Genomic DNA, 57,671 nt, shown 5'->3' on the forward strand with positions numbered 1-57,671 from the left:
GCTAGTCAAGAGGGAACTTGATATTGCAAGAATGATTTGTGAGGTGACCCCGGGCGTTCCGCGAGCTGATAGCCCGATCAGGGCGGGGTTAGATCATGCCAACTTTTTCCCTTGCGAAAGTGCTGGCAGGGCTAACCCGGGCGTCGCGGCGAGAGGGTGTGCGGTTGGAGATGGTTCGGGTGTAGATGGAGGATGACAAGATGAGCATCCCAACCCCGGCAGGGGTTGAACGACGGTGGCGAACTCACCCGCCGCATTCCGATCGTTCCAATCCCGGAGGGATGCCGGACCTGAGCCGGGGGCGGCCGCGGCGGCGGCAGCCCCCGGTCAGGCGATGATTTAATCCGGAGGCGCCCCAGGGCGCCGTATTGGTTTGACGCGGATGATTGGGATTTTCCCGTTGCGACCCTTCAGGCCGCCCATCCGATCAGGACGGCGCTTTAAACCCCAGGCCGTTGGCCTGGGCTAAGGGAGGTTGCGCCGTTGGCGCAAGCAAAATCCTGACTGTTTCGTGACAATTCCATGACAACCGGCGTTCCCCAAATGTTTATCCTGATCCTGTGGTAGAGTATCAGGGGAAACAAGCCATGCATTACAGAATCGTACTGTTCATCCTGGCGTTCATCGGATGCGGGACGATTTCGATTGGGGCCGATTGGGAGCAAGTCCCGCTGACCCCGGCCGAACGGGCCCAATTGAAATACTTCTTCCGGGACTTCCTGCACACGCTGTTCGTCGAGGGGAAGGCCTGCCGGGTCCTGGAATCCCCTTGGATCAGGGCCCCAGAAAACCAGGCAGAGAGGAATCTAGACCTCTTGCATCTGGCCAAATATAGAAAAAATATTAAGTTACGCTCTCGGATTCTCAATTGCCTGGGGTTCCGATTGTATTATCTACATCTTATGTGTCTCTACGGGACTTGGCCTGAGTATCCAGGCGACGCCGTGCTTGTCACTCTCGACCAGGTGATGAACTCACCAGGATTTCGGATGGGCTATACATACCGACTATTCCGGGAAAGGGAACTCGAGGAATCAGAGGATGAACAAGTGCTGATAAGGGCGTTGAGAGCACTGGAACCGATCCTGGACGAGGTGGAACGTCGGCTTCGAAGGTTTTTTCCACAGGAGGGTCTTATAAAAAACCTTTCGGAATGCATCGAGAAATCAGAGTATTCCTGCACCCTGATGGAAGGGAGGAAATACTATCGAATTCAGCTCTTCCCTGGTGACAAGTGTCACCTCATCTGTTGCAAGCGCAAGAACACTTTGAAAATCGTAGGGGTCATATGTGAATGACCTGCGGGGTTGACCTCGTCTTAAAAAAGGGACCAAGATCCTGATGAAATGGACTCTGCGATTCTCTGCGTCCTCCGCGGTTGGATCCAGCGCGTCCTTCGAAAACCTGCACGACACCGTTCACCTGGCCGGAAATGAAACCGGGGCGGTTCGCCCGCCCCGGTCTTTCCCCTGTTCGTGTATTTCGTGTGGTTCGTGGTTGATGATCTTACGCCGAGCGGAACCAGCGGATCACCTCGGCGAAGGACGGCCGCTTGCCGTACATCAGAACCCCCACCCGGAAGACCTTCGCCACGGCCCACATGGTGAGGAAGAGGAAGGCCACGCTGAGCACGATGGAGAGCCAGATCTCCCACCAGGGCGGCGTCTGCACCATGACCCGCATCAGCATCACCAGGGGCGTGAAGAGCGGGACCTGGGAGACGATGCGGGTCAGCATGGCGTCGGGGTTGTTGATGAAGAACATGGTGAGGACCATGGGGATGATGATGGGGATCATCACCACCGACTGCAGGTTCTGGGCGTCCTCCTCGGACGAGCACAGGGAGCCGATCCCCAGGAACAGGGCCGAGTAGATGAAGTACCCCAGGACGAAGAAGATGATGAAGTAGAGCAGGTAGATGGGGTTGAAGTTGGCCAGGGTCTGGGCGATGTTGGGGTCCAGGGTGGCGGCGGACACGGCGGAGTAAACCAGCATCCCCAGCATGCAGAGGGCGTAGACCCCCATCTGGGTCAGGCCCACCATCCCGATGCCCACTAGCTTGCCGGTCATGATCTGCCGGGGTGTGAAGGTGGAGAGCAGGATCTCCATGATGCGGGAGGTCTTCTCCTCCAGCACGCCGCGGAGGTTGGCGATGCCGTAGATGATGAGGGCCATGTAGAGGATGAAGACGAAAACGAAGGTCATCATGAAGGCCGAGAGGAACCCGCTTTTCTTGGACGCCCCCCCCTTCTCCACCTGGCTGGTCTCCAGCGGGAGCGAGCGCACCCACTGGCGGATCTGCTCGCCCGTGGCCGGGATCTGGTTTCGCTCCAGCCGGTCCTTGAGCACAATGGGGTCGATGGCGTTCTGGATATCCCTGAGCAGGTTGATGTTGCTGACGCTCTTGCCGAAGTACTCGATCTTCTCGGGCTCCTCGAGCTGCTTCGGGATCACCACGCAACCCTCGAACTCGCCGTCGCCGATGCGTTTCTTGATGCCGTCCAGGACCGTCTCGAGGGTCTTGCCCGGCGGGACGGGCACGAGGGTCGGCGGGGCGTAGCTCCCCCGCGGCTCGGTTGGGGTGCTTCCCTTGCCCTCCGCCGTCTTCCCGGCCCCGGGTCGGGCGGTCAGGTTGAGGGCGAACTCCTCGAAGGATTTCCCGCTCAGGTCGATGACGGCGATCCTGACGTCCTTCTGGAGGGAGACGCGCCCCAGGAAGGCGGGCAGCACCGTGAACCCGAGGATCATCACCGGGAAGAGGACGGTGGAAATCCAGAAGCTCTTCTTCTTGACCCGCTCCAGGAACTCCCGCCGAATGATTTCAAACGCCCTGATGTTCACGTTCGCCTCCGCTCACGAGATCGATGAAAATGTTGCGCAGGGTGGGCTCCACCACCTCGAACTTCCGGATGTCCAGGACGCCCACCAGGTCCTTCAGCAGGCGCTGGGGGCTTTCGCCGGCCTTGAGGCGGACTTCGGCGTAGTTCTCGTAGAGGTCGATCTTCTCCACGTAGTCGAGGTCCCGGACTTTCGCCAGTTCCCCCGTGCCCTCCACGATGATGGAACGTTTCCCGTAACCCCGCTTGATGTCGCCGAGCGGGCCGGAGACCACGGCCTTGCCGTGGTTGATGAGGCAGATGGCGTTGCACATCTTCTCCGCCTCCTCCATGTTGTGGGTGGAGAAGATCACGGTGGTGCCGTTGCGGTTCATCTCCAGAACGGCGTCCTTGAGGACCTGGGTGTTGATGGGGTCGAGGCCGGAGAAGGGCTCGTCCAGGACCAGGAGATCGGGCGCGTGAAGCACCGCGGCGATGAACTGCACCTTCTGCTGCATCCCCTTGGACAGCTCCTCCACCTTCTTCCGCTGCACCCCGGGCAGTTCCATCTTCTTGAGCCACTCGGCGGCGCGTTTCTTCGCATCGGCGGTGCCCAGGCCGTGGGAGCGGCCAAAGAAGACCAGCATGTCCAGGATCTTCATCTTGCGGTAGAGGCCCCGTTCTTCGGGGAGGTAGCCCATCCGGTCGCGGACGGCGGCGCCGATGCCGTTGCCCAGGACCCGGACTTCCCCCTCGTCGGGAAGCAGGATGGACATGATCATTCGGATGGTGGTGGTCTTGCCGGCGCCGTTGGGGCCCAGGAGCCCGTAGATCGTCCCCTTCTCCACCGAGAAGGAAACGCCGTCCACCGCGGCCACCTTGCCGAAACACTTGCGGATCGATTTGAGTTCCAGGACCATTCGCGTCCCCTTTCAAACGATTGTCGGGAGCATTGTACGGAGAAGCCTGGGGATTGTTTCAGGAAAAGGCTATAGGCTGTAGGCTGTAGGCTGTAGGTCCGGAAGGGTTCCCGTTGGCCTCGGAATCGGTATCGGTATCGGTATCGGTATCGCTGTCGCCATCGGTATCGGTATCGCCATCGGCATCGCTGTCGCCATCGGCATCGCTGTCGCAAGCGGCTCCGCCTCTTCTGCGGAGTGCGGCGCGAAGGCTGCCGGAGCGCCGCTTTGATCGCGCCGCGCAGGCTGCCGGAGCGGCGCGGCCCCAGCGCAACCCACGCAGCTGCAAAAGAATGAAACACAGGCGTGCAGGCACGGGGGGGGGAGGGTGCGAGCTTTAGCCGGCGTGAGGGCGCCGTGATGAAACCGAGGCGCGAAGGGACAAAGGGACAGGCCGGGCCGAAGGAGCAGACGGCGCTGACGGGGCCTGCGACACAAGCAGGCGCTTCAGCGGTCTTCCTTGGCGGTCTTTGCGCCTTGGCGAGATCAATGTCCGGTTTTACTCTCGCCAAGGCGCAAAGACCGCAAGGAAAAGTGGGGCGCTGTATTTCGTGGTTCCCTTTCCGGGGAGCTCATCGATCGGCCGGCCGCTCTCCCCGGCACTTGACCAGGGCCGCCGAGAGGCGGGGCAGGAGCGCTTCCAGCCGACGGGAGAGTTCCTCCTCGTCGCAGGAAGGGTCGAAACGCAGCCGGTGGTAGCCTTCGCCAAAGGCCTCCAGGAAACCGGCCGGGCAGGACTCCGCCAGACGAATCCGCCCGAGAAATTCCCGGAAGGTCTCTCCCCGTGCCCGGCGGTAGCCCGCCCGGGCGCACGCCCGGAAAAACCGTTCCCGGACCCGGAGGGCCAGGAGGTGGACCCGGGCTTTCCGGCCCCCGAAGGCACGGGCCACCCGGCGGAGAAGCCGGAAGAGCAGCACGCCGGCCGCCGCGGCCACGGGGGCCAGGACCAGGGGCAGGAACCACGCGGGCGCTTCGGCGTCGGCTCCCGGGGTGACCAGCCCCCACAGAGCGGTGAAGAACTTCTCGACGCCTTTGAAGACCGATTTCAGCCACTCGCCCGCACTGCGGAAGTTGCTCCGGACCCAGGCGAAAACCTGGGTCTGGTCCGCGAGGTCGTAGTTGACGATCTGGCTGATCCAGAGGAAGTGAACGTACTCGAGCAGGTTCTCGAAAAAGGCCAGGAACCCCGACCGGACCCGGAAGGGCACCGAAGGGGTCGGGTCGAGCTCCACCCACCCGACGCCATGGAACCAGGCTTCCACCCAGCTGTGGGCGTCCTTCTGGCGGACGATGAAGGTGTTGTTGATGGGGTTGACCTCCCCCGCCTGGAAGCCGTTGACCAACCGCGAGGGGATGCCCTCGTAGCGGAGCATCAGGGCCAGGGTGGAGGCGAAGTACTCGCAGTGGCCCATCCGCATGTCGAAGAGGAAGAATTCCACGGGACGCCGGCCCGGCGGGCAGGGGCTCATCTCCAGGGAGTAACGGTAGTTGTCCCGGAGGAAGCGGGTCAGCGCCTGGGCCTTGGCCCACGGGGACGGGGCGTCCCGGGTAACGCGGTCCGCGAGTTCGGCGATCCGGAAGGAGTAGTTCCGGATTTCCAGGGTGCTGGGGAGGTAGAACTGCTCGGTGTCGACGGGCGGGGTTGCCTCCAGTTCGGCCGGGGTGGGGCGCCGGATGTCCGAGATCGCCGTGTAGCGGAACTTGTCCGGGTTGACGCGCAGGGTCCGGATCACGTCGCTGTTGAACACGATGGGCCCGACCTCCCACGAGACGCTGTGCGGGCGGAAGGCCAGGAAAACCGTCTGCGTGCCCATGGGCTCGAGGTAGAACTCCTGGCGGAGGAGTTTCTCGCGGCGCCGGGTGTCCGCCACCCGGTGGAATTCCCCGGGGCGCACGTTCGACACCAGGACCGGCTTGCGCCAGGAACTCCAGTTCCAGCCGTCGAAGCGGTCGAGAGCGATCCCCCGCCACTTGAGGTCGGGGGGGAGCTGTTCCGGCGGGAGCTCCGTCCGGACGCGCATGACCACCGCCTCGCTCTGCCGGATGGAGGCCGCCTCCCCCAGGCGGGTGGTCTCGGTGAAGCCGGATTGGGCGTTGTCGCGGAGGAGGTCCCACTGAAGGACCCCGAAAGCCAGGCGGGGAAGCCCGAGGAAGAGCGGGACCGCCAGGGCGACGACGGCGACGAAAGTCGCCAGGCTCAGGAGCACCAGGCGGCGGGACCGAACGGGGATCTCCAGGTCGGAGAGGACGGGGACCTCCGAGAGAGGGGTCTCCCCTTCCCCGGCCTCCGGGCGAAACCGCGCCGAGGCCGCCCGGATCTCCAGCAGCATCAGGGTCTGGACGCCCGCGACGAAGAACCATGCCGCAAAAAGCAGGAACCAGAGATCGAACGTGTAAAGGCTGGACAGGAGCAGAAACCCCAGCGAGAGCGCCGCGACGTAGAGCAGGTCCCGGGCCCGGCGGGGCCGTGCCAGTTTCAGCGCCACGATGACCATGGTCACGTGGGCCAGGGCCATGATGAAATCCCGGGAGAGGACGGCGGTGTCCGCCAGGTAGAGGGAGAGGATCAGGAGCGACCCGAGAAGGGTCCGCCACACGGATTCCCGGCTTTTCGGCGGATGGGTGAACCGGGGCGAGGCCATCACGAAAACGAGGTAGGCGAGGAAGATCAACCCTTGGACGATCCCGAGCCTGCCCGTGAGGAGCAGGGGCAAAAACCCGGCGAGGACCATCTGGCAGGCGGCGAGGCGGAAGCTGGTGGCGTACCTCACAGCGCCCCCATGTCCACATGGATGTCGATGCACCCGGCCAGGGCGCCGAAGGCCCCGGGCGGCCGGAAGGAGACCAGGATGTAACGCTCCTGGATCTCGTGGCCCGCCGCGGAGAGAAAGACGGGGGAGTTGAACGGGTGGGCGGGCTCCGTTTCCGGCGGAGGCGCCATGCGGGCCAGGGCCAGGCGGCGGAGGAGGGCATCGTCGTCGCTCTCCGATTCGGGTTCCCCTTCCCCGGGGTGGCTGAAGGCGATCTCCAGGAGATTGCCTTCCCCCTTGGATTCCAGCGTGAGGTACGCGAGGATGGACAGGGCCTTCTCGAAACGCGCGGAATCCCGCCCTTCACCGGTTTCCTCCCCGCTTTCCCCCGGGGCGGCCTGGTCGAACAGGACCCGGATACGCTCCTTGCCGTCCTTGGTGAAATCCCGGGTGATCAGCCGGCCGATGCGGGCGGACACCTTCCAGTGCACCAGGCGGATATCCTCCCCGTCCACGTAGTCGCGCAGGGCGTAGATCTCCGAACCGGGCCCTTTCCGGTCCGTGGGCTGGTCCTCGAGACGTTCCTCGATGATCCGCTGCACCTCGTCCGGCTCCGCCGGGTTGGGGTAGACGATCAGTTCGCCGTTCCCCTCCAGGATGCGGGTCTTCCGGAAGAAGCCGAAGGGGAAGGCCGTGCCCAGCTCGATCTCCTGGATCCGGTAGAGGCCCCGCCGGTCGAACCGGACCGGGAACGTGAAGGCGGCCGTGAGCCGGGGGCCGATGGCGGGGGCATAGACCCGGCTGCGGACCAGGGGGACTTCCCGCGGCGCCCGCCGCTTCCGGGCGAGGCGTGGCTGCCGTTTTACCGGCGCGGCCGGGACGCCCGAGAAGGTCTCGTTGAAGAGGCGGCACTCCACGCCGATGGAGAAGGACGCCGCGAAGCGCTTCCCGTTGACTACGGTCAGGCGTCCGACCACGCTCTCCCCGGCAAAGATGACGTCGGGGAAATCGAGGGCGATCCTGACGTTGCGCAGCGAGACCCGGGAGACGATCCCCGACACCACGATGGTGGCGATAAGGAAGGAGAGAACGATGTAGAGGAGGTTGTTCCCCGTGTTCACCGCGGCGAGCCCGAGGAGGAGGACCATCAGGAGGAAGATCCACCCCCCGGCGGTCACGCGGAAGCGCCCGGGAAGCGAGGAGCCGTGAAAGGCGTTCCGGTAGAGGACGGGCAGGAAAAGGACCAGCTCCGCGATCAGGATCAGCATGCCCGCCATGGACAGCATCATCCCCGGCATGCGCAGGCCGGTCCGGAAGAGGTGGGTGGCGACCCTGAAGAAGAGGATCGTCAGGCCGAGCAGGACCAGGGACCAGAAGAAGGCGTGGTCCTTCTTCCGGGGGGCGGGCTCGGCGATCGGCACCTTTCGCGACATGGACGATCATCCTCCGGGAAGGAGACAGGAGGCAGGCCCCCGGCCGGTCCGTCGCTTCGCCTGCCCTTCAGGGCACATCGACACGCGCCCGCCCCACCCTGCCGTCCGCTCCCCCGACTTCTTTCCCCTGCGGCATCCCCACGACCCCTTTCCGCTCACCCCATCCTCCCTTTCGCCAACTCGGCGATCCGGTAGGCCGCGTCAGGCCGGCGGAAACGTTCCACGTTGCGCCGGAGGCCGTCCAACACCGCGTAGTCCACCTGCTGGAAAAACTGGAGCAGGCTGGACAGACCCTTGACGTTGCGCACCACGATCCCCATCCCCAGCGACTCGATCAGGCGGGCGTTCCCCTCCTCCTGCCCCGGGGTCACCCGGGAGATCACCACGGGGCAGCCGGCGGCCAGCGCTTCGTGGACCGTGGCCCCCCCGGCCTTGGTGATCACCATGTCCGACTCGAGCATGCGGTCGGGGATGTCGGGGCACCACCCGAGGACCTCGAAGTCGCACCGGAGACGCTCCACGCGGTGAAGAGCCCTGCGAATCAGGCGCGGTCGGTCACCCAGGGCCAGGATGACTTTCAGTCTTTCGTTGCAGCCGAGGATGTCCAGGATTCGGAAGAGGTTCTGGGTCCCCAGGTTCGGCAGGTAGAGGAGGGTCAGCGGCCGGTCCCCGGCGGCGTCCGCCTTCTCCCCTTTCGCTTTCAGCAGCCGGACGAAGCGGGGCGGTGTCGGGAAACCGGTGTCGGCGATCCGTTCGGCCGGGACGCCCATCTTCTCCAGGGTTCGTGCCGTCAGGGAATCCGCCGTCATCCAGAGGTCCGATTTCCCCCGAACCCAAGCCCGGTTCACGGTCACCGAGTCCGTCACCATGGTCAGGACCGGGAACTTCCTCCGGGGCCCGGGGGGGCAGAGGTGTTCGACGGCGTCGGCGAAGATGGGGTAGGTGGAGATGACGACGCGGGGGTCGTAAGTGTCGTGAAGGGTCCGGAAGAAGCGTGAAACGACCGGGTGGGACCGGAACCGCCGCTCGCCGAAGGCGTACCGGTCCGTGAGGCGGAAGAAGAGGTGCCAGACCCCCGGCAGCCGGTTGGCGGTGAACCGGTAGAGCCCGCGAAGGAAATGGTAGTAGCGGGGATTGGCGATCTCGAAGGGGTCGAGGACCCGGGTCTGCAGCTCCGGGTACAGTTCCTCCAGGGCGGACCGGACATTGTCCGCCGCACTGAAGTGTCCGTGCCCGAAACGGGCGGTCAGGATGACGGCGTCGGCCATGGCCCTCCCGCCTGCCCTTCCGGACTTCCCGGCTGGATCCCCTGCTCGCTGACCCCCTTGACGTAGAAATCGGGGTCGTTGAGGAAGCTGAGGAAGATCACGATGAACGCGATGGCGGCCTCCACCATGAGCGCCTTGTCGTGGTACAGGTCGTCGAGCTTCTGGTTTCGCTGCTTCTTCACGGGGTCGTCGAAACGGGAGATGAAGAGGCCGTCCAGGCGGCTGCCGGTGCCCGGGCTGGTCACCGAATCGATGCCGCCCTTCTGCACGTACTGCATGGCGTCGAAGACGAGCTTGCGCTGAACCGAGATGTCGGTGAGGTGGTAGCTGAAGATGTGGACGGCGATCCGCTGGGCTTCCTTCATCCCCGCCATGGCCAGGGCGTTGAAGAGGTTCTTCACGGCCGGGTCGTCCAGGGCGGACCGGCGCTTGCGGACGAGCGTCATCAGCACGATGTTCTTGAAGAGCTGAAACAGCCGCTGGGAGCCGTTGAGGGGCGGGGCGGACCGCGCGTGCGGCATGCCGGGGCGGGTCCCCCGGTAGGTGTTGATGAACATCATCTGGAAAATCCCTTCAAAAAAGTCGATGCCCTGAAGGGGGTCCTCGATGTCGATGCGAAGGTCCAGGGTGTTGTCGAGCCGGTCCGCCAGCTTGACCCGAACGGCCTCCGGGGTGTTCCGCGAGAGGTCGAGGAGGCGCCCGATGTAGGAGTAGTAGGTCTCGTCGGAACGCTTGGTCAGCCAGCGGAGACGTTCCATCAGGAACCAGCGGTCGGTTTCGGGGAGGGGTTCCATGCAGGCGTGGAAGAGTTCGTCCAGGCGCGACCAGTCCTCGGCGGCGAAGTCCTCGGGGTTGATGTCCTCGATGTTGTCGTGGAGCAGTTCCGCCACCAGGTCCAGCATGGAAGGCTGTTCGATGGCCCGGGCCAGGAGCGACGCGGCCCGCAGGGGGTGCAGGATGGCGGGGGGGCCCATCTTCCGCCGCTTCTGCCCGTAGACCTTCTCCAGGTAGTCGATGAAGTTCTTGAGGATCAGGCTGTCGCGCTCCGGGAGAGTCTTCTTGCCCAGGATGACGATCAGCACGTTGTCCAGGTCCAGCGGGCGGGCGCTCAGTTGGTAGTTGAGGACGGCGGAAAGCCGGAGAAATTCCGTCAATTCATACAGGGCCATGGTCTCCTCCCAAAGGATTGGTGCCGAATCTCGGGACGGGCCGGGTCCGGGCGAAACCCGGCCGGCGTCAGGGGCCCGGACGCGTCGCGGAAGCTTCGGAGTCCGTCCCCGCCCCGTCCCGCGGGACCCGGGCCAGTTCCTCCCGCAGGTCCTCGATGTCGGAGGACAGACGCTCCAGCCTGGAACTCAGGAAGAGGAGATATCCCAGGAGGAGGACGAAAACGGAGCTGTAAGCGGCAAAAAGCCAGTGATTCACGATAGTTTTGACCTCTCACGGAGTTCGGCCTGGAGGCCCTCGAGGGCGTGCTCCAGTTTCAGCGTCCCGCAGCGGAGGGACACCACGAGCGCCCCGAGGACGGTGCACGCGGCGCAGGCGGCCAGCACCGCGTGGAGCATTTCCGGGGCCATCCCGACGGGTTCGGGGTGCTGACCGCGCCACCAGCGGATGGAGAAGAACACGACGGGGACGTCCAGGAAGGCGATGATGGCGTAAACCGCCGAGAACCGCATCCGGCGAAGGGGGTCCCTCACCTGCCGGCGGAGGGCGAGGTAAGCCGCGTAGAGCATCCACAGCACCAGGGAGGATGTCAGGCGGGGGTCCCACACCCACCAGGCCCCCCACACGCCGCGGGCCCAGATGGACCCCGTCACCAGGACCAGGGTGGCGAAGAGGACCCCGGTCTCGGCCGTGGCCTGCGCCAACCGGTCCAGGGCGGTTCTCCCGTTCCAGAGGTACAGGGCGCTGGCTGCGAAAAGGACGACGAACGCCGCGATCCCGACCCACGCCAGCGCCACGTGGATGTAGAAGATGCGCTGGATCTCGCCCATCGCCCGCTCACGGGGCGCATGGACGAAAACGGCCCACATCGCCGCAACGGCGAGGAGGGCCGACGCGGCGAAGACGGCCAGGTGTCGGAACCGTCGAGGCGTCATCAGAGCAGTCCTTTCTCCCTCATCCAGTCGTCGTTGAAGATCGTGGACAGGTACCGGGCCGCGCCGTCGGGGAAGAGGGTGGCGATGCGGGCGGGGCGCCCGAGACCCCGGGCCACTTCCAGGCAGGCCCAGAGCGCGGCCCCGCTGGACCCCCCGGCCATGATCCCCTCCTCGCGGGCCAGGCGTCGGGCCATGAGAAAGGCGTCCCGGTCGGTGGCCTGGAGGATGTCGTCGATCCGGTCGAACTCCATGCAGCCGATGATGAACTCGTCCCCCAGGCCTTCCAGGAGATACGGCGCCGAGGGGGGAACCTTCCCCGTGCGGAAGTACCCGGTGTAGACGGACCCTTCGATGTCCACGGCCACCACCCGGATCCGCGGGTCCTGCTCCTTGAGGAAGCGGGAGACCCCGCCGCAGGTGCCCCCGGTGCCGACCCCGAGCACCACATAATCGATCCGGCCCTCCATCTGCTCCCAGATCTCCGGGCCGGTGGTGTGGTAGTGGGCCTCGTTGTTCTCCCGGTTGTTGTGCTGATCGGGAAAGAAGCAGGAGGGGGTTTCCCGGGCCAGGCGGGGCGTGATGTTGTTGTAGCTGTCGGGGTGCTCCGGCGGCAGGGAGGTGTCGGCCTTGACCACCTCCGCCCCCAGGGTCCGGAGGAGGTTGAACTTCTCCATGCTGATCCGGTCCCGGACCACGACCCGCAACCGGTAGCCCTTCTGTATGGCCACCATGGCCAGACCCAGGGCCGTGTTGCCCGAGGAATTTTCGAGGATGACGTCCCCGGGCTTGAGCCGTCCGTCCCGCTCCGCCTTCTCGATCATGTACTTGGCGATGCGGTCCTTGCTGCTGCCCATGGGGTTCATGAAATCCAGCTTGGCGAAGATGTCGCAGCCGCAGCCCTCGGTGATCCGGTTGATCCGGACCATGGGCGTGGTCCCGATGCAGTCCACCACGCTGTTCCGGCACCGGCGTCTTCGATCCCACATATTCGGCATGTTCGAACTCCCGAAAGAGTGTTCGGCAAAGGGATACCTTAGCCTATCCGGGGGAAAAAGGCAATCACAAGAGGGGGAAGACCGCGAGGCCGGCGGCGGAACAGGCCGTCAGGGAGAGGAAGAGGGCCATGAAGAGGCCGATCCCCACCTCCGGGACGAATTGGCGGATCTGCTCCAGCACCCCTCACCTCAGAGGAAGATGACGCCGGCGTATCCCACCACCGCGGCGTAATCACCGGAGACGTCACCCGAGTTGGCGTACCGGACGAGTTCTCCGCGCGTGGCCCCCAGCGCGCGGCAGGCCTGCATGACCACCACCGCGGGCGCGTATCCGCACATGGAGATGGCATGCTCCGTCACCACCCGGAAAAGGCCCTCGGGATCCAGGGCCTTCATGCGGTCGATGGCCTTCTCGTCCTTCTTCCGTGCGGCGGTCGCCGACTCGTAGTGGGTCATGTCGGAACTGGCCACCAGGAGGGTCTCCGGTTCGGCCTCGAGGACCCGGGCGATGCTGTCCCCCAGCTCCAGGAGGGACCCGAGCCGACCGCTCCCCACGCAGACCGGGACGAACCGGATCCCCGGGGCCAGGTGCTGAAGGAAGGGGAGCTGCACCTCGAGGGAGTGTTCCCGGGCGTGCGCGGCCCCGTCCTCTTCCAGGAGCGGGCATTCCTCCTTCAGGCGCCGGGCCAGGGACGACTCGATCGGGACCTCCCCGAGCGGCGTCGCCCAGGCCCCTTCGCTCTGGACGGCGAAAGGGGCCCCCCTTCCCGTGTGGTTCGGGCAGAGGACCAGGGCCCGCTCCGGGATGCTCACGGCGGCGTAAACGGCCCCCGCCACGGGGCCCGAGTAGACGTAGCCGGCGTGGGGGGCGACGAGGCCCTTCACGGCGCGCTTGTCGGTTGTTTGCGGCACCAGGCTTTCGAGTTCCCGGCGCAGGGATGCGGCGGATCCGGGGTAGAACCGTCCGGCCACGGCAGGCATCCGGGTGTTCATGGGAAACCCCCTGGAGAGGTTATTAGGCTGAAGGTGTTTCGGCTGAAGGTATCGGTCAGATTCCTGCTCACTCCACGCAGTAAAGAGGACGGTCGGCTCGGCTGGTGTGAGAGGCAGATCAGCCCGGAGAACAAAACCAAACCGAAACCGGGAGCAATGGAGAAACTGAAAAGCGAACCATCGTGCCGTTTTCTCCCCTTCAGCCTATCTACCTTCAGTCTTCAGCCTATTCTATGCCACATTCCGCTTGCACTCAACGCCTTTTTCTCTTATGCTCCGCGTGGTGCACGCGCCGGATTTTCATCGCAGTGGAGAACCCCGTGAAACAGCCCGAGAAGATCGGGAAATACGCCGTTCTTGAGATCCTCGGGCAGGGGAGTTCCGGGGAGGTCTACAAGGCCTTCGACCCCGTCATCGAGCGCTTCGTCGCCCTGAAGATCATCCGGACCGAGATCCTGGAACAGCCGGGGATGCTCCAGCGGTTCAAGAAGGAGGTCCAGGCACAGGGCAAGGTCATCCACCCCAATGTCGCCGCCATCTTCGACGTGTCTTACTTCAACGAACGCTACGTGATCATCATGGAGTACATTCACGGGAAACGGCTGCGCGAGGTCATGGAGATCGAGCGCTTCGTCCCCCTCCGGCGGTTCTACCGGTTCTCGAAGCAGATCTGCAAGGGCTTGGCGTGCGCTCACCGGCAAGGCATCGTCCACCGGGACATCAAGCCCGAAAACATCATGATCACCCCCGACGACCAGGTCAAGATCATGGATTTCTCCGTGGCCAAGCTGGCCTCCTCCCCCACCCTCCCCGGCAGCAACTTCCTCCTGGGGAGCGCCCACTACATGTCGCCCGAACAGGTGATGGGCATCCCCATCTCCCACCAGGCCGACCAGTTCGCCGTGGGAATCGTGTGCTTCGAGATGCTGGCGGGAAAGAAACCGTTCACCGGGGACACCATCGCCGACACCATCCTGAACATCACCAAGAAAGACCCTCCCGCCATCCACGACATCAACCCCATGGTGGACGAGGGACTCGACCGCATCATCCGGAAGGCCCTCGCCAAGGACGCCTCCGCCCGCTACCCTTCCATTTCCCACCTTCGCCGGGCCATCCGGGAACACCTGTCCGCCATGGAACCCAACCTCGTCGCCGACGACGTCGAAGAAGACTGATGCGCCCGCAGCCGGTCGTAAAAAGAGGATACGCAGGGGCGGATTGAATTCAGGGAGGAGGCCAGGATGCAACAGACCCAAACCCCGGACTACCCGGAACGCTCCAGTTTCACCGCGGCGCTGGTCACCGCGGGGGTCCTGGCGGTCCTGGGCTTCGCCCTGCCGGTTCTCGTGGGGGAACGGCTCATTTTCCTGAACCTCGAAGTGTTCAAAAGCGGCTCCCCGGTGCCGGGCATCCTGAAAGTGCTCCTGCTCTACCCCCTGCTGGCGGGGATCTTCACCATCGTGGTGGGGGCCGTCGCCCGGGGCGTGGCCCGCGCCGTCACCCTCCTGGGGCTCGGCCTGCTCACCGTCGCCCTGCAGATCGTCGGCGCGTCGGAGTTCTCGAATGCCTTGATGCCCGGGGTGGCCCGCCTCCCTGGGGACGCTCAGGCCACCCTCCTGGTCATGCTGCTGGGGTTTGCCGGGTGGTCGATGCTCTACGCGGGGTCCCTCGTGGCGAGCCTGGCCCCCTCCGGGCGCCTCCCCAAGGTCATCGCCGGCATCGGCGGCGGAATCTTCCTGCTTCACCTGCTGCTTCCGGTCCTTCCCTCCGAAGCGGGAAGCCTCCTGCTGGTCACCCCGGTCAAGGCGCTCTTCCGTGGCGGCGCCGACGGACTCCTGGCGGGCGTGATGGCGATCGTCCTGCTCTCGATGGCCCTCAACGTCACGGCCTCCGTCCTCGGTTGCGTCCTGGCCGGGACCGGCCCCCGCAGTCTGGGGCTGAGCCGGACCGCGGCGATCCTGGCCCGGATCGGGATTTTTCTCCTGCTGCTGTTCCCCGCGGTCATCGCCGCCGTGGCCCCCGGCATCAACACCACGGAGCGGATCGCCACCCTGACGCTCGTCGCCAAGATGCTGTGCTGGAACATCGGAATCTACGCCATCCTTCCGCTGGCCCTCGCGGACCTCCTGTCGACTGTCGCGCTGGCGCCCTCCCGGGCCCGGCCGACCTACCCGGGATACTCCCCGCCCCCTTACACCCGCCGGGGCTACCCGCCGGGGTACGGCGAGATCCCCGCGGGGTGGCCCGAAGTGCAGGCACCGCCGCCCGCCGGCGGGCCTCACCCGCCGATGCCGGGTGCGTGGGCAAATTATGCCCCCACCCCCGGGGGCGCTCACCCCGCCGCACCCCCCGTCCGACCGCCCCACCCGGCCCCGCCGCACGGGCCGGTGCCGGGGGGGTACCCCTACCCGCCCCAGGGGCAGGGCCCTTTCCCGGCGCAGGCGCCCCCCCCGCAGGACCCCCGGGTCGTCGAGCTGAACCGGCTCCTCAGCCGAGGGATGATCACCCTGGAGGAATACCACCGGCGGCTGAGAGCACTCCGGTGAGAAGGCCGGGGGTCACGGGGCCGGGAAGAAATTGACGTCGTTCTTCGTCTTCCAGGCCAGGTCCACGGTACCGGGGGACATCTGACCGATGATCCCCGTCCCGGAGGCGAACCAGACGGACATCGTGCCCATGACGGCGTGCCGCCAGAAGATGTCGGCCTTCCCGTCGCCGTTGAAGTCGCCGACGCCGACCACCTTCCAGTCGAGGTCGCCGATACCGCCCACAAAGAGTGAACTCCGGTAACCGCTTCCGTTCACCAGCCACACCGAGAGCATCCCGGACGCGTCGTTCCGCCAGACGATGTCGGCACAGCGGTCGCCATCGACGTCGCCGAGGCCGTTCACCTTCCAGGCCGCCGGATCGACGGCGCCGAGGGGCACCTGGCCGGTGACGCCGGTGACGCCTACCAACCAGACCACCATGGTCCCCGAGGTCCGGTGCCGCCAGAAGACGTCGGCCCTGCCGTCGGCGTTGAAATCGGCAGCGCCCAGGACGTCCCAGTTGGCGTCGGCGGCACCCCCCAGCGAGAGCACCGACTTGACGCCGAACGCGTTGATCAGCCAGGCGGAGAGGTCCCCCGTGGACGTGTTGCGCCAGAAGATGTCCGTGCAACCGTCGCCGTCGGCGTCCGCGATCCCCGTGATCTTCCAGGGGGAGCCGACGGTCCCGGGCGACAGGCTGCCCGACAGGCCTGAGGCCCCCACCCGCCAGATGGAGAGCGCCCCGGTGGACGAGTTGCGCCACAGGACGTCGGCGTAGCCGTTCCCGTCGAAGTCCCCTGCCCCGGCCACCTGCCAGGTGGTCCCGGAAACCCCGCACAGGAAGCCGCTGCCGATGACGCCGCTGCCGTTGACGTACCAGACCGACAAGTCGCCCGACGTGTCGTTGCGCCAGAGAATGTCGCTCTTGCCGTCCATGTTGCAATCGATGGCGGCCGGTGCGACGGCGCCCTGGAGGGTGAAGTCGCCGGAGGAGATGTCGAAGAAGATGTTCCCCACGGCCTGGACCTTGATCCGGGCCGTGGTGGTGTTCACCGGTGGGACCGTCACGGCCTCGGACCCGTCGTTGGCCGTGGCCGCGGCCAGCACCCGGGGGAAGGTCTGCCCGCCGTCGAAGGATAACAGGATGCTCACCTGGGAACAACTGATCGGGGCGGCCGTGGTGCTGGCCACGTTCCAGGTCACGGTCTGCGACCCGCCGGCCGTCCAGGTGGCGCCCGCGGCGGGGGCGGTCACGTGGAAGGGCCCGGCGGCCGACACCACGGTGACGGTGGTGCTGGCGAAAGCCACCCCCCCGCCGCCCATCCGGTTGTCCCGGGCGGTGAGGCGGAAGGTCATGGTCCGGTCCGTGACGGGGGAAGCTTCCCCGAAGGTGGAGGTGTCGCTCAGGATGTCCGAGAGCTGGGGGAACGTCCGGGAGGGAGACGGGGTCGGGTTGAACGAGCGGAAGATGGGACGGCTCCCGTCGTCGGTGTTGGGCGGGGACTTGGGGCCCAGGTCGAACTCCTCCCAGCAGTAGGTCAGGGGGTCGCCGTCCAGGTCGGTGGCCGAGCCCGTCAGGGTGAACGGCGTCCGGGCGGGGATGGTGTAGGCCGAACCGGCGTTCACCGTGGGGGCATGGTTGCCGGTTGCGGTGGTGACGGCGCAGCTGTTGCCGTTCCCGGTTGTGGAGTAGCTGACGATCTGGTCGAAGCTACGGCCGTGGAAGTAGGGGTCGCTGTGGGGCTGCAGGTCCTCGGCGCCGCAGATCCCGGCGTACGCCATGATGGTGGAACCGCTCCCCGGCTCGTAGGCGGAGGTGCTCGCCCGATTGCCGCTGCACGCGGAGGTGCTGCCGTTGAAGGTGTGGTCGCCCCCCCACTGGTGGCCCATCTCGTGGGCCACGTAATCGATGTCGTAAGGGTCGCCCACCGGCGCGGACGATCCCGTCTCCCCCCGGGCCTTGGACCCCGAGACGCAGGGGACCCGGAGTTGGGCCAGCCCGCCGCCGCCCGTGCTGAAGACGTGCCCGATGTCGTAGTTGGCGTCGCCGATCACCGCGTCCAGGGTGGTCTGGTTCTCGGAGAGGAGGGCGCTGGGGCTGGAGTTGGAGTAGGGGTCGGTGCTGGCGTTGGTGTAGATGACCTGGTCCTCGTTGGCCACCAGGACCATCCGGATGGCCGTCTCCCGCTCGTAGACGCCGTCCACGCGGTTCACGGAGGTGACGATGGCCGCCAGGGCCAGGGGGACGGTCCCGCCGTGGAAGGCCGAGTACTCGCCGGTGGCGCCCACCGCCAGGCGGTAGGTCCGCAGCTGCGGGCCGGTTGATGCACTCACGCCTTCCGGTGCGGTGAGGGGCGTGGCGTAGCGGAACTCGGACTCGTCCACGTGGCACCGCCAGGAGGCCGTGTCGGCCTTGACGAAGTCGCGCTTGTCGTAGCTGATGTAGTGCGTCGTGTCGCCTTCCCGGCAGGGGTCGATGAACACGGCGCCCCGGACACCCGAGAGGACCATGGCGTGGAAGCCCCGGGGCGTCCAGTCCAGCCGGGCCGTGGCGGTGGGGTCGTCGATCCCTTGGGCGGCGAAGGTGCGGATCCCGGGATAGCGTGCCGCCAGGGCCGGTTCCATGATGGGCGAATCCACCACGGCGAAGCGGCCGAAGGACCCGTCCGGCAGGGGGAGCGACAGGATCGCCGCTGCTTCCCGCGCTCCCGGGGCGAACTCCGGCGGGGCCGTGTCCAGGACGGCCATCAGGTGGTCCCGGTCCACGGCCAGCAGTCGGTAGCGGAGCGGAACGATCAGGCGCCGGCCGGCGGATGCCGGGAGGGCCTCCTCGCGGACGTCCGTCCACGGGCCCGCATCGGCGGTGAAATTCGACGTCGAGGCCGCCGCCGCTTCGCCTCCCGGACGGGGGAAGCCGTCGGCGGGCGCCCCGGAGGCAAACACCGCCGCGAAGAGAAGAGAGCAAACCATTGCGATCCCGGTCCTGTTCCTTTCCAGTCCCATTCTGTCCCTCACTTGCAGATTGTCTTGCCTGAAAGCCGAATGTGCCGTGCTGTGTCCGTCGGACCAAGTCCCGCACATTTCAGTCAATAGATGCCGTTCCCGGCCTGAAAGGCTCGAAAAACCCCTTCCCCGGCGACCGGGCCCCGTTCCCGGGGGCTTTGTCAGAATTTCCGCGTGCAGCGGAACTCCCAGCGATCGGGGACCGTTGCGCCCTTGGAATAAAAGGCTGCGCGAAAGCGGAACCTCCCCAGGCGATACTCGATGCCGCAGACGGCATAAGCCTGCCGATCGGCGAGGTCGTGGAGCCGACAAAGCACTCCCCCGCCCACGAAGACGTTGGCCAGGCGGTCCACCGGGTAGTAGGCCGCCACCTCCCCCGCCTGGAACGCCCGCCCCGACGAGGTCAGGAAGGTGTTGCCGTCCAGGATGAGGTCCGGGAGAAGCCCCCGGCCGGTGCAGATCCCGTACCGGGCGTTCAGGACGAGCGTGCAGTCCCCGATGTAGTGGGAATAGCCCACCAGGAACCCCCGCTCGCCGGCCATCCGGTTGCGGGAGACGCGTTCCGGCCTCCCGAAGTTCTCGTGGGCGCCGGGGACCCACAACTTCGGCTGCTCCCCGTCCGCCAGCCCGAAGAAAGCCTTGAAGCGGCTCCCGGGGCCCAGGGGAGAGCCTTCCGGCCCCCCGGGGCCACCGGTCGCTTTCCGGGGACTATCAGGGAATCCGTCGACCGACTCCAGTTCATAGGCGAACGCGTCTTTCCACCGGGCATCGTCCGCGCCGGGGTCCCCGCTCCAGCGGAAGCGTGGAGCGTCCGGTCCGGAACGGTCGTCGGCGAAGGACGGGTCCCACCACGCCCAGGAGATCCCGCGGTCCCGGAGGCCCCAGCAGTACTTCTGGCGGGGGTCGCCGTCCTTTCCGGGCGTGAAACGGCCGTCCCCGTCCAGGTCGGGGCACATGGCGTGCGAACCCCGTTCCACCAGGAGGGCGAAATGCCCTTCGGGGCCGTCGCCCCGGTGAAAGTTCCGGGTATTGTTGATTTCGTGGGCGCTGCAGAGGACGGTACGGAGGCGATACCCGGCGGGGCCCTCCGGGGCGGGGCTTGCGGCTTCCAGGACCAGGAAGGCGTGCTCCATGTCGTTGGGGTGCGCAAGGTCCGCCCAGGTGGGGATGAGCCCCCCCCGCCCGGAATACTCGTTCCGCAGGTAGTAGAACCAGTACTCCACCACGGCTCCCGGTTGCCCCGCGGGCGTCCAGTGCGGATACACATGGTAGTAAACCACGGCTTCAAGGGCCTTTTCGGCGAGAGGCCGGCCCTGGTAGCCCCGGGTCCTCGCGGCGAGGGACAGGCCGGGGGACGCGCCGCCCGGGTCCGCCGCGAGTTCCCCCCCGGCCGGGGCGCAGGGGAAGAAGCGCTCGTCCGGGTGGAAGACAAGCCGGGGGGCAAAGCGCTCGGCCAGGGCGCGCTGAAGGCCGGGATCGAACGCGCCGGTCGACATGGCCGCAAGCGACCGGGTCCCGGCTTCCAGGGGCGTCACCCGCGCCGCCCCGACGAGACAAACCAGGACCAGGGCCATCCCCGGGACGACGAATCGTCTTTGGGGAAAGAGGGATACCCGGCCCGCTCTTTTCTGGTGGTTCGGCTTCAAAGGAGTTCCCCCGAGCTTCGGCCGTCCGGTGTGCATCGGCACTCGGGGTATTCTGCCCTAATCAAACCGCCGTTTCAACCTCTTCTCGAGGCGTTCGAGCTTCTGTCGGATCTCCGCCATGAAGACCCCCTGGATCCGGATTGTTCGCCGGACGGGCCGGGAGGCGGGACGGGCAGTGTCCACCTGTTCGCAGGTGAAGTCCACCCGGCCCTTGAGAAGGTCTCCAGGACGGCAGATTTTCCGGTCGAGGGTCAGCCGTTGCTTCTTCGTGACCCAGACCAGGCCGGTGTTCCCTGGCGGGGAGGGATAGGTCGTCCAATACTGGCACCGGAACCGGCCGTCCTTCACTGTGATTTCCAGGTTGTCGAAGGTCGACGCGGTCTCGTCGTGGAGGAAGATCCGCAATTCCCCGCTTTCCGTCAACTCCGCCTCGCAGAAACGGATTTCGTGGGGGTACTGGAACCGGGTCCAGCAGCGGGCGGTCTGCTTCAGCCGGGGGATGTCGGCCGGCGCTTCCGGTCCGCCCAGGGTGTTCTCGAAGGTCCCGTCCGGGTTCTCCACGATCCACCAGGGGAGGAGGGAAATCTCGCTGGCGAAAAAGGGATCGGAAAGCCCGGGGTCGAAGGCGACCCGCGAACTCCTCTGGGCCGGCTGGGGTCCGGGCGGCTGCGCCGGGAGGTCCGCCGGGGGAAGGCACGCGGCGAGCAGGGCCAGCAAGGTCGCCGCTCTTCCCAGGGTGTTTGGCGAGATCGGCTGTTTTACATCAAGCACTTGGACTCACTGAAAAAATGGGATTTTACTCTTGGTTGGCCTCCGCCTCCCGATTCCAGGTTTCGAGAAGATGATTGAGTCGAGGCAGGAAGGCGCCCGGCTCAGGGCATCCTCTGCCGGAAGAGCGATCTCCATGGGGACGTTGTATCCGATCCCCTCCCCGGGGAATTTACGAAAAACCCTCAACGATGCGACGGAACGGACCGGCATTCGGGTCATGGATCATTTCTCCGTGTACTGGGATCGCCCCCGGACCTGGCTTCGGGTCATTCATGTTCTGGATGAACGTACGGTTCACCCGCCAAGTTGTTTCATTCTTTCCGGGACCTGCGGAACCGGCCGAGTGAAAGGACGACCGTCGCGAAGGCCTCGTCGGCATCGGCAACGAACCTCTCCATCCATGTTTAATTTCTTCCTCCCCCGCCGGGAGCCGCCCGCTGCGCGAGCCATAAGCACCGTTTTTACTGACACCGCTCACGAGGCCGGGTTATAATGTCTTCAGGTCCCGTCCGTGGAGGGAGCCCGAGGGAGGCGGATTTGAACGTCGATCAGCGCGTGGAGTACTGGGATTCCCTGGCCGAGTACGACCTGGTTACGGCGGAGACGATGCTGGCCGGGGGGCGTCTCCTCTATGTCGGCTTCATGTGCCACCAGACCGTTGAAAAAGCGCTCAAGGCGTTGCATTGGTTCGTTTCCGGCGCCGAACCGGAGCGCATCCACTCCTTGACGCGATTGGCCCGCTCGACGGGGATTGCCGGGGAACTCTCCGAGGGTCACCGGGATCTCCTGGACGTCCTGGATCCCCTCAACCTCGAGGCCCGCTACCCCACCGACAAGGAACGTATTCTCGCGTCGCTGACGAAGGAGAGGTGCGAGAATATCCTGGATGAGACGAGGAGGCTGTTCGCATGGCTCCGGCGGAAATACGGGCGATAGCCAGAAGTTACGGGCGAAGGGTCCGGTCAGTCCTCTCCCCGAAGATGGTCGTCCTCTTCGGCTCCCAGGTCGGAGGGGAGGCAGGCCCCTCCAGCGACATCGACATCGCCGTGGTGGTGGATCGGGTGGAGGGGGACTACCTGGACGTCCAGGCCGCCCTCTACCGGGCCCGGCGGGAGATCGACGACCGGATCGAGCCCGTCCTCCTCGAATCGGACCGCGACCCGAGCGGCTTCCTCGAGTCCGTCCTGGCCCGGGGCGAGGTGATCTTTCCGGAACCTGTTGAACCGGCCGGGTGAAAAGGCGGCCGACGCGAAGGACTTGTCGGCATCGGCAACGGGGAGGAGAAATGGTGCCAGGCACTCACTAACCTCCGCTTTTCCCAAGGTGTTTATTCGCATCTGGCACCTTTGGAGTGCGACAGCGAGTCTTCGAGCTGCCGCTTGGTCCCCTCCGCCTTCGTTTCACCGACGCCCCCTCCGGGGTCGGTTTCCGGTCTTTGCTTGCATTTCCGGCGGCTGCCGCCGCCGGCTATTCACGGCAGTCCCCTGCGGGGTCGCCGGCAAGATCAGCCAGCCAGTTATATTGCCCTGATATTTCTCGGGTTGCGATTTAATGCACTATGTCTCCTTGATTGGTAAAGGCTTAGCCGGTACCTGGCACTCTTTGCAGGTCGCCGGAGCGGCGCGGATCTCAACCGTTTGCGGGCCGGTTGGCAATCACGACCCGGCGGAGAAGCCACAACGGCGCTCCGGAAGCCTTCGCGCCTTGGTCTGAGCTTTGTTCAAAGCGGCGCTCCGTCGGAACTTCGCGCCGCACTCCGCAATCTGCAGGCGATGCTCCGTCGGAGCTGACCGCCGCACTCCCCGGGGGATTCACTTGGCCGTCGACGTTCAACGGGGTCAGTTCATCAGCCTCCAGTTGGTGTCGGCCACCGTGGTGAAGGGCCCGGTGGACGTCACGGCGTTGTTGTTCAGGTACCAGTACGACAGGTCGCCCGTGGCGGTGTTGTGCCAGAGGATGTCAGGTTTGCGGTCGCCGTTGAAGTCGGCCAGGGCGCCCACGGTCCAGGGGCTGCTCACGGGGGGGACGTAACCGCCGCCGGCGACGGTGGTCCCGTTCATGTACCAGATGGAGTTCGCCCCGGACGACGGGTTGCGCCAGAGGATGTCCACCTTCCCGTCGCCGTCGAAATCGGCCAGGCCGGCGACGGTCCAGGCGGCGGCGACGCCGGGCACGTAGCCGCTGCCCGTGACGGAGGCGCCGTTGAGATACCAGACCGAGTTGTCCCCGCTGGCGGTGTTGCGCCAGAGCAGGTCGGGGTTGCCGTCGTTGTCGAAGTCGCCGAGGCCGGCCACCGTCCATGGCGCGGGGACGGTGGGGATGGCGGCCGAACCGGCAGGGGTGGTGCCGTTCATCAGCCAGACGGAGTTGGTGCCCGAGGCGGGGTGCCGCCAGAAGACGTCGGTCTGCCCGTCCTTGTTGAAATCGGCGCTCCCGGCAATCTCCCAGGCGGGGTCGACGGTGGCGATGGGGGCGGAGCCCGAGTAGCCACTCCCGTTGAGGTACCACACCGACGCGGCGCCGCTGGAGAGGTTCCGCCAGAGGAGGTCCGTCTTCGCGTCGCTGTTGAAGTCGCAGGGGAGCGGGGTTTCCAGTTCCACGGTGACCACGCTCATGGCGGGCATGTCGAGGAAGAAGGTGTTGTCGGCCTCGAGGGTCGGCGTCCCGGCGGCCTGGGGGACCGGGGAGGCGGAGGTCAGATGGAAGACCCGTCCGCGGGTGTAGGTCATCGGGCCCGTGATCTGGACGTCCGCCGTCCTGGCCGTCGTGGTCTTGTTGATGCCCACGATGACCATCCGGGCGGGGTTGCCGCCCTGCAGGCTGGCGTAGACCGAGGTGTCGGCGATGTTCCCCGTGGACGCCTGGACGGAGGTGTCCCCGAAGGCGCCGAAGAGCCCGTCGAAGTTGCGGAACATGGCGAAGCCGCCGAAGGTGAAGCTGCCGGCGTTGTCGCCCGTGCGCCAGAGGGTGGCGGCGAAGACGTCCTCGCGGCCGAAGATCCCCAGGACGTCCGCCTCGGCGATGGCGCCCGAGATGTGCTCGCCGCCGCCGTAGTAGTACTCGGTGAAAGCCAGCTTCGTCCCGGGGTAGTGGGCGGCGATGCGCGTCTTCATGTCGGGGATCAGGCGGATGGCCTGGTTCCCGAGGTAGTCGACGGCGATCCAGCTGTTCTCGACGTAGGCGGGGTCCCACAGCGAGCGCGGCGCCTGGACCCGCAGGGCGGCCATGGCGGCGTCGGTGTCCTCGTTGGTGACCCGCGGGCCGCTGTGGATGTCGCCGTTGCGGACCTCGGGGTACCAGTGGAGGTCGAGGACGTCGACGAGGCGCCTCCCCTGGGAGGAGTGGGCCGAGGCCATGGAGTCGAGCCAGGTGTCGATGAAGTGCCGCCCGGCGCGGTCCGACGGGTCGGAAAGGGCCACGAAGCCGTAATAGCCGGAGAGGACCCCGCCGAAAACGGTGGCGGCAGGGATCACGTCCTTGATGGCGCCGGCGAACTCGATGTTCTTGCCGATGACCTCGGCGAAGGTGGCCTTGAGCCCCTGGGTCGGGTTGGCCGGGTCGGGGTGGATGCGCCGGTGCGTGGCATACCAGAGGTCGGGCTCGTTGTCCAGGCCGAAGAAGATCTTCTGGCCGAGAGCGCTGCCGTTCCAGGCGTGGTTGGTGACGATCCAGTTGACGAACTCGTCCTGGTAGGAGACGGCGTCGGCGGTGCTGGGCGTGAGGGTGAAGGCCGAGCCTTTCTTCGCGATGCCCTGACGGAAGCGGGTGGCGAGGTAGTCGGGCGTGTTGATGACGTCCCCGCCGCCGTTCTTGTCGGCCGCCACGTACCCCTCGATGGGGACCGTCACCAGGGCGGCGGCCCCGGCGTTGTGGAGGACCGAAATGCGCTGCCCCATGGCGTTGCCCGGGGTGTCCCCGCCGCCGAGGTAGGCGTCGTTCTGGCCTTCCCAGTCGTAGCCCCAGTCGTAGACACCGGCGTTGGAGGCGTTGTTTTCCCAGTTGTAGGCGGTGTAGCGGTCGCCGCCCATCCGGCCGAAGGTCAGGTTCCGCCCCGTGCCTTCCCAGCTGTCGATGGCGTGCAGGTTGGCGCCGTAGATGTAGGGCGAGATGGCGTGGACGCCGCTGCCGGTGTTCACGCTGAAGACCACGTCGGCCACGCGCTCCACGATGGTGAAGTTGGCGTCGCTGGTGTCGGTCAGGGCGCCGTCCCCCGTGCTGGTCACCTTGATGCGGCACTGGCTGGAATAGGAAGCCGGGATGGTCCAGCTGTAACTCCCCGTGTTGGGGGCGGCGGTCTCGAGGGTGGTCCAGGCGGAACCCCCGTTGGTGGACAGCTCGACCCGGACGGAGGGGATGGTGCCGGATCCGGCCCAGGTGACGGGGTGGACGGTCCCGGACGCCCAGCTCTCCCCGCCGTTGGGCGAGGACAGGGTCAGGTAGTCGGCTACCTGCCCCACCTGGATGACGTTGCTGCCCGTCAGGGTCCGCTTCAGGGTGATCCAGGCCTCGCCCGCCGTCGCGTTCCAGGACAGGTAGTAATCGGTGTCCGCCACCAGCGCCACGGAATTGAGCGTCACACCCGCGGGAGAGGTGGCCAGGCCGTCGATGCGCAGCGTGGGGTTCTGGAGGCTCCCGCTGCTCAGGTTGAGGTTGACGAGGGCGGCGTTGCCGGCGGCGGTGACCCAGAAGGCCCGGTAGTTGTGGTCGTAGCCGGCCGGGGAGAGGGCCTGGATGGCCGGGTTGGCCATCCCGACCGGCCCCGTGGCCTTCACGGCGCCGGTGCTGGCGCTGAAGGTGACGGTCCCGTCGTGGATGCGCCGGTTCTCGTCCCGGACCCGAAGCACCCCGCCCTCCGAGGCCGCATCGAAGACGATGGAGAGGGAGTACTGCCCCCACCCGCTTTTGAGCCCGTTCTCCGGGACCCCGTTGATGTCGGTGTTGGCCACGGTGTTGTTCATGTAGCCGTAGGGCATCCCCCAGGTGATCTTCTTGGCCCCGTCGTAGACGTTCATCTGGAAGTCCAGTGCCCAGTTGTTGCTCCCGTTGAGCTGGGTGCCCGAGGAACCGATGTTGTTGGCGCTGCACGACCACGTGGGGTCGCCGGCCAGTTGCTGGGCGTAGGTCTGGGTCTGGACGAACCCCACCTCGCAGCCGTTGTCCCACTCCCGGCAGTAGGGGATGTCGGTGGCGCCGAGGGGCTGGGAGGAACTTCGCTTGCCGGTCCAGGTCCAGTTCCCGTTCAGCAGGTTGGCCGACCCCGACGTGATGGTGGGCATGCGGAAGGAGCCGTTGGCGTCGAACTCCATGCCGTCCGCCGTGGTGAAGGTCGAGGCGCCGTCCCAGAACATGGTGCAGTAGGGCCCGCGCGAGTCGCCCTGGGCGGTACCGTTGCGGGCGTCCACGGTGTTGGCCCACTGGAAGTAGTCGTGGCCGTCCATGAAGACGTAGGTGATGGTTTCGGGGGTGCTGTCGATGGTCTGGGTCCAGGTGAACACCGCCATGTGGGCGCCCTGGTACGTCAGGGTCACCGTCCCCGCCGAGGCGTGGTGGGTGCTGCACCCGTGGTGGGTGGAGGACCCGAAGCCCGAATCTCCCGGGAAGGAGGGGTTCTGGCTGACGCCCCAGACGTCCACCAGGGTGGCGCCGTTGTAGTAGGTCAGGTGGTGGCAGACCCCCTGGAACCCCGTGGCCGAACTCTTGTTGATGGTCGCGGTGCGCTCCAGGCCGTCGTTGTCCAACCAGGTCACCTGGTACGCCTGCCGTCCGTACACCGTGGTGTCCCCCACCGTCAGGGCCGGAAGCACCCCGGCCAGGCACAGGAACAGCACCATCCCCGTCACGCCTCTCGTCAACTTCTCCATCGCCCACCTCCTTGCCCTGTTCTGTTGCGGTCAGGCTACCATGCCGAATCGCGTGATCGTACCATAAAAATCCATGGATCGACCGGGACAGATTACCGATTTTCCCCTTGCTTTTCCGCCTTCCTCATCTATAATCCCCACAACTCACAGAAGGGGAGAGCGTGATGATCCGCACTAAACCTATCATTCTAATGGCATTGTTTTTCGTCGCCCTCGTCGGGGCCGCCCGTGCCGACGGGTTCGCCATCAACGAGCAGGGCGCCCGCGCCATGGCCCAGGCCGGGGCGTTCGCCGCCCGGGCGTCGGACCCTTCGGCCCTCTTCTTCAACCCCGCGGGGATCACGCAGCTGGAGGGGATCCAGTTTTACACCGGCGGCACCGCCATCAAGCAGAAATCCACCTGGGACGGGCCCGGTGTTTCGGTGGACTCCAACGACAAGTGGGAACTCCCGCCCCACTTCTTCATGACCACCCCGCTCGGCGACCGCTTTCACCTGGGCGTCGGGCTCTACGCGCCCTACGGCCTGAGCAAGCGCTGGCCCGACTCCTTCCCCGGCAAGTACAGCTCCCAGCTGGTGAACCTGCAGGTGCTCTGCCTCAACCCCGTGCTGGCGGTGAAGGTCAACGACCGTTTCAGCGTGGGGTTCGGCTTCGACATCGTCCGGGCCATGGCGCGGCTGGACCGGGCCCTGTACCTCCAGGGGCTCTCCAACCAGATCTTCGGCGGTTACCCTCTCGACGACGGGTATTTCAGCGCCGACGTCAAGGACACCCACTACGGCTTCAACGCGGGCGTCCAGTGGAAGATCACCGACCGGCTCAGCTTCGGCGCCTCCTACCGGAGCCAGGTGCGCCTGAAGCTGGAAGGCCGGCTCGACCTCACCACCCCGGTCACGGGGGTTTCGGCCATCGACGCGCAGCTGGCGGCTCTCTTCCCCGACCAGGACTGCGAGACCCGGGTCACGCTCCCCGACCAGGCCTGGTTCGGCCTCGGCGGCAAGCTCACCGACTGGTGGGACACCGAGGTGGACGCCCAGTGGATCCACTGGACCGATTACGACGAACTGCCCTTCTACTTCGACCAGCAGACGGCGGTCATCCGGAACACGGTCATCCCCAAGAACTGGGGCAACGGCTGGGCCATCCGCTGGGGGCACGAGTTCCACCTGGACAAGCACCACGACATCCGCGCCGGCTTCTACGTGGACGGGGCGCCCAACCCCGACGCCACCCTCGACCCCATGCTGCCCGACTCCACTCGCCTCTCGTTCCAGGGAGGCTACGGCTGGCACAAGGGCCCGTGGACCGTGGATTTCGCCTACATGTTCCTGCACTTCATCAAGCGCGACATCAACACCAACCCCGCCTACGGCATCGTGCCCAACACCGGGTCGTACCGCTCCCACGGCCACCTCATCGGCCTGTCCATGGGGTACCGTTTTTGAGGGGACACCGCCCGGGGGCCTCACCATGATCGAGAACAGGCCCTTCGGGCGGACCGGCGAGAGCCTGCCCGTCCTGGGCCTCGGCTGCCAACGGATTGTGGACACCAACGGCTGTGGGGAGGGCCAGGCCCTGGCGGTTCTCCATGCCGCCCTCGACCGTGGCCTGCGTTATTTCGACACCGCCTGGGTGTACGCTCTCGGCCAGTCCGAGGAACGGGTCGGAAAAGTCGCAGAACATCGCCGGAACGAGATGTGGATCGCCACCAAGACCCTGGAGAGGACGCGAGACGGCGCCCTTCGACAGCTGGAAGAGAGCCTGGGGCGCCTCCGGACCGACCGGGTGGATGAATGGCGTCTTCACTGCGTGAACGACCGGGCGGAACTGGACCGGTGCTTCGCCCCCGACGGGGCGATCCATGCGTTGACGGAGGCCCGTGCCCAGGGCTTGGTCCGTTACCTGGGGATTACCGGCCACAGTGACGCGGGGGTCCTGGCCGAAGCGATCCGCCGGTTCCCTTTCGACAGCGTTCTCTTTACGGCCGCCCCTGTCGACCCGGGCCACCCGGATTTTCTGGGTGAACTGCTCCCAACTGCCCGTGCCCGCGGTGCAGCCGTCGTCGGGATGCGGGCCCTGGCAGGGGGATCGCTTCGCGATCTCTGCCCGGAGGCACTGCGCTACGGCTTGGGGCTGCCATTGAGCATCCTTCTCGTGGGGTGTTCGACCGTGGCCCAACTCGAAAAGGACGTGGCGATCGCCGAAACCTGCATCCCTTTCGAGGACCCGGAGAGGCTCGATTTTCTTCGTCGCGCCCTGCTCGTGCCGATCCGGAATCGACCTTTCTGAGGCCGGCCCCTCCCCAGAAGGCGGGGCGGGGATGACCGGAACACCCCTCGTCTCAGCCCCGGTCCCCCGCCAGCCCGATCGCCAGTGAGCGCACCCGGTCGACCAGGAAACCGGCCGCGTCGGGGTCCGGCTGTGTCAGAACCGGGAAGAAAACCAGGCGACGGTGAGCCTCCTCCGTATGCGGCAGGTCCCCCTCCCGGTAACCCTGGAAACCGTCGCCCAAGGGGCCCCTCTCGCGGGTGAACAGGTCGAATCCCTTTTCGAAAAGCGGCAGGCGGTGAAGCAAGGGGAAGCCCCCGCCGGAAGCCGGGACGCCGAGGCCCTTCAGAGCGTCGATCACCTCGGGGGTCAACGTGCCGCGATGCTCCTCGGGAAGGTGGAGGACCGGGAATTCCCGATACCAGACCCGCTCCGCGTCGGGGACGACCTTCACCGTCCTGAAACCAGGCACACCCGACAGACCGGCCTCCACGGTCTCGACCCACGCACGCCGCCGGCGATTCACTTCGGGCAGTCGGTCCAGCCCGACTCCGGCGATGGCGATCCCCAGGGGATGGGCCCGAAGCTTCATGCCGAGGCCGAAGGGTTGTAATTCCACGTGCTCGCGGCAATTGAGAGCCCCCATCCGGCTTAACTGACCCACGAGGCAGGCCCGCTCGAACACGCGGGGATCGCCGGTCGCGAGGACTCCCCCCTCACCCGCGCTGACGAGTTTGGCCCCCTGGAGGCTCCAGCACCCGGCATCGCCCACTGTGCCGACGACCTTGCCTTTCCAGGTGGCGCCGTGGGCGTGGGAGCAGTCCTCGACAATGTGGATGCCGGTGTCCCGCCGAAGGGCCAGCAGTGCGTCCATGTCACAGACATTTCCCCACAGGTGTACCGCCACGATGGCCCGGGTGCGGGGCGTAATCCGGCGGCGCGCATCCGACGGGTCAATGAGGAGTGTCTCCGGCTCGCACTCGCAGAAAACGGGGCGGGCGCCAAGCAGGAGGGCCGGTCCGACAGTGTTGATCCATGTGTAGGTGGGGCAGATCACCTCGTCGCCAGGCCCGATCCCCAACCCGAAATAGGCCGCGAAGAGCGCCGCGGAGCCGTTCATCGTGGTCAATGCGTGCCGAGCGCCGCTCCACCGGCGCCACCGGGTTTCGAACTCCCGCACCGCCCGCGTGACGCCGGAAATCTCGTCGCAGCGGGTCAGTTCCTGGACCAGGTCGGCCTCGGCCTCACCCGGTTGCCGCCACCGGTCCACGAAGAGCGATGAAACCCGGCCGGCGGGTTCAGCGTTCGGCGGAAAACGGTCCGACTGTCCTGAGATCCGACTCTTCACTTTGTTCTCCCTCCGGCGACCGATTCCCAACCTCTCCCGCGGGGACGGTTCGCGCGCTCAACCCCAATTCACCCTTCCGACTCCCCCGTGCCGGGCAAGGGCTTCCCAAATGGGGGGGCCTGCCCTTGCCGCGCTCTCTCCCGGGCTTTCTTGCCGGTGATTTTTCGGAACAGGTCCAGGGCGCCCTTCTGAACGGTCTTCGCCAGGTAAAGCGCCCGGTCCGTCGGCCTCGCGACCCGGGAAACCTTTTCCCCGGAAGCGAAAATCCCGTCGAAGAAGGCGACCAGCCGTTCCTCGCGGAAGGCTTCCGGGACCTTGTCGCCCGCGAAGCAGGGTTCGGAGAGATACCCGCGGTAAAGGGCCTCGTCCCGGTCAACGATCCGGACATGATCGACCAGTTCCCCGAGGGAGGCGAAGCGGTGGGCATTGATGAACGCCGCGGGGTTGAAATCCTCCTCCACCCGGGGGCTTCCCCAGTAGATGGGCACGGCGCCGGCCAGGAAGGCCTCGTAGATCTTCTCGGTGGTGTAGCCGGGGTGGGACGAGTTCTCGTAGGCGATGGCGAAGCGGCACTCCCGGAGGAACGCCACCTTGTCGGGGACCCGGCAGCCCAGGGTGTTGAGGACCCTTCCCCCGGAATCGACCCGCCGGTAGGCGGACAGGGCGTGGAAGAGGTCGATCCGCTCCCGGGCGTTCGGGTTGCTCACCACGAAACCGCAGAAGCGCGTCTTCCGTTTCAGGATCCCGTCGATGTCCCGCGGGCCCAGCAGGAGTCCCGGGGGATAGTAGCAGAGGAAGACCGGCCACCGGAGGTAGCGCGGGTGGGGTTCGAGGTCGAAGCCGACGTGGTAGTCGCTCCGCCGGTAGTCCGGCCGGGTGTTCTCCACGGTGAAGCAGACCCGGGGGCAGGCGTACCGCAGGTGCTTCCAGCCGAAGACGCAGTGGACCAGGACGTCCGCCCGGGGGTTGACCTCGAGGTCGAAGTGTTTCCCCAGCACCGAGACCAGGTAGTTGTCCCGGGGGTCGAAGCCCCCCCAGAAGTCGGTGAACCAGATCCGGATCCTTGCCATATACCACCGTGCGGGAGTACTCTTACCCGGAGCAGCGACTCAAGTCAAGGAAATCGTGGGGTTCCACCGTTTCTCTCCCGGGGGAGGGCCTGATCAATCCCAAGTTCGTCTGGTCCCGGTTCGGGAATCGTTGTATGATGGGATTGTGAACAAGGCCGGAACAAGAAAAGCGCAAGGGGCACGACGTCACACGACAAGAACCCGATCTGTCTGATCACCGGGCTTTGCACATTCACCGCCCTCTGCGGTCACGGTGGCTGCCGCGAAGATTCCCGAAGGCGTTACCATCGAGTATTTGACACCCCGAGCACGAACCTCCCGGCCCTCCGGCGGGCGGGGAATCCCGGAGTCAACGGCTGCAGGCCGGGGCAGGAGGCAACATGCATTTCATCCGGCTGGCTGTGGTAAGTTACGTCCTGTTCACCGCCCCGTTCCTGGCCTCCCGGGAACCGGACAGCCCCCCCTCCCCCGATCCGGCCTGGGCCCAGATGCAGGAGGCCTGGCAGAAGGGCGGCGAAGCGGCACTGCGGGAGTATGTCCGGCAAAACCGGGAATCCATCTCCCCGAAAATGATCCTTGAGACCGTGTCCCGGTCGATCCGGGAACGATCGGAACCCAGGCTCGTCGAAGAGCGTCTCTCCATCGGCCTGGCTGCGGCTGAGGAAATCGGCAGCCGGAATGCCGAGGCGGACGTCCTGAGAATGGCCGCCGATTATTACAACCGGAGCGGGGACAACGACAGGGCCGCCGGGTTCTATGACCGGGCGCTGCCCCTCTACCGGGCCCTGGGAAATCCCGCCCTGGAAGGGGAAGTCCTCCTGGGGCGCGGCCGAGTCTTCCTCATGACCGGGGATATCCCGAAGGCCCGTTCGATGTACGAGCAGGCGCTGGCACTGTGCGAAAAAGCCGACCTCCCCCTGGTTCAGGGGAAGGCGTACGTCGCCGTGGGCGACCTCCACGCGAACAGGGCCGAGATGGCTCAGGCTCTCCACCTTTACGAGAAGGCCCTCCCCTTCCTCGAAAAGGCCAAGGACGCCCACGGCCCGGGGATTGTCTGCTTCAAGTGCGGGGAAATCTACAAGAACACCGGGGACATCGCCCAGGCGCGCGCGATGTACGAGAAGGCGCTTCTCCTGCTGGAAAAGTCCGGTAATCTGACCTACCAGGGCAACGTATACATCAGCCTCTGCATCCTCGGCTACCAGACGGGAGACCTCCCCAAGGCGCTTTCCATGGGAGAAAAGGCCTTGCACTGCTACGAGAGGGCCAACAGCGCCGTCGGTTTGGGGAACGCCTACTGCAACCTCGGCCTGGTCCACTGTTTCTCCGGAGATTATGCGAAGTCGCTGGCAATGTATGAACTGGCTTTGCCTTTCTACGAGAAGGCCAGGTACCCCTGGGGCCTTGGGAACGTCCAGATGCGGCGTGGCGACGTCTACTTCCGCATCGGCGATAACGGACAGGCCCTGGCGATGTTCGAGAAGGCGCTGAGCATCGTCGAGAAGATCGACAACCCCATCTACCAGGCCAACGTGTACCGGAAAATCGGGGATGTCCGATTCCGAACCGGAGCCTATGATCAGGCGCGAGCCATGTACGGCAAGGCACTGGATGCCTACGAGAAAGCCGACTCTGCCCTTGGAAAGGGAAACATGCTCCTGAAACAGGGGGAAATCTGCCGGAAAACCGGCAGCCTCGACCAGGCGATCTCCCTTTATGACCAGGCCCAGGCCGTTTACGAGAAGATCGGCCACCTCATGGGAGTGGGGGACACGTTCCAGTGCCGGGCCGACCTCAGTTTCCAGCAGAACGATTGGGCCCGGGCCGTCTCGAACAGCGAGAAAGCACTTGACTGCTATGTCAGATCCGGTTTCACGGAAGGGCAACTGCTGTCTCTCCGAAGGCAGGGCCTGGCCCTGGCGAAGCAGTCCAGGGATGCCCAGGCGCTGGACCGTTTCGAAAAGTCCTTTGAACTGCTGGAACAGATCCGAAGGCACACCGGGGTCGAAGAACTGAAAATGCGATACCTGGAGGACCGGCTGGACTACATCGAGGAAGCGGCCGGCTTCATGCTTCGGGCCGGGTATGCGGAAAAGGCTTTTCAAACGGCGGAACGGATGAAGGCACGGTTGTTCCTGGACCGCCTCGCCGAAGGGCTGGTCGACCTGGAGAAGGGAGTCGATCCCGATCTGAGAGGTGGTCTCGAAAGGTTGGAATCCGATCTGGACGCCGCCCGCAAGAAAATGCAGGAACCATCCCCTCAACCCTTGCAATCGGAGGAGAGCGAAAAGCGGAAAGCCGAAATCGCCCTCGAGATCGGGGGTATCGAAGCCAGGCTGGCCGAAATGAAAGCCCGTATCCGGCTGCGCAACCCGCTCTACGCCTCGGTGCAGTATCCCGAGCCACCCGCGGTGGCTGAAATGCAGAACAAGGTGCTGTCGGAGAACGAGGTCCTCCTCGAGTATTTTCTGGGCAAGCAGGACGCCTGGTGCTTTGTCCTCACCCGCAAGTCCTTCAGGGCCGTGAAGCTTCCGATGGGGACCGAGGAGTTGAACCGGACGACCTCCCGCCTCCTGTCCTGGATCGTCGAACTGCCCGCCGAGGGAATCGAACGTGGCTCCGGGGAAAAACCGGAAATACCCCGGCCGATCATGGCGGACGCCCGGCGACTGTACAACGGGCTCATCGCTCCGATGGGGAAGGACATCCGGGGGAAATCCATCATCATCGTTCCGGACGGAATCCTCTCCCGGCTCCCCTTTGAAGCGCTGGCCGTCGCCTCGAAGGGTAAAACCATTTATCTGATAGAAAATCAGGCGGTTAGCTACACACCTTCCGCGGCGGTCCTGCTATTCTACCGGACCCGTTACCACCGAAGCGGCGCGTCCGAGCGTTTCATCGGCCTGGGAGACCCGGTCTACGATTACGAGAAGTTCCGGGCGGGCGAACCGGAGTCCAGGGTCAACCTGTCGTGGGAAACGCTTTCTCCGAGCCTCGCTCGGCGGAATGAAGGCAGTGCAGGGGCGGAACTGGAGCGTCTGCCGGGGACCGGCGAGGAGGTCCGGGCCGTGGAGCGCCTTTTTCGTGAATCCGGAAGAGACGAGAAGGCCTTTTTACGGGACGAGGCGCGTGAGGAACTGATCCACTCCGATTTGGTATCGTCTGGCGGCTACATTCACCTGGCAGCGCACGGAATTCTGGGGGACGACTACCAGGCCATCGCCCTCTCCCGGATCCCCGGGTCAAAAGAGGATGGGTTGCTGAGCCTCGGTGAGATCATGAATCTGAAGTGGAATGCTCGGCTGGTAGTGCTCTCCGCGTGCGAGACAGGCTTGGGGCCGATTCAGCGTGGCGAGGGGGTGACGGGCCTGGCCAGGGCCGTGATGTACGCGGGGAGCCCTGCGGCCGTTGTGAGCCTGTGGAGTGTTTCTGACGTGGGGACCCGGGAACTCATGACCCGCTTCTATGGAAAAATGATCCGGGATGGGCTTCCACCCCCGGAAGCCTTGCGTCGGGCGAAACGGGAGATGGCCGCGAGCGCGAAGTGGAACTCGCCGTTTTTCTGGGCGGCTTTCGTCCTGTACGGGGAATGACGACCGGGGACGCCCTGGGGGGGGGTGAGCCTGCACTTCACCGATTCACCTGACGAAGGGTCGATTCCATCTGTCAGGGCTCATGGCTCAGCACCCCTGGTTCGGGTTTCCCGCGCAAGCTGAAGCTTGCGCCACTGCTTCCGGTATCCGCCGCTTGACGGCAGCGGAGCATCTGGGTTAAAGTGGCGCTCTATCGCCGCGGAGAGGGGCCATGGCCGGGGACAAGACAACGAGGTACTTCCGGACCCGATTCCCGGTTCACGTTCTCGCCGCTTTCTTCTTCACCATCCCCTTGTCCACCACCGCCGTGGAGATCACCAGCAGCACCCTGCTGGGGGTGTGGCTCCTGTCGGGGACGCTTCTGGGCGGTTCCTGGGCCCGTTCCCGCGACCTGGCCCCGGTGCTGCTGTTCATGGTGCTCCCGTTGCTCGGCTGGTTCTGGGCGCCCGCTCCCGACCCCGCCTTCGCGGCCGCCGCCAACGCGCGGTTCTGGATGGTGACGCTGGCGATCGCCTCGCTGGGTCTCGGCCTTCACGCCCGCCGGGCGTCCCTCGCCTTCGTGGCGGGGCTGGCGGTGACCTGCGCCCTCGCCACCGCGCAGTATGCCGGCCTCTACCCCCTTCCCGAGGGAACGGTGCGCTACGGGCTCTTCCACTGCTACATGCACGGCACGCTCTCCCTCTTCCTCGCCTTCTCCCTCCTGCTCCTCTCCCGGCTTTTCCGGGAAGCGTCCTCCCTCGGGGCCCGGCTCGCCTTCACCGCCCTCGCCGCCTTCTTCCTCTTCACGCTGACCGTGGTGATCCCGGGGCGGATCGGTTACCTGGCCTTCGCCCTGGGGCTCCCGGTGATGGTCTGCAACTTTCTGGGCCTTCGGTTCAACGGGAAGGCGGCCGCCGCCTTCGCCCTGGTCCTGGCCGCGGCGGCCCTGTCCCCCACCGTCCGGCACCGGATCTCCGAGGCCATGTCGGACGTCGACCACTACCAGGCGGGCCGCATCGACACCAGCCTCGGCTCCCGGATGGAGATGTGGAAGTTCTCGGCGCGGCTCCTGGCGGAGAAACCCCTGGCGGGCGGTGGCCCCGGCGCCTTCGAAACCCGCTGGAAGACGGGCAAGCCCGAGGGGATCGTCGCCAACTACCTCAACCCCCACAACACGTTCTGCCACGTCGCCGCCGACTACGGCCTGCTGGGTCTGGCCCTCCTGGGGGGGATCCTCTTCACCCTGGCGCGGGCGTCGCGGTCGTTCAGGGGGAGCTTCCGCGGTTTCCTGGGCGCCGCCTTCCTTCTGGTCTTCCTGGTGGGGAGCCTGACGAACAGCCTGATCACGGGCGTCACCAACACCGTCTGGAGCGCCGCCTTCGCCGGCCTCCTGCTCTCCCCGACCCCGCTCTTCGGGCTCTTCGCCCCGCGCACGCCTCCCCCGACCCCGAAGCAAGGGCCCGACGCATGAGCACCCCCGGCGTCCACTTCGTCATTGTCAGCTACAACACCCGCGCCCTTCTCGGGGACCTTCTGGACTACTTCGACCGGGCAAGCCTCCCCTTCCCCTTCACCGTCACGGTGGTGGACAACGCCTCCGCTGACGGGTCCCCCGACGTGGTCCGCGACCACCCCCGGGCCACGCTTGTGGCCAACGACCGGAACACCGGCTACGGCGCCGCGGTGAACGCGGGTTTCCGGCAGTCCGACGCCGCGTATGTCTGCGTGCTCAACACGGACGTCGTCCTGACCGACGGCGCCCTGGCCGCCTGCCACGCCTTTCTGGAAGGGCGTCCCGACGCTTCGGGCGTGTCGCCCGTGGTCCGCTGGCCCGACGGGCGCCTTCAGACGTTCTGGATCGGGTTCGGTTTCGGCATTTTGGGCCTGGATCTCCTCCGGAAGCTGTCCAACATGCGGATGCGACGGCGCCTGCGACGTTCCCGAAAGCCGGTCCGGACCGACGGGGTCAAAGGCGCCTTCCTGTTCCTGCGGTCGGCCCCTTTCCGCACGTCCAAAGCGATCTTCGACGAGGACTACTTCTTCTACTTCGAGGACACGGACCTGGCGCTGCGAATGCGGCGGGCAGGCCTGAAAACCTACATCCTGACCAGGATAGACATCGTCCACCTTGGCGGGCAGTCCCCCTCGTCCCTGAAGACCGAGCTTTTCCTCCGGAACCGGCACCGCTTTTTCCACAAGAACCTCAAGGGATGGAACCGGTGGCTCGCCCTGGCCTGGGAGCGGTACCGGGTGTACCGGAAGATCCTGTACTACGGGACGGCCGCCCTCTTCACGAAGAGCGACCGGATCGCCATGAAGCTCGGGACCTACCGGACCGAGCTCCGCATCGCCCGGGAATGCCGCGACCTCTACCGGGGCCACCCGATCCCGTCCGGGTTTGCCGCAGAGAGCACAAAGGAAGGACATGATGGCTGAAGTATGAGGCGAGGCGGAGCAGGGTTCGGGAAGTAAAGGATGGCACCCCGCAAAAAGTCGCATTTTACCCGCGAATCACGCGAATGAACGCGAATCAGAAATCAACAATCAATAGATATTATTCGTGTTATAAATTCGCGTATATTCGTGTTATTCGCGGGAAATCTCCCTTTCGCGTCTTTTTGAAGGACCATCAGGCTTGCCAGGAAACATCTTCAAACTCTAAAGGTTTCTGGCCGGATGAAGGGCTTTCATGCCGTCCCTCGATGCAGACAATGGCTACTCGATGGCGGAGTGCGGCGCGGAGTTCCGACGGAGCACCGCTTTGCCCGCGTCGCGCAGGCGGCCTGAGCGGCGCGGGAATCGAGGAGGTTGGGCGCTTCTGGCGGTTAAAGCAAGCCCGGCAAGGTCGTTTTCTTGACAGAAAGGTGCATGCCCCTTCCGGCGGCGCTCCGGAAGCCTGCGCGCCTCTCCCTCGGCATGTTTGAAAGCGGCGCTCCGGCAACCTTCGCGCCGCACTCCACATCACCTCGACGGCGCTCACTCGTCCGGGTTGCGGGTCTCGTCCACGGCGTCGTAGAAGTCGGGGGGCACCAGAACGTCGCGGGGCCGGCTGCCGTCGGCGGGGCCCACGATCCCCTCCTGCTCCAGGAGGTCCATCAGGCGCGCCGCGCGGCCGTATCCGATGCGGAACCGCCGCTGGAGGATGGAGGTGGACGCCTTGCGCTGCTTCACGATGAAGCGGGCCACCTCCTCGTAGAGCGGGTCGTCCCCGCCGTTCACCCCGTCGCCGTTCTCGCCCTCGCCCTCGCCGTCCGGGGGGCCGACGATCTCCTGGAACTGGGGCGACGCCTGGGACTTGAGGAAGTCCACCACGCGCTTGGTCTCCTCCTCGGAGATGTAGGCGCCGTGAACGCGCAGCAACTTGGACGAGTTGGGGGGCAGGATGAGCATGTCGCCCTTCCCCAGCAGGTGCTCGGCGCCCACCTGGTCCAGGATGGTCTTCGAGTCGTGCTTGGACAGCAGGCGAAAGGAAATGCGCGAAGGGAAATTGGCCTTGATGATGCCGGTCACCACCTCCACCGACGGCCGCTGGGTGGCCATGACGATGTGGATGCCCACGGCCCGGGCCATCTGCGCGAGGCGCTGGAGGCACAGTTCCACTTCTTTCGAGGCCACGGAGAGCAGTTCCGCCAGCTCGTCGATGACGATGACGATGAAGGGGATGGTCCGGAGCGTGGACTGCCCCGGCGCCTCGGGGAGCGCCTCGTGCTCCCGGGCCAGCCGGTTGAAGGTCTCGATGTCCTTCACCGCGTACTTGGCCAGGAGCTTGTAGCGCTCCTCCATCTCCCGCACCGCCCAGATCAGGGCGCCCGCCGCCAGCTTGGCGTCGGTGACGATGGGGGTCAGCAGGTGGGGGATGTCGGCGTACATCCCCAGTTCCAGCCGCTTGGGGTCGATGAAGATGAACTTCACCTCGTCGGGCGTCGCCTTGAAGAGGATGGAGGTGATCATGGTGTTGAGCCCGACGCTCTTCCCCTGCCCCGTGGCCCCGGCCACGAGAAGGTGGGGCATCTTGCCCAGGTCGGTGACGTAGACGTCGCCGTTGATCCGCTTGCCGAGCCCCAGGGTGATTCGGGACCGCGACTGGGCGAATTCCGCCGATTCGAGGATGTCCCGGATCTGGATGACCTCGCTGCTGGAGTTGGGCACCTCGATCCCCACGGTGGACTTCCCGGGGATCCGGTCCACCCGGATGGACTCGGCCCGGAGGCCGAGGCAGAGGTCGTCCAGCAGGGAGACGATCCGGCTGTACTTCACGCCCGGTGCAGGCTTGAACTCGAACAGGGTCACCACGGGCCCGGGGTGGATGGCCTCCACGCTGCCCTCGAGGCCGAATTCGGCCAGTTTCCGGATGATCTGCCCCGCCTTTTCCATGAGTTCGGCCTCGTTCACCTTGCTGCCCGCGGAGGCCGGGGTCAGCAGCGTCACCGGGGGGAGCCGGAAGCCCGAACGGGAGAGGGGGGCGCTGATCTTCATCTCGGGGATCCCGCTCCCCTCTTCCTGGAGCTTTTCCCGGAAGGTGGGCGGCGACATGGGCGCCGGGGCCTGGCGGGTCACGAACGCCGGCCGCGCGGCGGCCATCTCCACGGGGGGGGCCTCCGTGCGGGACGAGCGGGAGGGGGGCGGTTCCGTTTCGTCCGGGGCCGGCGCCTCCGTCTCTTCCTCCGTTTCCAACTCCCGGCTTTCCTCCTCCGCCTTCCGGCCCCGGGAAAAGAGGGACCGCACGGTGCCCCAGACCTCTCCGAAGGTGAGTGGGGTCAGGAGCATCAACCCGACGGTGAGCATGGCGAAGAGGATGATGAGCGTCCCCACGGGGTTGAACAGGGACTCGAGCCCGCGCTTCGTCGCCATCCCCAGGATCCCGCCGGGCATCCGGGGGTCCGGGGCGAACGGCAGGCCGGCGGCCCCCTTCACGCCGCCTTCCACCCAGACCTGCACCAGGGAGGCGACGGAGAGGACGAGCAGGAGGAAGGAGCAGTAACCGGAGAAGAGCCTCCGGGACGGGCGGTGCCAGATCAGGCGGACGCCGAGGATTGCGGGCGGGATGACCAGGAAGTAGGCGGCGAGCCCGAGAAAGCGGAAACAGGCTTCGGCGAGGTACGCCCCGAAGGTCCCGATCAGGTTCCGGGCGGATGCGGCCGTGGATCGCGGCGGATCGGTCGGCTGGAAGGTCAGCAGGGCAAGGAGAAGAATCAGGGTCAGGAAGAGGAGGATGGCCCCCGCGATCTCCTGGGTTTTCCGTGCGTTCGTTCTCGCCATGCGCGCCGCTCCCTCGTCGGAATTCGGGTTATTGTACACCAAACGCCTCTTCCTTGTCACTTTCGCTGCAAATTTCCTTCCCCTCGACGCATCCCTATTCTAGAATGCGCCGTGGTTGCGTTCGCAGACCGCCCGGAGGAAAAACGCGTGAAAAAACGTTCTTGTGCATTGACAAAAAGCCGGTTGCAATTCATCCACCCCTTCAGGGCCGCCCTGCTGGCCGTCGGATTGCTCTGGGCCTTTTCCGGCCCCCTCCGGGCGACCAAGATCGACTCCCCCATCACGATCCGGCTGGCGGTGCCGGCAATGCCGTCTTCCGGCGCGTGGGGCGCCCTGGAGGTGGAGGTCTCGAGCGCCGTGAACGCCCCCGGCACGAAAGTCCGGGTCGAGCCCGTCGAGGGCCTCGAACTCGGCGTCGAGGCCCCGGAGTGGGTGGTGGACCTCGGGGTCGGCCGGCCGGCCTCCTTCCGACTGCCGCTTCGGGCAACCCGCGAGGGAAGCCTCCCCGTCCGGGTGACGGCGGAGTGCCGCCTCGGGCGGGCGGTCTTCGGCCGGCACGCCCGCCTGTTCCTCCACACCCGGGGAAACCGGACCACCCTCAGCAGCCGGGACCCCGAGGCTCCGCCCGACACGGCGGTGTGCGGGGCCGAACCGATCCCGCTCCCGCCGGCCTCCTCCGCGGGCACCCTGCGGGACGGCAAGCGCGAGGCCGTGGTCGTGGCCGCAGCGCCGTCGCCGACCTCGGCGGTGGTTTCCGGTTCGTGGGCCTACCGTGACCGGGAGGGCGTCGACCGCCCCCTGGGTTCGGCCCGGGTGGAGATCCGCACCAGCGCCAACGGCCTGCTCGACACCGTCTACACCGACGCGACCGGGCACTTCCAGTCCGGGCCCGTCGAGGTCGGCGGCGGCACGTCGCTTCGCGCCGTCGTCTACGCCACCGACGACCTCTCGTGCCACGTCCGGACACCGGGGGGGACCCTCTTCACCGCCCAGACCTCCGACGCCCTGGTGAGCGGGAGCACGTACGACTTCGGCGCCTGGACCGTCACCGACGATTCCAACCGCATGGCCTACTACATTTTCGACAAGATCGGCAACGAGGCTTTCCGCTTCCTCTACCAGAACACGGGGTGGCGCAACGAGTACAACCTGCCGGTGATCTGGTCGGCGGGGAGCGCCGACGGGACCTACTACGACGGGTCCGCCATCCACCTCCTCGCCGAGGACCGGTGGGACGGGGACGTGATCCTGCACGAGTTCGGCCACTTCGTCATGGACAAGATCTACCTGGTCTACCCCTCCACCCCCAACTGCAACCCGCACTTCTGGGGCTATCACTCCAGCCGGGGGTGCGCCTGGTCCGAGGGGTGGGCCACGTTCATCGAGGCCGCCGTCCAGGGGCATCCCACCTACGAGGACACCGAGGACCAGTCCCTGCTCTTCTACCTGGAGCCCCCCGACCCCGAGGCGCACCACGCGGAGGACGAGGGCGCCGTCTGCGCCTCCCTCTGGGACATCTTCGACTCCGCCGCGGAGGGCTGGGACACCATCGGGCTGGGCATCCCGGGCATCTGGAACGTCGTCGAGGACTGCAGCCCCTCGAACGTCCTCGATTTCTACGATCTCTGGCGGGCCTCCCCCTTCGGGTCGGACGCCCAGGTCCAGGCCATCCTGGGCCACCACAAGATCGTTTCCGCCCCGGAACCCTGCGAGGCCATCGTCCGGGCAACCCCGGCCACCGGCCTCTCGGAGAGCCAGTCCGGCACGTTCCGCTACTTCTGCCTCGAGGTCCCCCTCGGCGCCACCGCGTTCTCCGCCACCCTCTCGGGCGGAACCGGCGACGCGGACCTCTACGCCAGGAGGGGCGGCCAGCCTTCCCTGTCCGTCTACGACGCCCGTTCCATCACCGAGGGGAGCAGCACGGAACAGATCAACCTCCCCGCCCCCGCCCCGGGTGTCTGGTACCTGGGCGTGCTCGCGTCGCCGGCCTACGACGGGGCCGTTCTCACGGCCACGTACACCGACGCCGCCGGGGCCCGGGTCCTGAGCGCGGCCCACGTCGCCGACACCGATCTCTGGTGGTCCCGACTGTCCCTGGCCAACACGGGGACCGCGTCGACCGCGGTGCAAGTGTGCGCCTACGCCCCCGACGGGCGCCCTCTGGAGACGTATTCCCTCCCCGCCCTCGCGGCATCGGGCGGGTGGTCCGCGGGGCTGGAGGAGATCCTGTCGCCCATGGCCCTCCAGGATTCCTGGGTCCGGGTCACCGCGCTCGCCCCACTGCGGGGCGTCGTGGAATTCGGCAACCGGGGCGTGGCCACCCACGTCACCCTCCCCCTGGCCGGCGAAGGGTCCCAGGCCTTCTTCTTCCCCTACGTCACCACGGCTTTCGGCTACTACACGGGCATCACCCTGGTCAACCCGGGGACGGCCTCCGCGGCGTTGACCCTGACGGGGTACGACGAGTCCGGGAACCCGGTCGCGACGGCGTCCGGGACCATCCCGCCCGGCGGCAAGTACGTTCGTCTCGTCGAGGGCGTCTTCGGCGCGACGGACGCCGCCTTGATCCGTTTCATCCGTATCCTGTCGGACCGCCCGCTGACGGGTTTCGAACTGTTCGGCAACCTCTCGCTGCCGGGCCTCGCGGGACTGCCGGCCACCCTGGCCGCGACCGCGGCCGGCGCCCCGTCCCCGGGGGAGGCCGCCGCGGGTGAAGCCACGACCTACCGATTGATTTACAACGACATCCCCACACCTGCCACCACCTACACCGGGATGACGTGCAGCAACGCGGGCGAGAGCGCCTGCACCCTTCACATCCGCCTTCTCGACGCGTCGGGCGGGGTGCTGTCCGAGCGGGACTGGCCCTACCCCGTGGGCCCCTTCGAACAGGTCACCCGGAGCGTGCAGGACCTGGTCGGTCACCCCGTGGGAAGCACCGCGGCCTGCGTGGAAATCACCGCCCCGTCGCCGCTCCTCGGGTTCAGCCTCTTCCTGGAGGGTCTCGGAGACCCCGCCCATTTCCGCTTCGACGGCATCCCGGCCACCGCCGACAGCGCCGCGACCCTCTATTTCCCCGTTGTCAAGACCGGCGCCGACTGGGCCTTCAACCGGTTGGGCCTGACCAACCGGGACAGCCGGGAGAACCCCTTCACTATCAAGCTTTACAGCACCTCGGGGACCCTCGTGGGCACCGTGTCGAGCACCATCGCCCCCTACGGGAGGTGGTCGGGTGTCCTCAACCCGGCGGAACTTGGGACGGCCGCATGGTTTGTGGTGGATGGGACCTACCCCATGATCGGCGACATCCTTTACGTCAGCACCGCCGGCGACCGCATGGGCGCGTACCTGGGGCAGCCCTGAAGGTAGGCTGTAGGCTGTAGGCTGTAGTCCCTTCAAAGTAAATTCTTTGGCAAAATGAGCAAGATTTGAAATCGTCGGTGGGCTCCCACCGCTTTCAGAGCGGGGAAACCCGATGCGGGGACGAAGAAGGGAATCCCGGCAGCGTCGTCCGGTTTGCCACGCTTGTGCCGATCCGGGTCCGGAATCGACGTAACAGGCCTCTCGCAAAGACGCCAGGATGCAAAGCCTCGCAAAGGAATCCCCCTTTTCCGCTTCCGGCTTTGCGAGGCTTGGCGTCTTTGCGTCTTTGCGAGAGGTAAAAACCGCCTGTTTTTTTCTGGAGCGTCCGGATGATCCGTGTCCATCCGTGTTCATCCGTGGTTTCTCTCCGGTTTATCCGGGTTGGGCTGTAGGCTATAGGCTGTAGGCTCGGAGGAATAGCCGTCGGGGTCGGTATCGGCATCGGTATCGGTATCGGAATCGGTATCGGAATCGGTATCGCAATCGGTATCGCAATCGGTATCGCAATCGCAATCGGTATCGGCCTCGTGATTGGCATCGCCATCACCATCGTTATTGCCATCGTTGTCATCAGTATCGGTATCGGTATCGTCGTCGCCATCGGTATCACAACACCATCGTCATTGACATCGCCCCCTCCGGACCGACACCCCTCGTCCGGCAAGCCTCGTTGCGGAGTGCGGCGCGGAGGCTGCCGGAGCGCCGCTTTGGCCGCGCCGCGCAGGCCGCCGGAGCGGCGCGGTTCCCGGGCCTTCCTCCCGTCTTTTGCAAGCGCAAGCTCGTAGAGACGAGGGCACGAGGGAAAAAGGCGCAGCCTTCCCGTCGCCCTGAAGATTTTTTGATGACGTGGGTGCGCGAAGGGACCAAGGGAGCAAAAGGGCCAAAAGGACCAAAGGGACAGGAAGGACAAGCGGGACCGGCGGGGCGGATAGTCTGCAGTACTTTCGAAGTGAAATCGTTGCCGGATCGCGCAAGACAGTGGGGTCGATCGCTTGAAACGTCAACCGGGAGGGGAAGCTGCGGCCGATGCCGTCTTCCAAGGCGAGCTCGGCGCCTTGGCGAAATCAGGTTCCGGACCGGCTCTCACCAAGGCGCAAAGCTCGCCAAGAAACCCGCCTGGCCCCTGGATAGGGCCAAGAGGCACCAACGGTTGCCTTCACCGGGTCATCCCACCTCCGGGAAAAGACCTTCCGGAATGTCTCTCGCAGAGGCACGGAGAAGAGGCGTCTCCACTATGGTCGACAGGCCGAACGCCGTCTCCTTTCTCCTGTCTCCCGACAACGGCCTCCTGAGCGCTGTCTCCCTCTCCTGCCTTCTGTCTTCTGAATCCTGTTTTCTAAATTCTGGATTCTGGATTCTGAATTCTTCGTTCGTGTGGTTCGTGGTTCACTTCCGCCTCTGCTCCCTCCGTCCTCACTTCTCAACGTTAACCGACACGATGAGAGTCCCCGGGATCAGTCCGTCGAGGATCGGGAGGGCCTTATCCGGGTCTTCCACCTCGCCCACGCGGGTGTAGCGGCCGGTCAGGTGCGGAGTCGCATTGGTGGTGATGAAGAACTGGCTCCCGCCGGTGTCCTTCCCCGACAGGGCCATGCCCACGCTCCCGGGACCGTACCACGTCAGGCTGTTCTCGCAGCGCACCGTGTAGCCGGGCCCGCCGTCCATGGTGTCCCAGGGAGAGCCCATCTGGACCACGAAGTCCGGGACCACCCGGGGGACCCGGCGGCCGTCGAAGAAACCCTCCGACGCCAGGAGGATCAGGTTGGCCGTGTTCAGGGGGGCGATCTTCGGGTCCAGCCGGAGCACCACGGACCGGTTGCCGGAAAAGGTGACCCGGAGCCGAACGGGTTTCTTACCTGCCGCGAGGCTTTCGGCCTTTTTCAGGATCTGCCGGTCCCGGGGCGTCGGGTCGGGGGCCGCGGGCCAGGGGGTGTCGGGGCGGATTTTGACCAGCGCCTGCCAGGCCAGGAAGCGTCGGGCCCAGTCCGGGTTCGTCCGGAAAGGCCCCAGGACCTCGGCCTGGCGTTCCGGCGCCAGCTTCCAGCGCTCCAAAGCGCCGATCAGCGCCTGGAGCCCGTCGAGGTCGTTGTCGGTCCCGATGGCGCTGCAGAGCGCAGCGAGGTCCTCCGGGGGGGCCGGGAGGTCCTCGATGGCAGCCCCGCGGGCAACGGGGTCCTTGCCCGCCAGGAGGGCCTTCCGGAGCGTGTCCGCGGCGGAAGGGTCCAGCTTCCGGAGCGCGGGGAGAACGTAAGCCCGGACGATCGGGTCGTCCCCGGCGGCCAGCCCCCTGGCCGCGGCGGCCGCCCAGTCCCCTTTCGCCCGGGGCAGGACGCCGGCCCAGGCGAGGCGAAGCAGGCGGGGGGCGTTCGGCAGGTTCACCGTGAACATGCGCCACGCTGCGCTCAGGGCACGGTTGGACTCCTCGTCCAGCGGGTCGGGGAGGCCTTCCAGGAGCCTCTGCATCAGGAACTCCCGCAGCGTGTTCCCGGCCCGGGCCGATTTCGCGTCCACCGGGGCGGGGTCGGCGTAATCGGGGCTCCCCGAGAGGCCCAGGCGCCGCCAGTGCTCGTCCAGGTTCTCCCGGCTGATCATCATGCCGGGCAGGGCGAGATCGAGGAGAAGGTCGAGGTGCACCGTGACCCGACGGTCCCATGGACCCCGGTTCCAGGCCTCCAGCAGGGCGGCCACGGCGCCGGGCGTCGGCACGACCCCGGACGGCGGGACCGGTTCGATTCCCGCCAGATGAAGCCGCAACCGGGCGGCCGCGGCCCGGACCGGGTCCACCTTCCCGGCTTTGTCCAGCGCTTCCAGGAACGCGGTCAGGGCCGCGTCCGGTTTTTCACCCCGGAGCCGGGCCGCGGCAACCGCCTGGGACAGCTGCAGGTGCCGGGGCCAGGCCGCGGCGTCCGCGGGCGCCAGCCCGGCCAGGGCCGACAGGGACTTCGGCGACTTCAGGCGGTTGAGGAAGTGGAGGGCGGTGAACCGGTCCTGCGGGGATTTCGCCCGGAGGGCCCGCTGCTCCCAATCCGCCAGGGCCGGTTGGTCCAGTTCGGGCGGAAGCATCGGCGGCATCCCCGGCTTGCCGATCCGGCGGAGGGACAGCTCCAGGCGGTCCCGGTCCTCCGGGGAGAGGGCCTTCCCCACACCCTCGCCCAGGCCGGGGTCCTGGCGCGCCCACTCGGCGCGGACGGCCTCCCGGGGGCCATAACGCCCGTGGGCGGCAGCCGGGAAGCAGACGGGAAGAAACGCCAGGCACACACAGCAGGAAACGACCGTCCGGTTCACTTCAATTCCCCAGCATCTGCATCGCGTTCCCGACCTTGACCATTCGCATGGCCGCGGACTGGACCGTCTCGTCCGACGCGAATTTCATGAGCTTGTCCCTGAGGGCCGGGCCCTGGAAACGGGTCGAAACCTCCTGGAGTTTGTCCATCTCCGTTTTCAGCGCCGACGGGGTTTCCTTCCCCAGTTCGGGATACTTCTTCTTCAGCTCTTCCGCCTCCTTGGTGAAGGACTCCATGTCGTCGCAGAGCTTGTTCATGGCGGTGGCGGTCTCCGAGGCGCTCTGGGCCTTCTCGATGTTGGAGAGGAAGGTCTCCATGGAGGCGGTCATCTTCTGCAGGAACGCCTTCACGTCCCCGTAACTCTTCGAGCAGGCCACCGCCAGGGACAGACACAGGACGACAAGCAGCATCATCGTTCTCTTCATCGCATCACCTCCGGAGTGGATATCCTGTTCCCTCCGACCCTGCCCGGGCTGGAGAGCACGTGGGACCCTGTTCGGAAACGTCCGTTCACCGCGTGAGCATAACACCCTTCCCCCCATTTTCAAAGAGGATGATTGGGAACGCGGGGAACGGGAGGCCATCATGGGACGAGGCAGGAGGGCCCTCAGACAAAAACCTTCCCGGAGGCGTCCTTGTGCAGTAGAATCTTCCCGGGCCCGGGCCACCCCGGCCGCCCGCAACCATCCTCCCTTCGAGGGGAAATGTGAAGCCCGCGACGTTCACCGGTGCCCCCCGCAACGACCCGCCGGGCCGTCCCCGGGTCCTGCGCGCGTTCCCTGGGGGCCTGCCCGTGGTCCTCCTTTCGGTCCTGGCCTGCGGCTTCACCGTCGCCGGAGCCCGGGTTGCCGGCCCGCCGCAGCGCCCGCTCGACCCTTTCGCAATGTCGGGGTGGGACATCCTGGTCCCCGAAGACGCCCATCCCGCGGAACTGACGGCGGCACAAGAATTTCGTCGCTTCTTCGCCCGGGCCTCGGGGTTCACCCTCCCCGTGGTCCGGTCCGTGGACCCGGGGCGCCTTCACGTGTACATCGGCCGCTCCGAAGCTCTGGCGTCCCGCCTGCCGGACGAGGGGTCCCCCTCCCCGGGCCCCGAGGACTTCCGGACGTTCGCCGGGGACGACCTCCTCGCCATTTTCGGCGGACGGCCCCGGGGAACCCTCTACGGGGTTTACGCCTTCTGTGAGGAGCATCTCGGCGCCCGTTTCCTGACCGCGGACCACACGCACGTCCCGCCCCTGGCACCCGGCGCCCGTTTCGGCCCCGTGGACCGGCGCTTTCACCCGGTCTTCGCCTACCGGCTATGCAGTTACGCCGAGAACGCCCTCGCCCCGGACTTCGCCGTCCGCCTGCGCTACAACGCGGTGAGAGGAATCCCCGAGAGCCTGGGCGGAACCACGGGCATCCCGCTGGTCGGTCACTCCCTGGGCCTTCTCCTGCCGGCCCGGACCTGGGGTGAAGCCCACCCCGACTACTTCGCCGACTACTTCGGGGAACGCCGTTGGAACGTTTCCAACGAGATGGGGGGCGAGGGAACGCAACCCTGCCCCACCCACCCCGACGGGGTCCGGCTCGTGACGAAGGCCGTGCTCGAGCGCTTCGAACAGGACCCCTCGCTCACGGTCGCCCCCGTGTCCCAGAACGACAACTGGTACTACTGCCGGTGCCCCCGCTGCCGGGCCCTGACCGAGGTGGAAGGCTCGCCCATGGCTCCGCTCCTTTCCCTGGTCAACGCGGTGGCGGACGCGGTGGCGAAGCGGCGCTCCGGGGCCGAAGTGGGCACGCTGGCCTACATGTGGAGCCGCAAGCCGCCCAAAACCCTTCGGCCGAGGCCCAACGTCCGCATCCAGCTCTGCACCATCGAGTGCTGTCAGGTCCACGCCCTCGGCGACCCGGCCTGCCCCGTCAACCGGGCTTTCACGGAAGACCTGGACCGCTGGCGGGCCGCCACGGACAAGCTCTGGGTCTGGACCTACGCCGTGAACTTCACCAACTACTTCGTCCCCAGCCCCAACCTCCGCCGCATCGGGGAAAACCTCCGCTTCCTCGCGGACCGGGGCGTCAAGGGCGTCTTCGTCAACGCCCTGGGCGGGACGCCGGCCGGGGAGTTTTCCGACCTCCGCAACTACCTCGCCGGCCGGCTTCTCTGGGACCCCACCCAGGACGGCCGGGCCCTGGCCGACGAGTTCCTGTCCCTCCACTACGGGAAGGCCGCGCCCCCCCTGCGCCGGTTCGTCAACCGCTGGCTGGACCGGCTCGAGGCGTCGGGGCTGCACCCGCACTTCTACGGCAACGCGGCGGAGTTCGGCTGGGACGAGGCCCTGCTGGGCGAGGGGTTCAAGGCTTTTCGCGAGGCGCTGGAGAGCGCGGAGAGCGAGGTGATCCGGCGGCGCGTGGAGAAGGCCTCCCTCTTCCTTTACCGCCTCCGGATCGACCCCGTCTGGAACCTCACCGCCGCCGAGCGCCGTCTCCTCCCAGCGAAATGGCTCCGGGACCTCCGGAAACCGGCGGACACGTTCTTCCGTTTGTGCCGCAAGCACGGCGTCCGGCGGGTCTCCGACGGGATGACCCTGGACGAGGCCTGCCGCAAGGCCCGGGGCGTGTTCGGGATCAAGCCGGGCGCCCTCTTCGGGGGGGTGCGCCGGTGAGCCTCCGGGACCTCTTCCTGCTGGAACCCGGGATCGTGTTCCTCAACCACGGCTCATTCGGGGCCTGCGCGCTGCCGGTGTTCGAGGCCTACCAGGCGTGGCAGCGGGAGCTGGAGCGCCGTCCCGTGGAGTTCCTGGGGCGCCGGTCCGCCGCGCTCCTGGGGGAATCCCTCCGGTCGCTGGCGGCCTTCCTCGACGCGTCCCCCGACCGCCTGGTCTACCTCACCAACACCACCACCGGCGTCAACACCGTGGCCCGCTCCCTCTGCCTGATGCCGGGCGACGAGGTCCTCACCACCGATCACGAGTACGGCGCCTGCGACAACGTCTGGGAGCACGTCTGCCGGCGTCGGGGGGCGCGTTACGTCCGTCACCCCCTCCCGCTGCCCCTCCCCTCTCCGGACGTCGCAGCGGACCGGGTCTGGGACGGGGTGACCCCCGCCACCCGGATCCTCTATCTCAGCCATGTCACGTCCACCACCGCCCTGGTTTTCCCCGTGGGGGAACTCTGCCGGCGGGCGCGGGAGGCGGGCATCCTCACCGTGATCGACGGCGCCCACGCCCCCGGCCAGACGGACCTGCACCTCGACGCCCTCGGGGCGGACGTCTACGTGGGCAACTGCCACAAGTGGCTCTGCGCGCCCAAGGGGAGCGCCTTCCTCTACGCGCGGCCCGAGATCCAGGACTCGCTGGACGCGGTGGTCATCGGGTGGGGGTACGGCGAGGGGGTGGCCGGCCACACCGCCTTCGACGGCTACCTGGGGTCGACGCCCTTCCTCCGCCGTCACCAGTGGCAGGGGACCCGCGATATCGCCGCCTTCCTGTCCGTTCCCGCCGCCATCGCCTTCCAGCGGGAGCACCACTGGGACCGTGTCCGGGCCGCCTGTCACGACCTGGCGGCGGAGACCCTTGACGCCGTAGGCTCCCTGACGGGCCTCCCGCCCATCTCCGGCCCCGGCGGTTTTCTCCAGATGGCGGCCCTCCCCGTGCCCCCCTGCGACGCGGAAACCCTGAAATCGACCCTTTACGACCGGTTCCGCATCGAGGTCCCCGTCACCGGCCACGGCGAGCGCCTCTTCGTGCGGGTATCCGTCCAGGGATACAACACCCGCGACGACACCGGAGCCCTGGTCGATGCCCTCAAAACCCTCCTCGCCGAGGGTTTCTTCAACTCAAGCCACTCCTGATTTTCTAAACCACTAATAACACTAATCTTCACTAATTCCATCCCCCCGGAGACCTGCTCTTGACCCTGCCAACAGCCCACCCCGTTTTTGCGGAAGGGCCTCGAGGCTGAAATTCTTTTAATTCATTTGATTAGTGAATATTAGTGAAATCAGTGGTTTGAATTTCTCCCCCTGCGGCACGGGTGCGGAACGGGAGAAAAGGGTTGTGTCCAGTGGTTTTCTCGGATAAAATCCGGACACAATTTCGCCCGGAGGAGGTAATCGTGAGTCCCATCGACCTGTCCCTCGCCAACCTGAACGCCCTGTTTCCCGCGGACTTCACCCAGGAGCAGATCGCGAAGGCCAAGACCGTCTTCCTCAAGGAACTGGCCTACAGCAGTCACAAGTTCTACGGCGGGAAGATCATGACGGTCCCCAAGGCCGGCGTCTACGGGTTCAACTGGTTCAACGTGTGGTACACCCCGGGCGTCTCCAAGGTCTCCACCTCCATCCGGGACAACCACGACCTCTCCTTCGACCTCACCAACCGGGGCAACCTGGTGGCCGTGGTGTCGGACTCCACCCGGGTCCTGGGCGACGGCGACTGCTCCCCCTCGGGCGGTCTCGGGGTCATGGAAGGCAAGGCGTTCCTCATGAAGTACCTGGGCGGCGTGGACGGGGTGGCCCTCTGCGTGAACAACCGGGGGAAGGACGGCAAGCCGGACGCCGACAAGATCATCACCTTCGTGAAGATGCTGGAACCCAGCTTCGGCGCCGTCAACCTGGAGGACATCTCCCAGCCCAACTGCTACAAGGTCCTGGACACTCTCCGCGAAGAGTGCGACATCCCCGTGTGGCACGACGACGCCCAGGGGACCGGCAGCGTCACCCTGGCCGGGCTCATCAACGCTCTGAAGATCGTGGACAAGGCCATCGGCGAGGTCCGCATCGTGATGCTGGGCGCCGGCGCCTCCAACACCACCATCGCCCGCCTCATCCTCAGCGCGGGCGGCGACCCCGGGAAGATGATCCTCTTCGACACCAAGAGTTCGCTGCACAAGGGCCGCGCCGACATCGAAGGCGACAAGGCCTTCTACCGCAAGTGGGAACTGTGCCAGGCCACCAACCCCGGCCGCGTCGCCGACATCGGCGAGGCCTGCAAGGGTGCCGACGTCCTGATCGCCCTGAGCACCCCGGGGCCCAACACCATCAAGCCCGAGTGGATCCGCTCCATGGGGAACAAGCCGATCGTGTTCGCCTGCGCCAACCCCGTCCCCGAGATCTATCCCTACGCCGCCAAGGAGGCGGGGGCCTACGTGGTGGCCACCGGCCGGGGCGACTTCCCCAACCAGGTGAACAACTCCATGGGCTTCCCCGGCATCCTCAAGGGCGCCCTCATGGTGCGCGCCCGGAAGATCACCGACGAGATGGCCATCGCCGCCGCCCACTCCATGGCCCGCTTCGCCGAGAAACAGGGGATCCACCCCGACTACATCATGCCCACCATGCAGGAGACGGATATGTTCGCCGTCGAGGCCGCCGACGTGGCCATGGAGGCGGTGAAGAACGGCGTCGCGCGCATCACCCCCACCTGGCAGGAAGTGCACGACACGACGCTTCGGGACATCCTGGAAGCCCGTGCGGTGGTCGACCTGCTGATGAAGAACGGCCACATCCCGACGCCCGATGCGGCGATGATCGAGGACGCCGTCGCCAAGGCGGTCGCCGCGGTGAAGTGACGCCTCCGGCCGGCAAGAACCAAAGGGCTCCCTCCCGGGAGCCCTTTTTCATGCCCCTCCCTCGCGTGAGCCTCTCCAATGGGCAGGGTCATTGGCTTTGGCGTTCCGACCTGTCCGACCTGTCTGACCCGTCTGACCGCTCCGGTCGACGCAGAGCGGTCAGAGGAATCTCAGGTAGACTCCGGAGGCTGCGCACAGGATCAGGGTCAGCGGCAGGCCGACCTTGAGGTACTCGAAAAACCCCAACCGGACGCCCTGTTTGCGCGCGATCTCCGCCACGATGAGGTTGGCGATGGAACCCACCAGGGTGAGGTTCCCCGCCAGGGTGCTGAAAAGGGCGAGGGCCGTCCACCACGGCGGAGACCCGGCGGCGGGCACGAGGTACTTCAGCAGGAGGACCGCCGGGACGTTGCTGAACAGGTTGGAGAAGACCACCGTCAGCGCCGCGAAGACCGGCAGGGAATGGAAATCGAACCCGCCGAGGCGCCCCAGCACCCAGTCCATGAGGCCGCTCTTCTCCACCCCCCCGATGATCACGAAGAGCCCCGCGAAGATCACCAGCAGGTTGAAGTCCACCGAGGCATAGATCTTGTTGGGGTTGACCCGCCGGGTCACCAGAAGCGCCGCCCCGCCCAGCATGGCCGTGACCGCCATGTCGGCCCCCAGGCTGAACCCCGCGATCACGGCGCCCAGGACAAGGACCCCCTTCCCCGCCAGGTAGGCGTGCACGGGAGCCGACCCGGCGACGTCGGCGGGCAACGTCCCGGTCAGGTCCGACCGGTAGCGCCACTTCAGGGCCAGGAAGGTCAGGCCCAGCCCGAGGAGGGCGAGGGGCGCCGCCCGGAGGAAGTAGGTGCCGAAGGACATCCCCGACAGCCCGGCGATGAGGATGTTCTGCGGGTTACCCACCAGGGTGGCCGCACTCCCGATGTTGGAGGCCAGGGCCACCGCCAGGAGGTAGGGTACGGGGTTCAGCCGGGCCCGGGCACAGGCCCCCAGCACGACGGGCGTGAAGAGGAGGCAGACGATATCGTTGATGCAGAAGGCGGAAAGCACCCCGGAGACCAGGGTGACCCAGAGCAGCAGCGCCCCCCGGGAGCGGGCCCGACGGAGCATCCATCGCCCGGCGAGGTCGAAGAAACCCGACAGCTTCAACTCCGCGGTGACGATCATCATGGAGAACAGGATCATCAGCGTCCGCGGGTCGACGAAGCGCATGGCCTCGTCGAAGGTCAGGACGCCCGTTCCCACGGCCAGGGCGGCGCCGATGACGGCGATCCCCGCCCGGTCCACCCGGAAGACCGGGGACCGGCCCAGCGCGAAAACCACCAGGGTGACCAGCAGGATGAGCGCCGCGCGGATCATGGCCGGCCTTTCACGACTGCGGGAGAATGTTCAATCCCGGATATCCATTCATTCGCAGGGTTTCCGGATCGCCAGTCAACAAAGGCACCTTCACGAAGCACCTCTCGAGTTTCTGTCGGGATGACCATCTGCCTCTTCGAAGAGAGAATGTTGTGCAGCATGCTTTCCCCCTGATTGTCTTGTTTGAAGTGTAAGATGAGGGCTTGATGCTGTCAATCCAGAACCAGCGGGCTGCGGAGATACGGGGCCTCGTCGTTTGGCCCCCGCCGCCTTCGGGGCGGAGGAAACCGACGGTCGGGGACGGGGTCACGATCATTTCGCGGTTGCCAAAACCGTCGCTTGCACCGGGGCCGGCCCGGAGGTATAATGTTTTCTTTTTTAAACGCCCGGGGAAAGAGCGATGGAACAGGAAAACAAGAATATCGGCCGCCTGGTGAAGGTGGACATCGAGAGCGAGATCAAGAAGTCCTACCTGGACTACGCCATGTCGGTCATCGTGGACCGCGCCCTGCCGGACGTGCGGGACGGCCTCAAGCCGGTCCATCGACGCATCCTCTTCGCGATGAACGAGATGGGCAACGCCCACAACAAGCCCTACAAGAAGAGCGCCCGCATTGTCGGCGACGTCATCGGCAAGTACCATCCCCACGGCGACATGGCCGTCTACGATGCCATCGTCCGCATGGTGCAGGACTTTTCCCTGCGCCACCCGCTGGTGGACGGCCAGGGCAACTTCGGCTCCGTTGACGGGGACGCGGCGGCGGCCATGCGTTACACCGAGATCCGCATGGCGAGAATCGCCGAGGAGATGCTGGCGGACATCGACAAGGAAACCGTCGACTTCGTCCCCAACTACGACGAGTCCCTGGTGGAGCCGTCCGTGCTCCCGACCCGGGTCCCCTGTCTCCTGGTCAACGGCTCCGCCGGCATCGCGGTCGGGATGGCCACCAACATCCCCCCGCACAACCTGGGGGAGGTGGTGGACGCCCTCGTGCACCTGATCGACCACCCCGACGCGACCGTGGAGGCGCTCATGGGGATCGTCCCCGGCCCCGATTTCCCGACGTACGGCTTCATCTACGGCCGGCAGGGGATCCGCGACGCCTACCGCACCGGCCGGGGCATCATCCGCCTGCGGGCCAAGGCCGAGGTCGAGGAGATGGCCGGCGGACGGAGCGCCATCGTGGTCACCGAGATCCCCTACCAGGTGAACAAGGCCAGGCTGATCGAGCAGATCGTTCGCCTGGTCAAGGAGGAGAAGCGCATCGACGGCATCACCGAGATCCGCGACGAGTCGGATCGTCAGGGGATGCGGGTCGTCATCGAACTGCGCCGGGACGTGGAACCGGAGATCATCCTGAACCAACTCTTCAAGCACACCTCCATGCAGACCTCCTTCGGCATCAACATGGTGGCCATTGACCGCGGCCAACCCACCATCCTGAACCTCCGCCAGGCCCTGGTCCTGTTCCTCGCCCACCGCCGCGAGGTGGTCACCCGCCGGACGCGGTACGAACTGCGCAAGGCGCGGGAGCGGGCCCACATCCTGGAAGGCCTCAAGATCGCCCTGGACCACCTGGACGAGGTCATCAGCCTGATCCGGGCCTCCAAAACGCCGCCCGAGGCCAAGGCCGCCCTCGTGGCCCGCTTCGGCTTCTCCGAGGTCCAGGCCCAGGCCATCCTGGAGATGCGCCTGCAACGGCTGACCAACCTCGAGCGGGAGAAGATCCTCGAGGAGTACCGGCAGACCCTCCTCCTCATCGCCGAACTGGAGGAGATCCTCGCCAGCGAGCCCAGGCTGATGAACGTGATCCGGGGTGAACTGCTGGCCATCCGCCAGACCTACGCCAACCCTCGCCGCACCGTCATCGTCGACGAGTCCGCCGACCTCCAGATGGAGGACCTGGTGGCCGACGAGGACTCCATCATCGCCGTCTCCCACGCCGGCTACATCAAGCGGACCTCCGCGGACACCTACCGCGTCCAGCGGCGGGGCGGAAAGGGGCGGCGCGGCATGTCCACGGGGTCGGAGGACTTCACCCGTCACGCCTTCACCGCCTCGAACCACAGCTACCTGCTGATCTTCACCGACCGGGGCAAGGCCTACTGGCTGAGGGTCTTCGACATCCCCGAGGTGGGCTCCGCGGGCAAGGGACGGCCCATCGTCAACCTGGTCAAGTTCGACCCCGAGGAGAAGATCACCGACATCATCGCCACCAAGGACTTCCCGGAGAACGAGTACGTGGTCCTCGCCACGGCCCGGGGCATCGTCAAGAAAACCCCGCTTTCCGAGTACTCCCGCCCCAAGAGCATCGGCATCATCGCCCAGTCGGTGCCCGAGGGCGACCGCCTCATCGCCGTGTCCAAGACGGCCGGGAGCCACGAGATCTTCCTGGCGACCCGGCAGGGCCAGAGCATTCGCTTCCCGGAGAACGACGTGCGGGCCATGGGGCGAACCGCCTGCGGCGTCATCGGGATCCGACTGCGCGAGGGCGACGAGGTGGTTTCCATGACGGTCCTGGACCGCCAGGGCGACATCCTGACGGTCACCCGGAAAGGCTTCGGGAAGAAGACCTCCACCGAGGAGTACCGGCTGCAGGGGCGCGGGGGCTACGGGATCATCAACACGAACGTGACCGCCAGAACGGGCGAGGCCGTCGGGGTCTGCTTCATCGAGTGTGACTGCAACCTGGTCCTCATCACCGCGGGCGGGCAGATCATCCGGATGAACACCGCCTACATCCGCTCCATCGGGCGGGGGACCCAGGGCGTGAAGCTCATGGACATCGACGACGACGACGAACTGACCTCCTTCACCCTCCTGGCCGCCGAGGACGAGGAAAGCGCCGAGAACGGCGACAGCGAGTTCCCGGACGAGGCCCCCACGGCCGAGTAACCCGGCATCATGATCCCGAGGGACAGGGCCGAGGCCTTCCGTTTCTTCGTCTCCCGGCACCGCGTTTTCCTGGCCTGCGCGGTCCTGGGCCTTCTCGGGCTGTGCGCAGCCCTCCTCCTGACGTCCGGGCGATCCGCCGACACCCTCTACCGGGATGCCCTGGAAGCCGCCAGCCGGGGGGACCTCCCCGGGGCCCTCGAGATCCTCGAACAGCTCACGCACGAGTACCCGGGTTGGAAGCGCCTGGACGAGGCGTGCTTCCGGACGGGGTCCCTGCGAGCGGAGGCGCGGGACCTCCAGGGCGCCCTTGCCGCATGGGACACCCTGGTGCGCCGTTTCCCGGAATCCCCCGTGGCTCCCCTCGCCCTCGAACGCATGGCGGACCTCCTCTACGACGAGATCGGCGACCGCCGGCAGGCCGTCGCCCTCTGGAAGCGCCTGGTGACGGCCGCCCCGCAAGACCCGCGCGCCGACCGTTTCCGTTTCCGGATCTCCGGGTACCTTCTGACGGTGGAGAACCCCGAATCCGCCCTCTTCGAATTCCGCCCCCTCCTGGATGGGGCGAA

The 57,671-nt window shown here is 66.3% G+C and carries 34 protein-coding genes and 1 pseudogene (1 of these 35 running past the window's edge); 15 read left to right on the forward strand and 20 right to left on the reverse strand.

All coding sequences use genetic code 11. From position 1 onward, the window contains the following. The first annotated feature begins 587 nt into the window (after positions 1-587). Entirely contained in the window at positions 588-1,298 is a 711-nt protein-coding gene (locus KA419_11055) for a hypothetical protein (protein ID MBP7866479.1), read from the forward strand. A 208-nt stretch (positions 1,299-1,506) separates the two neighbouring features. Here KA419_11055 and KA419_11060 read toward each other — a convergent pair whose 3' ends face one another. The 10 genes from KA419_11060 to amrB all read right to left on the reverse strand — a co-directional run bounded on the left by KA419_11060 (position 1,507) and on the right by amrB (position 13,316). Next, the gene (locus KA419_11060; protein MBP7866480.1) at positions 1,507-2,841 is read right to left on the reverse strand and encodes an ABC transporter permease; all 1,335 of its coding nucleotides are present in this window, start codon (positions 2,839-2,841) and stop codon (positions 1,507-1,509) included. After that, complete coding sequence (locus KA419_11065) at positions 2,822-3,736, reverse strand: ATP-binding cassette domain-containing protein (GenBank protein ID MBP7866481.1); 915 nt, start codon at positions 3,734-3,736, stop codon at positions 2,822-2,824. The genes KA419_11060 and KA419_11065 overlap by 20 nt, the downstream gene beginning before the upstream one ends. Before the next feature lie 611 nt (positions 3,737-4,347). Beyond that, a complete protein-coding gene (locus KA419_11070) occupies positions 4,348-6,546 on the reverse strand; it encodes a DUF3488 domain-containing protein (protein MBP7866482.1) in 2,199 nt (732 codons plus the stop codon). Continuing rightward, positions 6,543-7,958, reverse strand: a complete 1,416-nt coding sequence (locus tag KA419_11075) for a DUF58 domain-containing protein (GenBank protein MBP7866483.1) — start codon at positions 7,956-7,958, stop codon at positions 6,543-6,545. Before KA419_11075 ends, KA419_11070 begins: the two co-directional genes overlap by 4 nt. A 155-nt stretch (positions 7,959-8,113) precedes the next feature. Then, positions 8,114-9,226, reverse strand: coding sequence for a hypothetical protein (locus KA419_11080; GenBank protein MBP7866484.1), 1,113 nt, complete (start codon positions 9,224-9,226; stop codon positions 8,114-8,116). After that, positions 9,205-10,395, reverse strand: coding sequence for a hypothetical protein (locus tag KA419_11085; protein ID MBP7866485.1), 1,191 nt, complete (start codon positions 10,393-10,395; stop codon positions 9,205-9,207). Before KA419_11085 ends, KA419_11080 begins: the two co-directional genes overlap by 22 nt. Before the next feature lie 67 nt (positions 10,396-10,462). Beyond that, entirely contained in the window at positions 10,463-10,651 is a 189-nt protein-coding gene (locus KA419_11090) for a CcmD family protein (GenBank protein MBP7866486.1), read from the reverse strand. Next, positions 10,648-11,328: a cytochrome c biogenesis protein CcsA gene (gene ccsA, locus KA419_11095; protein ID MBP7866487.1), complete on the reverse strand. Its 681-nt coding sequence runs from the start codon at positions 11,326-11,328 to the stop codon at positions 10,648-10,650. The genes KA419_11090 and ccsA overlap by 4 nt, the downstream gene beginning before the upstream one ends. After that, positions 11,328-12,314 carry a cysteine synthase family protein gene (locus tag KA419_11100; protein ID MBP7866488.1) on the reverse strand — a complete coding sequence of 329 codons (987 nt, stop codon included), beginning with the start codon at positions 12,312-12,314 and terminating at the stop codon, positions 11,328-11,330. The genes ccsA and KA419_11100 overlap by 1 nt, the downstream gene beginning before the upstream one ends. Before the next feature lie 198 nt (positions 12,315-12,512). Then, complete coding sequence (gene amrB / locus KA419_11105; GenBank protein MBP7866489.1) at positions 12,513-13,316, reverse strand: AmmeMemoRadiSam system protein B; 804 nt, start codon at positions 13,314-13,316, stop codon at positions 12,513-12,515. A 320-nt stretch (positions 13,317-13,636) separates the two neighbouring features. Between amrB and KA419_11110 the strand changes: the two genes are divergently transcribed. Together KA419_11110 and KA419_11115 are read left to right on the forward strand one after the other, a co-directional pair. Next, positions 13,637-14,494, forward strand: a complete 858-nt coding sequence (locus tag KA419_11110; GenBank protein MBP7866490.1) for a serine/threonine protein kinase — start codon at positions 13,637-13,639, stop codon at positions 14,492-14,494. A 66-nt stretch (positions 14,495-14,560) separates the two neighbouring features. Next, complete coding sequence (locus KA419_11115) at positions 14,561-15,865, forward strand: hypothetical protein (GenBank protein MBP7866491.1); 1,305 nt, start codon at positions 14,561-14,563, stop codon at positions 15,863-15,865. 12 nt (positions 15,866-15,877) lie between these two features. Here KA419_11115 and KA419_11120 read toward each other — a convergent pair whose 3' ends face one another. The 3 genes from KA419_11120 to KA419_11130 form a co-directional block, all read right to left on the reverse strand. Next, a complete protein-coding gene (locus KA419_11120) occupies positions 15,878-18,817 on the reverse strand; it encodes a hypothetical protein (protein MBP7866492.1) in 2,940 nt (979 codons plus the stop codon). A 194-nt stretch (positions 18,818-19,011) separates the two neighbouring features. Beyond that, positions 19,012-20,496, reverse strand: a complete 1,485-nt coding sequence (locus KA419_11125) for a hypothetical protein (protein MBP7866493.1) — start codon at positions 20,494-20,496, stop codon at positions 19,012-19,014. A gap of 57 nt (positions 20,497-20,553) precedes the next feature. Beyond that, positions 20,554-21,213, reverse strand: a complete 660-nt coding sequence (locus tag KA419_11130) for a hypothetical protein (protein ID MBP7866494.1) — start codon at positions 21,211-21,213, stop codon at positions 20,554-20,556. Positions 21,214-21,759: 546 nt separating this feature from the next. On the opposite strand from KA419_11130, the gene KA419_11135 reads away from it, so the two are divergent. Together KA419_11135 and KA419_11140 are read left to right on the forward strand one after the other, a co-directional pair. Then, entirely contained in the window at positions 21,760-22,203 is a 444-nt protein-coding gene (locus tag KA419_11135) for a HEPN domain-containing protein (protein ID MBP7866495.1), read from the forward strand. Continuing rightward, positions 22,176-22,502, forward strand: coding sequence for a nucleotidyltransferase domain-containing protein (locus KA419_11140; protein ID MBP7866496.1), 327 nt, complete (start codon positions 22,176-22,178; stop codon positions 22,500-22,502). Before KA419_11135 ends, KA419_11140 begins: the two co-directional genes overlap by 28 nt. 603 nt (positions 22,503-23,105) lie before the next feature. On the opposite strand, the gene KA419_11145 is transcribed toward KA419_11140, so the two are convergent. Continuing rightward, positions 23,106-27,128 (reverse strand): FG-GAP repeat protein, encoded by a 4,023-nt coding sequence (locus KA419_11145; protein MBP7866497.1) that lies wholly within the window; start codon positions 27,126-27,128, stop codon positions 23,106-23,108. Positions 27,129-27,292: 164 nt separating this feature from the next. On the opposite strand from KA419_11145, the gene KA419_11150 reads away from it, so the two are divergent. Next, a complete protein-coding gene (locus KA419_11150; GenBank protein ID MBP7866498.1) occupies positions 27,293-28,573 on the forward strand; it encodes an outer membrane protein transport protein in 1,281 nt (426 codons plus the stop codon). A 25-nt stretch (positions 28,574-28,598) separates the two neighbouring features. After that, positions 28,599-29,417: an aldo/keto reductase gene (locus KA419_11155; GenBank protein ID MBP7866499.1), complete on the forward strand. Its 819-nt coding sequence runs from the start codon at positions 28,599-28,601 to the stop codon at positions 29,415-29,417. Positions 29,418-29,469: 52 nt separating this feature from the next. On the opposite strand, the gene KA419_11160 is transcribed toward KA419_11155, so the two are convergent. Both KA419_11160 and KA419_11165 read right to left on the reverse strand, forming a co-directional pair. Next, a complete protein-coding gene (locus KA419_11160) occupies positions 29,470-30,744 on the reverse strand; it encodes a DegT/DnrJ/EryC1/StrS family aminotransferase (protein MBP7866500.1) in 1,275 nt (424 codons plus the stop codon). A gap of 68 nt (positions 30,745-30,812) precedes the next feature. Further along, positions 30,813-31,814 carry a glycosyltransferase gene (locus KA419_11165; protein MBP7866501.1) on the reverse strand — a complete coding sequence of 334 codons (1,002 nt, stop codon included), beginning with the start codon at positions 31,812-31,814 and terminating at the stop codon, positions 30,813-30,815. A 380-nt stretch (positions 31,815-32,194) separates the two neighbouring features. Between KA419_11165 and KA419_11170 the strand changes: the two genes are divergently transcribed. The 3 genes from KA419_11170 to KA419_11180 all read left to right on the forward strand — a co-directional run bounded on the left by KA419_11170 (position 32,195) and on the right by KA419_11180 (position 37,822). Then, on the forward strand, positions 32,195-35,407 hold the full coding sequence (locus KA419_11170; protein MBP7866502.1) for a CHAT domain-containing protein: 3,213 nt from the start codon (positions 32,195-32,197) through the stop codon (positions 35,405-35,407). A gap of 211 nt (positions 35,408-35,618) precedes the next feature. Then, on the forward strand, positions 35,619-36,857 hold the full coding sequence (locus tag KA419_11175; GenBank protein MBP7866503.1) for an O-antigen ligase family protein: 1,239 nt from the start codon (positions 35,619-35,621) through the stop codon (positions 36,855-36,857). Continuing rightward, positions 36,854-37,822: a glycosyltransferase family 2 protein gene (locus KA419_11180; GenBank protein ID MBP7866504.1), complete on the forward strand. Its 969-nt coding sequence runs from the start codon at positions 36,854-36,856 to the stop codon at positions 37,820-37,822. Before KA419_11175 ends, KA419_11180 begins: the two co-directional genes overlap by 4 nt. Positions 37,823-38,362: 540 nt before the next feature. Here KA419_11180 and KA419_11185 read toward each other — a convergent pair. Beyond that, entirely contained in the window at positions 38,363-40,645 is a 2,283-nt protein-coding gene (locus KA419_11185; protein ID MBP7866505.1) for a DNA translocase FtsK 4TM domain-containing protein, read from the reverse strand. A gap of 1,065 nt (positions 40,646-41,710) precedes the next feature. Between KA419_11185 and KA419_11190 the strand changes: the two are divergent. Next, positions 41,711-42,571: pseudogene (locus tag KA419_11190) on the forward strand (PPC domain-containing protein). Between the two features lie 2,850 nt (positions 42,572-45,421). Here the strand turns inward: KA419_11190 and KA419_11195 are convergent. Together KA419_11195 and KA419_11200 are read right to left on the reverse strand one after the other, a co-directional pair. Continuing rightward, positions 45,422-47,293: a peptidylprolyl isomerase gene (locus KA419_11195; GenBank protein MBP7866506.1), complete on the reverse strand. Its 1,872-nt coding sequence runs from the start codon at positions 47,291-47,293 to the stop codon at positions 45,422-45,424. Position 47,294: 1 nt separating this feature from the next. Beyond that, positions 47,295-47,717, reverse strand: a complete 423-nt coding sequence (locus tag KA419_11200; GenBank protein ID MBP7866507.1) for a hypothetical protein — start codon at positions 47,715-47,717, stop codon at positions 47,295-47,297. Between the two features lie 2,056 nt (positions 47,718-49,773). On the opposite strand from KA419_11200, the gene KA419_11205 reads away from it, so the two are divergent. Both KA419_11205 and KA419_11210 read left to right on the forward strand, forming a co-directional pair. Further along, complete coding sequence (locus KA419_11205) at positions 49,774-51,126, forward strand: aminotransferase class V-fold PLP-dependent enzyme (protein MBP7866508.1); 1,353 nt, start codon at positions 49,774-49,776, stop codon at positions 51,124-51,126. A gap of 263 nt (positions 51,127-51,389) precedes the next feature. Further along, on the forward strand, positions 51,390-52,844 hold the full coding sequence (locus KA419_11210) for an NADP-dependent malic enzyme (GenBank protein ID MBP7866509.1): 1,455 nt from the start codon (positions 51,390-51,392) through the stop codon (positions 52,842-52,844). Between the two features lie 159 nt (positions 52,845-53,003). On the opposite strand, the gene KA419_11215 is transcribed toward KA419_11210, so the two are convergent. Next, positions 53,004-54,209: an anion transporter gene (locus KA419_11215; protein ID MBP7866510.1), complete on the reverse strand. Its 1,206-nt coding sequence runs from the start codon at positions 54,207-54,209 to the stop codon at positions 53,004-53,006. Between the two features lie 400 nt (positions 54,210-54,609). On the opposite strand from KA419_11215, the gene gyrA reads away from it, so the two are divergent. Next, positions 54,610-57,105, forward strand: coding sequence for a DNA gyrase subunit A (gene gyrA / locus KA419_11220; protein MBP7866511.1), 2,496 nt, complete (start codon positions 54,610-54,612; stop codon positions 57,103-57,105). A 9-nt stretch (positions 57,106-57,114) separates the two neighbouring features. Then, positions 57,115-57,671 carry the 5' portion of a tetratricopeptide repeat protein gene (locus KA419_11225; protein ID MBP7866512.1) on the forward strand. Its footprint extends 295 nt past the window's final position, so only the first 557 of its 852 coding nucleotides appear in the window; it begins with the start codon at positions 57,115-57,117; the stop codon falls past the right edge of the window.

This window comes from Acidobacteriota bacterium, assembly GCA_018001935.1.
In the GTDB taxonomy this organism is placed as follows: domain Bacteria; phylum Acidobacteriota; class JAAYUB01; order JAAYUB01; family JAAYUB01; genus JAGNHB01.

Coding starts and splice junctions, on each gene's coding strand:
- KA419_11055 (MBP7866479.1), top strand. CDS start 588: ATGCATTACAGAATCGTACTGTTCATCCTGGCGTTCATCGGATGCGGG.
- KA419_11065 (MBP7866481.1), bottom strand. CDS start 3,736: ATGGTCCTGGAACTCAAATCGATCCGCAAGTGTTTCGGCAAGGTGGCC.
- KA419_11075 (MBP7866483.1), bottom strand. CDS start 7,958: ATGTCGCGAAAGGTGCCGATCGCCGAGCCCGCCCCCCGGAAGAAGGAC.
- KA419_11080 (MBP7866484.1), bottom strand. CDS start 9,226: ATGGCCGACGCCGTCATCCTGACCGCCCGTTTCGGGCACGGACACTTC.
- KA419_11085 (MBP7866485.1), bottom strand. CDS start 10,395: ATGGCCCTGTATGAATTGACGGAATTTCTCCGGCTTTCCGCCGTCCTC.
- ccsA (MBP7866487.1), bottom strand. CDS start 11,328: ATGACGCCTCGACGGTTCCGACACCTGGCCGTCTTCGCCGCGTCGGCC.
- KA419_11100 (MBP7866488.1), bottom strand. CDS start 12,314: ATGTGGGATCGAAGACGCCGGTGCCGGAACAGCGTGGTGGACTGCATC.
- amrB (MBP7866489.1), bottom strand. CDS start 13,316: ATGAACACCCGGATGCCTGCCGTGGCCGGACGGTTCTACCCCGGATCC.
- KA419_11115 (MBP7866491.1), top strand. CDS start 14,561: ATGCAACAGACCCAAACCCCGGACTACCCGGAACGCTCCAGTTTCACC.
- KA419_11120 (MBP7866492.1), bottom strand. CDS start 18,817: ATGGTTTGCTCTCTTCTCTTCGCGGCGGTGTTTGCCTCCGGGGCGCCC.
- KA419_11135 (MBP7866495.1), top strand. CDS start 21,760: ATGTCTTCAGGTCCCGTCCGTGGAGGGAGCCCGAGGGAGGCGGATTTG.
- KA419_11140 (MBP7866496.1), top strand. CDS start 22,176: ATGGCTCCGGCGGAAATACGGGCGATAGCCAGAAGTTACGGGCGAAGG.
- KA419_11145 (MBP7866497.1), bottom strand. CDS start 27,128: ATGGAGAAGTTGACGAGAGGCGTGACGGGGATGGTGCTGTTCCTGTGC.
- KA419_11150 (MBP7866498.1), top strand. CDS start 27,293: ATGATCCGCACTAAACCTATCATTCTAATGGCATTGTTTTTCGTCGCC.
- KA419_11155 (MBP7866499.1), top strand. CDS start 28,599: ATGATCGAGAACAGGCCCTTCGGGCGGACCGGCGAGAGCCTGCCCGTC.
- KA419_11165 (MBP7866501.1), bottom strand. CDS start 31,814: ATGGCAAGGATCCGGATCTGGTTCACCGACTTCTGGGGGGGCTTCGAC.
- KA419_11170 (MBP7866502.1), top strand. CDS start 32,195: ATGCATTTCATCCGGCTGGCTGTGGTAAGTTACGTCCTGTTCACCGCC.
- KA419_11175 (MBP7866503.1), top strand. CDS start 35,619: ATGGCCGGGGACAAGACAACGAGGTACTTCCGGACCCGATTCCCGGTT.
- KA419_11180 (MBP7866504.1), top strand. CDS start 36,854: ATGAGCACCCCCGGCGTCCACTTCGTCATTGTCAGCTACAACACCCGC.
- KA419_11185 (MBP7866505.1), bottom strand. CDS start 40,645: ATGGCGAGAACGAACGCACGGAAAACCCAGGAGATCGCGGGGGCCATC.
- KA419_11200 (MBP7866507.1), bottom strand. CDS start 47,717: ATGAAGAGAACGATGATGCTGCTTGTCGTCCTGTGTCTGTCCCTGGCG.
- KA419_11205 (MBP7866508.1), top strand. CDS start 49,774: ATGGCTCCGGGACCTCCGGAAACCGGCGGACACGTTCTTCCGTTTGTG.
- KA419_11215 (MBP7866510.1), bottom strand. CDS start 54,209: ATGATCCGCGCGGCGCTCATCCTGCTGGTCACCCTGGTGGTTTTCGCG.
- gyrA (MBP7866511.1), top strand. CDS start 54,610: ATGGAACAGGAAAACAAGAATATCGGCCGCCTGGTGAAGGTGGACATC.